This window comes from Aureibacillus halotolerans (genome assembly GCF_004363045.1).
GTDB lineage: Bacteria > Bacillota > Bacilli > Bacillales > DSM-28697 > Aureibacillus > Aureibacillus halotolerans.
In genome coordinates this window covers 1-57,671 of record NZ_SNYJ01000011.1, presented here as the reverse complement: position 1 = coordinate 57,671, position 57,671 = coordinate 1, and the positions used below count along the sequence as shown (strand labels likewise).

Here is a 57,671-nt window from a genome sequence, read left to right as displayed (position 1 = left end):
TCTCAAGGCTTGCTCCTTGCAGTACGAATGTGCCATCACTGTCTCTCGTAATATAAAACGGCTCTTCCTCTTCTGCGGAGTAAAGCTTATGTGATTTCTCTTCGTCGACTTCATGTAATGGAAAGGCTGGTGTGGTATCCACTAGGTCTGCGATGGCAAAGGAGAGTTCTCGTAATCCTTGCCGTGTGACAGCTGAAATCGGCACAATTGTCACGTCGTCACCAATGGCTTTTCGAAACGCATCAAGATTGGCTTCCGCGTCAGGAAGATCCATTTTGTTGGCCGCGACCACCTGAGGACGTTCTGCTAACCGAAGCTGATACTGCTTCAGCTCTTCATTAATTGTATGAAAATCTTCAATTGGGTCGCGCCCTTCAATTCCTGCCATATCAATCACATGAACAATGACTTTTGTTCGTTCTATGTGGCGAAGAAATTGGTGGCCTAATCCTAACCCTTGCGACGCCCCTTCAATTAACCCAGGCAAATCCGCAATCACAAAGCTACGGTTATCCTCCGTTTCAGCAACGCCGAGATTTGGCTTTATCGTCGTAAAATGATAATCGCCTATTTTTGGACGGGCAGCCGACATGACGGAAAGTAATGTCGATTTCCCAACAGATGGGAATCCAACAAAACCGGCGTCTGCCAGTAATTTAAGTTCAATTCGAATCGTACGCTCTTGCGCCGGTTCACCATTCTCAGACAATTCTGGTGCTGGGTTGGCAGGGGTAGCGAAACGGCTATTGCCCCGTCCCCCTCGTCCGCCTTTTGCAATAACTGCTGAGCTGGCATGGTCGGTTAAGTCAGCGATAATTTCGCCTGTTTCTTCATCATGAACAACCGTACCTGGTGGGACCTTTACAATCATAGGCGCGGAGTTTTTGCCATGCTGGTTTTTAGACATCCCGTTTTCTCCACGGTCTGCTTTAAAGTGACGTTGGTATCGAAAGTCCATCAGTGTTCGTAGACCTTCATCTACTTTAAATACAACGTCGCCACCATTTCCGCCGTCTCCTCCGGCAGGGCCGCCTTTTGGTACATATTTTTCACGGCGGAAGGCGACCATCCCATTGCCTCCATCTCCGCCCTTTACAAATACTTTTACGTCATCGACAAACATGTTTACACCTACTTTATTATTTCGTTGAGAAGGTTAAAAACGAGATGTCACCTCGAGTGCGATCAAATCATTTTCAAGCTTGTCATATGTCCCTACGTTAACATTCTCAAGCCAGCGATTTAATGGAGCTTCATCCACAAGCTTTCCTTCAAAACTAAGATTGCAATGCACTCCATCGCTTGCTAATTCAAGCGTTACTGCCACCCACTGCTCTTTAGAAGTATCGGCATTGTGTTCAATAGTATCCACAAATGAGGACACAAACGTGTAAATGGCATCATCAAGTGTTTTAATTTCGCGAACCTCGCCAATCACCTCATAATCAATTAGGCAAACCCGTGTCGTCCAAGAAAACGTAAGCAAATATTCGGTCAGCCTATCCATTCCTGTATTGGTCAGGTTCGATTCATTAATCGTGGCATGAATAATCTGTTCGACAATACGCTCTGCTTCTGCTGTATTGTTTAATTGAAGATTCCCATGAATGATTTGCAACTTGTTGAGCCATTCGTGGCGGTAGTGACGAATCAGCTCCACACTGCTCCATTTTTTCATTGTCGTGAAAAGCTCCTAGGCTTGAATTGTTACGGTCTTTTGACCAACCATTGATGGTTCTCATTATATCACAAACTTTTTTCTGCAATAGAACTGCTTCTATAAAAAACCGCTTAAGGGAAGTAAGAGAATCGCTTTAATTGCAAAAAAATACCCTGAACCGTTAAGGATCAGGGTATTTTACCTTTGTTTACGCTTCTTGAGCAATAGGATAAACACTTACACGTTTACGATCGCGACCGACACGTTCAAAACGAACAATGCCTTCCGTTTTTGCGTAAAGTGTATCGTCGCCGCCACGGCCTACGTTTACCCCTGGGTAAATTTTCGTGCCGCGTTGACGGAAGAGGATAGATCCTCCTGACACAAGCTGACCGTCAGCACGTTTAGCGCCAAGGCGTTTTGATTGGGAGTCACGACCGTTCTTTGTGCTACCTACACCTTTTTTGGATGCAAAAAACTGCAAGTCTAAAGTTAACATGGATGTTGCACCTCCTTTTTTAATGCTGTTCTTTGTACACTAAGTACTCGCCATACTGCGCCTCAATTGTACGAAGCGATGACAGCATTCCTTCTAGCAACCATTGCGCTTTTCGATGCTGCTCACTTTCTTCATGAGCGGGCACCGTCACCGCTAAATAGCCACCAGCTTTGTCATCCTGTTCGACATGAAGGCGAAGCTGACAAAGTTCAATCACTGCATTGATGCCGCCAATGGCGACCGCAGATACAGCCGCACATACAAGATCCTGTCCATACGGAGCACTTTCAGCATGACCTGATATTTCGACGGACTGAATCCTTGAAACATTAGATTGCCGTGTCACGCGTATAGTAATCATTGTTAGGCGTTGATCTTCTCAATCACAAGCTTCGTGTAAGGCTGACGATGTCCTTGCTTGCGACGGTAGTTCTTTTTAGGCTTATATTTATAAACCGTGATCTTTTTTTCTTTGCCTTGCTTTTCAATCTTCGCCGTTACTTTTGCGCCATCAACGAATGGAGCACCTACTTTTGCAGAGTCTCCACCTACAAACAAGACGTTTTCGAATGTCACTTGGCTGCCTTGTTCACCTTCAAGCTTCTCGACGTAAATTTCTTGTCCTTCTACGACTCTTAGCTGTTTGCCACCAGTTTCAATAATTGCGTACATTCCCATGCACCTCCTTATGTCATCACTCAGACTCGCCATCTTAGGTGCACAATAGTGTGCTTAGAACCTTTGAATGTGCGGTTGTAGCTAGGGGCGCTACATATAGATAACATTGGAATACTAGCATAGATTTAAAGAAGTGTCAATTCAGCTTCGTCGATCGGCAGCGTCTTTTATGGCGTTCAAAGACCCTGTTTGCAACACACGAAACGAACAAGGCGCAAGCTCATGACCGACGGTGAACAGCACATGTTGGAACGGCAGATGTCTTGAAAACAGCTGCTGCTTCCAATCTTTCGTGGCGTCTTGATCACGATGAATAGCAACTAGTGCCGCTTCGTCTTCACTTCGGTTACTTTCAAGCAGGCTTTGCTGCAGTTGACGAACAAACTCCTCTTCTGAAAGGACGTCGCCAGTCCCCTGACAGCTTGGGCACGGCTGTGTGAGACGTTCTTGAAGTGGCTGACCAGTACGCTTACGAACAATCTCGTACAGTCCCAAAGCTGTAAAACCAAGACAGGACGTACGCGTTTTATCATCTAAAAACCCCGCTCGAAGTGTGCCTTCGATAGAAGCGCGTAAATGCTGCTCTTTCATATCAATAAAGTCAACGACAACCATTCCACCGATTTGGCGAAGCTTCAGCTGTCGTGGGATTTCGCGAGCAGCTTCTTCATTCGTGCGTTGGATTGTTCGCTCCTTTACACGATGTCCTAGAGCTTGACCGCTGTTCACATCAATTACAGTCAATGCCTCCAAAGATTCGATGACGAGCTGCCCTCCTCCGGGCAACGGGACAACAGAAGACAATACTTGTTCAATGGTTGCTTCTAATCCATGATTGGAAAACAAGTGCACAGCACCCTCATCGGTGACCCAATCCACATTCTCTTCAATGCTCCTTGCTAGCACTGTCTTAAATTGGCGACTGTTTGTGATCACTCGGATCTGTTCAGACGAAGCGAGCTCTTTCACAACATTTAAAATAACGGATGATGTGCGTTGTAACAATGCTCCGTCCGCTGCTGAGCGAAACGTATGTAGAAGGTCTTGAAAAGAATTTTGTAGCCTATTCATGGCAATGGTCAACTGTTCATCTGTCAGCCCTTCCGCTTCGGTACGGAACAAAAGGCCTTCTCCAGGTTCACAAAGACTGTCTGCAAGCTTTTGAAGTCGCTGTTTCGCTTCAGGGGATTTAATTTTTTTGGAAACAGCCACATACCCACTTTTCGGCAAGTACACCATGCCGCTTGCCTTCAATTCAATCTTCATTGTGAGCTTTGCACCTTTGTCACGATACGGCTCTTTTTTCACCTGTACGAGAACCCGCTGTCCCTCCGTAAGCCGCGACTCAATGGGACCATTCTCACCATCAGGAAGTTCATTTAATGGAAGAAATCCTCCCTTATGACTTCCTATATCAATAAAAGCCGCTTGGAGAGCAGGATGAATACGCAGCACCTTCCCAGCGTAACAGTCCTCCAAAAGCGGTTGCGATGTTTTCTCTTCGAAACGAATATCCTGAAGCTGCTGGTGCTCAATGCACACCAAACGGATCGGCTGTGTGAGCGCGTCAATATATACTTCTTTCATTTTGCATTCCTCCATGTCTCAGGCGTATTGTACCCTGATTCATGTATGTTTCGCAAAACTTCTTGTACATCCCCAACATTGCAATGAATACACCCGTTTACATAATAGGCTGCAATGATGTCATGATCCCATAAAACGGATTCACCAAAGGTCACCCGTGCTTTCTTTCCACGATGTAAACGCCGCAATAAAAAACGAATCGACTCTTCTGATGAAGATCGAAGGGGATGAACAGGCAAAGCGGTCGTCGCCATTCGCTCTATAAGAAATTGAATAAAAGCATACTCTCTTTTTTTCCACAGCTCCCAGTGGGTAAATACAATAAAAACGGCAATACACCAGATGTTTAACGAATGGAGCGATTTTAACCAAAGGAGCAGGACAAACAGCCCACCTGTGAGGCAAGAGCAAACAAAGCTAACGAAGAACGAGCGTTGGTACGAGAGAATAAACGACACTAATGCATACAAAACTCGTCCTCCATCAAGAGGAAACAAGGGGAGAAGATTAAACAGCAGCATGGAGAGGTTACAGCTCATCCAAAATTGATACAAATTGGCATCCATATGAAACGTACTTTGAAGAAAAGAGTACGGCAGGCAGAGCAACCAAACATGTTGAAGAGGCCCCATCAATGCAACCAAAAGCTCTTGATGCAGCGGCGCATTCCCATATTGGTTTGTGTGAAGCACGCCCCCAAAAGGAAACAGCTCTACTTTTGACACTCGCCAACCGAACCATTTCGCTGCTAAGAGATGCCCTCCCTCATGAAGCAACACAAGAAAAAAAATGATCAATAGCTCACGAAAATAACCCGTGGCGACCGCAGTGAACGCCATTAGCCATAAAAGCGGATGCACACGCAAAGAAAAACTGTTTTTAATCACCCGTTGTTCCTTTCATCGGGTTCACAAACTCATCGTGTTGTTTTTTGGCAAAATAGAAGCTCCCATTTCCCTCTGACTCGCTCACTTTACCAAGCACTTGGCGTTCATCCACAAAATCGTACAGCTTGACATCCACTTCATCCAATTGTCCGTACCATGTTTCAGATTGGTCGCTATGTTGCACAATAACCGTCTTGCCAAGTTCATCCTTCACACCAACAAAAATGACATAGCCATTATCAACACTTTCAACATTTTCAGCTAAACCGGTCTTAATCACAATGCCTCGTTGATCGTGTTCAAAGGGCTGCGCAAGTTCTCCGCTAACCGGAAGTGCTAACGGGGTTCCTACTTCCTCGTTCACATTTTGTACCGTCTCCATATCCTGGCTCATAAACGCAAACGGCTCGCCAAATCGGTCTGTATACCACTCTTCGGCAGCAGCAAACGAATAGTTTTCGGTCATTGCATTCACAAGGAGCGTTCGCGGCCCATCGAAAAATGCATCGTCACGCTGAAGCATCATGCTGCTAGCTAGAAAAAAAAGTGCGGCGAGCAGAGCTTTTACTAAAAAAGCATCAATTCGAAACAGTGGATGCGCCCCGCTGCTTTCGATCGGTGGATTTAGTGATTCCCGTGGCTGAGAACGATGCCGCTGTCTAATTTCTTTGCGTATTTGGTCCCCACGTTTCATTGACGTCCCTCCCTGAAAGGTTTATACAGTCTATGTGTACAGGCTTAGATGTATGAATATAGGGAACGGGAACATTTTTATTTAACTCAACTTTCGCACCTTACATTTGGCAGACACGAATTTCACATAGATGGGAAAACCTGCAATTTATTTTTGGGATTGCTTTTTAGACAAGCTTCCATACGCTCGCTTTCATCCTGAATGGCACAAGCCCATCAATTCAAAAAGACTTCGTCGAGATTTCTTTGCCGCTGGAGTCTCGCTAGTGGCAGCTTTTTATGATTTAGGGGTAGAAGTCAGCTTCATTATTAAAAGACGATCTTTTAATAAATACAAGATTGTGAGCACTGCACCATTCCTATTTACTGAATACAGCAGGCGTTGTTTTGGGAGAAGTCAATTGATCTATCTCACTTTGCATCAATACTGCATTAGGTGAGATAACTTTGCATAAAACGATGCACTTATTTGGTAAGTAACACGCTTTCTTACTCGTTATACGAGACTAATAAAAAATAAAAAACAATTTACGCAGAAACAAACCTCAGCGTAGTCAAAATACGTAGACTCCTGCGGGAACAGCGCGAGCTGAAGATCCCGCAGGAAAGCTTTTGCTTTCCGAGGAAGCTGAAGCCGTGCCCGCGGAAAGCGAAGTATTTTGACGCAGCGGTCGAACGTACCTCGTCGTGTTTTCTTTTCACCCTTCGGGTACAAGTGCAACATCGACTCGAGAGTACCTCGTCGTGTTTTCTTTGCCGCTGGAGTCTCGCTATTTTGCAGATTCTCATGATGAACTCATTTTTATGCTTTGATCACAATTTAAAAAAGACCATTGCTGCTAAATCGCCAGTGATCTTTTCCGACAAGTTTGGTGCAATAAAAAAAGCATGGTGCTTGTTTATGCACGCATGCCAAGGAATTTCTTTACTTTTTGTAACATACTCTTCTTTTCATCAAACGCCATAAGTGGGACCGATTCTCCCAAAATTCGTCTTGCCATATTCCGATAAGCAATGGCCGCTTTACTTGAAGGGTCCATCGCAATAGGTTCGCCATTATTGGATGCTTTGATGACAGAGTCATCATCGGCAACGATGCCAAGCAAATCAATGGATAATATCGATACAATTTCATCTACATCCATCGTATCCCCATTGCGCATCATATGCGTTCGAATTCGGTTCACAACGAGCCTTGGCGCTTCAATGTCCTCCTGCTCAAGCAACCCAATGATCCGGTCTGCGTCACGAACAGATGAGATTTCCGGAGTTGTGACAACAATGGATAAATCAGCTCCTGCAATGGCATTACGAAAGCCTTGTTCAATACCGGCAGGACAGTCAATAATGACATAATCGAAATCCTGCTTTAACGTCGTCACAATCTCTTTCATCTGCTCCGGTGAAACGGCAGATTTGTCCTTCGTTTGCGCTGCTGGAAGCAAGCTTAGGGCATCAAAACGCTTATCTTTAATCAATGCTGTATGTAGCTTGCATCGTCCCTCAGCAACATCAACAAGATCATAAATAATTCGATTTTCTAATCCCATGATGACATCAAGATTTCGTAAACCGATATCGGTATCAATGAGGCAAACATGTTTTCCAGCAAGGGCTAAAGCTGTGCCGATATTTGCAGTTGTCGTCGTTTTACCGACACCGCCTTTACCAGATGTAACGACAATCGCTTCTCCCACGGTTACATTCCCCTTTCTTACTTGATGAGATTTTGTCTAGGTTGGGCTAGATGCTGTAATCGATCCAATACAATATGCGTTTGTTCTTCGTTCAAATACGCACATTCCATTCCCCGTCCTTCTGAGCGCTCATCAGGCGCACGACTAATGACATCCGCAATTCGCAGCTGCATCGGCTGCATCACTGAAGCACAAATGACAGCTTTGTTATCTCCTTCAGCACCAGCGATTGCTGTGCCTTTTAATGCGCCCATCACATAAATACTGCCACCAGCTCTGACAGTTCCACCCGGATTCACATCTCCAACAAGCAGCAGATCCCCCGGAACCTCAACAACCTGACCAGAACGAACCATTTGTCTCAATCGTTCGATACTCTGTTGCTCTTGCCATTTCAACGCTTGTTTCTTTGTCATAACGTCGGATTCGATAGCAGTGACAACGAGATTTTTCTCACGACGAACGAGTTCTTTAAGCTCCTCCTCTTGTTCTTCAGAGAGGTAGCGCATACTGGTTTTTAGCTTTACATCAACAAGAAGTGACGTGTCCATCTCCACAGGCGTATTAGACAGCTTGTCCTGAAGCTCGTCCAAAAGTTCCTGATAGCTACATTGGTCGTTCAAATGGAGCGTTAAACCATCCTTCGTGCCTTTGATGGTTACGTTTTGTAGACCTTGCCCCCTCATTTCGTTTCACCTCTATTGCAATGAATTCGACAGTGCTTTGCTTGAACCCTTTTCAATGATTCGATGAGTTACACCCGACTTTGGTCGACCAGATCTTGTTTTTCCATCAATCGTTCTAATGGCTTAAATAAAAGAACGCAAAAAATGGCATTAAAAATAAGTGTTGGGATAAATCGTGTGTAAGCAAAAGTTTGCAGCCCTTCGTTCGTGTGACCAATAATGAGCAAAATCCCATAAACGATCCATTCAACAGCAGCGACGCCAAGTGTGCAGGTCAACGTAATCACAAAGATATTATAATGTAGCAACCTCACACTACTGCCTGTTACGTAGGCCATGAGTGCATATGAAAAAGTGTATACACCAATCAAACCAGTATAGTACATATCATAAAGCAAGCCGATGGAAAGACCATATAAAACGCCAGCGGCTCGCCCTTGTCGAAAGGCAATCATCAAAAGGGCAACGAGTGAAAACCTGGGCACGACCACCCATTCTCCAGGGCCAACCTCTCCAGGTACCCAACGAACAAATGTGCTTTCTAATATGAAAAGAAGAAAAACGACAGCCGGGAGGAGATATTTCGTCAATATTAGCCCTCCTCCCCTGTAACCTCATCAGGTGACACCGGATTAATCTCAGGGTTGATAACCATTACATGAGAAATGTCATAAAAGTCCGTCGCAGGCTTGACAAAAGCCGTCTGTGTAAGACCATACTCATCAGGAACGACATCAGTGACTTCACCAATCACAAGCCCCTTTGGAAAATTCCCACCGAGACCAGAAGTGATGACCGTTGCTCCTTTTTCAATCGTTCTGTCCGTTGTAATTTTTGCAAACCGTAGCATATCCTGATCCTCATCAAACCCTTCGATAAGGCCAAAGACATTTTCATTTCCTTGAACCACGGCAGAAATAACGTTTGAAGGTTCCGTACTGCTCAATAACTGCACAGTCGAAGTAAATGCTTCAACGTGACGTATCTGACCAATCACACCTTGAGCTGTCATGACTGCCATGTTTTCTTCGACTCCATTTTGGGAGCCTCGATTAATGGTAATTAGTTCATGCCAGCGGTCAGGATTTCGCCCAATCACTTCAGCCTGAATGGCTGAGTAATTTGACAAACTTTCTTCTTTATCCAACAAGCTACGCAGCTCCTGATTTTCTTTTTCAAACGCAGCAGCTTTCACCGCAAGGGCTGAAAATTCATCCATCCGCGATTTCAAGAGCTTGTTTTCTTCGTAGGTATTTCTAAGGTCTTGAATGTTGTCAACAACCTGCCCGATTCCGGTCAGTGGGGATTGAACGACATATTGGGTCCACCCGACGACGTCCTTCACAAACACTTCGGGCCATGATAAATTTCGTCTATCATTGAGCGAAAGGCCGACTAGAGCGACGAGAACAATGATGCAGACAAGTAAGATGATAAGCCGTTTATTAAGTAGAAAAGGAGGCATAAAAGCACCCCTTAAGATTTACGAGAGCGTGATGTGATGCCTGCTTTTGAGCGGAAGAGATGGAGATTTTCTAACGCTTTCCCGGTTCCAATTGCCACACAGTCCAATGGATTTTCAGCCACAAGAACAGGCATTTTTGTTTCATCACTGATCACTTTATCTAAATTTCTAAGTAAAGCCCCTCCACCTGTCAACACAATCCCTCGGTCCATAATGTCAGCTGCAAGCTCTGGTGGTGTTTTTTCAAGGGTGTTTTTCACAGCCTCCATGATGGAGTCAACTGTGTCACGTAAAGCTCCAGCAATTTCTTCAGCGGACACGTTAATCGTTTTTGGCAACCCTGTTAGCAAGTCTCTACCGCGGATATCTAGCGTTTCTTTTTCATCTGGTTGTCCAGCTGATCCGATGTCAAGCTTTAATGATTCAGCTGTACGTACACCAATCATAAGGTTGTATGTCTTTTTCACGTATTGAATAATGGCATCATCCATTTCATCCCCAGCCACACGAATGGACTGACTCGTTACGATCCCACCTAGTGAAATAATGGCGACTTCTGTCGTTCCTCCACCGATATCAACGACCATGCTTCCAGTTGGCTCCCATACAGGCAAATCCGCACCGATCGCTGCAGCAAAAGGCTCTTCAATTGTATACGCTTCTCTTGCGCCTGCAAGCTTCGTCGCATCCTCTACCGCTCGTTTCTCTACAGCAGTAATGCCGCTTGGCACACATACCATCACGTTCGGCTTTCTTGAAAATGACGAACGATTTTTAGTGGCTTCTTTGATGAAATGCTTCATCATTGTTGCTGTCGTTTCAAAATCCGCAATAACCCCGTCCTTCATCGGGCGTTTGGCTACGATGTTCCCTGGTGTCCGACCTATCATATTTTTGGCGTCATTGCCCACGGCCTGAATTTCCCCCGTATCCGTACGCATTGCCACTACGGAAGGCTCTCTTAAAATGACACCTTTATTTTTTATATAGACGAGCGTGTTTGCCGTCCCTAGGTCAATGCCCATATCTTTCGCGAAGCTTCCAAATCCAAACATTTATGTATACTCCCTTTCTCATCCCAGTGTAGCGAATCGACTAAGTTCGACACGCTATCCATTGCATTTAGAAAATCTATAAACGTGCATAGACTGTAGTCAATAAAGAAAATGCAGATTCCATTGACTATAGTCAACAAAAGAATACCTTTATTATAAGGGATTGAATTGAATTAAGATAGGGTTATGCGAGGCAATTCAAACATTCGCTCGTTTCAATTTTCATGAAAAGTGTACGAACGTTTAATGAGCTTCAAAGACACGAATGATCTATACGTAGCCTTTCTCACGCAGGCTGACAAATGAGTCATTGCCAATAATCACGTGGTCCATAACCTCTATTCCCAACACTCGACCACATTCGACAAGACGTTTGGTCACATCCACGTCCTCCCGACTCGGCTCAGGGTCGCCACTAGGATGGTTGTGTGCACATAATATCGATGCCGCAGAAGCTCGGAGCGCCTCTTTAAACACCTCTCTAGGATGAACGATGCTTGCGTTTAAGCTCCCTACAAAAACCGTCTTTTTTTCAACGACATGATTTTTCGTATTGAGGTAAAGACAAACAAAATGCTCCTGCTTAAGGTGCTTCAATTCTGGCATTACATACATCGCTGCATCCTCTGGCGAACGAATCACCACTGGTGCATCGCCCCGTTCCACAGTCAGTCGACATCCTAGTTCCATCACTGCGCTGAGCAATGACGCCTTTGCACTTCCTATCCCTTTAATAGCGGTCATTTCTAAAAATGAGGCTTCCTGAAGACGCCTCAAAGTTGGAAATGAATGAAGCACTCTCAACGACAATTGCATAACAGATTCGTCTTTTGTCCCTGTTTGCAAGAGAATGGCAAGCAGCTCTTGAGTAGACAACTGTTTGACTCCCTCTCTTGCAAGTCGTTCTCTAGGCCGGTCATGCAATGGGACATCCCTAATCATTAAAGGCTTTGTCACTTGCTTCCCCCTTTAGTTGTCGACAGACACGAGGGGAAGGCATCCAAAATCCTTCAGGTGGCGATAAACAGCTGCTATTGGCAAACCAACAACCGTATAGTAATCTCCTTTAATGCTCTTGACAAAAAGACCACCCATCCCTTGAATGCCGTAGCCTCCTGCCTTATCGTAAGGTTCTTTCGTTGAAATGTAACGCTCAATGTCTTCCTCTGTGAGCCGCCAGAACTCGACATCAGTCGTTTGATAAAAAAGCTGTTGCTGCGAACCATCACAAATTGCTACGCCAGTTGTTACCTGATGAACGCTACCTGAAAATAATTGCAGACAGGCCCTCGCTTCATCAATGGTCCCCGGCTTTCCAAAAAGACGTCCATTTTGAGACACGAGCGTATCTGCAGCCAGTATGACTCGTGGTTCGTCTAGCGTGCGTTGGACATCCTGCGCCTTAGAAAGCGCGAGTTCCTGAGCAATGTGCTCTGGCGACATCGTCTCATCCATTGTTTCTTCAATGGTGCTTTTGATGACGGTGCAAGCATATCCGAACGACTCTAAAAGCTGAAGCCGCCTGGGTGAACCTGATGCAAGCACTAAGGTATTCATGCACGTCCTCCTTCATACAACACACACAGGAGAGAAAGGTGAATGCAGTATAGCAAACCTTTCTCTCCTATACGAACAAGTAAAACACGATTTTTCGTTAATCATAGCGTTCGTCATACTCTGTCATTTTATGACGGAATGAAAGCCATTCCGTGAAAGACATGTAAACAAAGTGTGTTTATTCCATTCAACTTGCTATTTTCTATCTCATTTTACCGATAGAATTGTCTCAATGCTAATGGAAGTAATATCCTCTTCAGAACTCGCTTGCTGTACGCTTGTTACAAGGTCTGTAATGTTTTCTCGCGAAGAACTTGAAGCCAGTGTTTTCTCAGCATTCCTTTGAATGGTTGATAATGTTTCACCGGATTGGACAGCGTTCAACAAACTAGCTGCCATTTTCAGTCGTTCCGGGGCATCCGACACTCGTTCGATTGATTTTACATACATGTCTGTATCTGGAAAGCTCGCTCTCCATTCCTTCGCCGCTTCTTCCGTAGTTGTCAGGTGTGAGTAAAGGACGTATTGTCCGTTCTCTTTTACTTGATAGACCGGAATGCCTTTTGCATCAAGTGAAGCTTTCGTCGCCTCTGCAGATGCTTCATCATTAAACACACCCGTTTGGACGACATACCCTTTGTATGTAAACGCAGCGGATGTGGACTGTTTATTTTGTAATGGCGCCGAGGCCACAGGAGGTTTGTTTTCCGTTTGCTGCGTTGGCGACTCATTTGTTGTCGAGGAAGAAAACAGAAACAACAAACAAAAGCCAAAGAAAATTCCTACAGCAATTGCAGATAAAGTAGAAAACCATAAATGACGCCGTTCAACAATTCTACCTATCCCCGTAAAAGGTCGTTTTTGAAATGAAGTGGGACTCGTTTTCATGGGTATGTTTACATCTGGTTGAATCCAATCGATAGATTCATCTTCGCTTTCATTTGTAGGCGATGATGCGGCCGTTTCAAAAATTGTCATCTGTTCTTCTGGCGCCCGGTGAGAGGCGACATAATGCGTTGCCGGCTTCCCATTTATTCTTACGGCAATACAATCTTTCTTCTCTTCCATGCTTGTCCCTCCTCAGATGATGCTGACGCTTTGTTCTAGTATATTTTCATAGAGAAAAAATAGAACAGGTTTCGCCAATCCATCTAAAAGAGGACATTGCATGTTATCCGCCCATATACCAGCGTTGCAAAATATCGCCATACAGCACAACAATTACTGCGCCTAATGAAATAAAGGGACCAAAAGGGATAGATTGCTTTCTCTCGAACCGTCCAGCTATTCTACCAATGATGCCATAGACCGCGCCAAGGAGTGAAGCCAAAAACAGGACGAGCAATGTGTCTCCCCAACCAAGCACAAAACCTACGAAGAAAAACAATTTTACATCTCCTGCACCCATGCCACCACGACTAATAACCATGAGGAGGAAAAGCACACCAAAGCCAACAGCTCCCCCAATCAATGAAGAAACTAAGGTCATATAAGGATTAAACAGCTGTACGATGACGACTAGCCCTCCTCCAACGAGAAGGATGATGTTCGGAATGCGCATGAAAAATAGATCAGACACGGAAATCATGTGAAGCAAAGCGAAAAAAAGCAACACGATGACAGTGTACCATTGCAAACCAAATGTCATGTACGTCACAGCAAACACCGCGGCCGTCAATAACTCAAAGAAAGGCAAAATAGGTGAAATACGTGTGCCACAAGAAGCACAACGCCCTTTTTGCACGCTATATGAAACGACAGGAATAAGCTGTTTCCATGTAAGCGTCACTCCGCATGAGTCACAACGAGAGCGCGGCTTGAGAATCGATTGCTTTTGCGGCACACGCAAACCAACGAGTGAAAAAAACGAGCTGGTCACGAGGCCTATTAGAATAAAATACACCATCCAGAACGCAGACATTGAAACCACCCCCGACTTTATTCCTTTGATGACTTCTCTTGCTGTATTTCGTGAATACCTTCCCGAACCTCTTGAACGAACGTTAGGGAACCGGTGACGATCATTGGAGCTCCTGGCTCCTGAAACCAACGCCTTAGGACATCACGCCACTTTGTAGCCACGGCAACATTCGCTCTTGCCCCTACAGCTTCCAGATCGTCTTGGTTGATCGCCCGTGGATGGGAAAATGTAGTGAGGATTAATTCTCCCTTTAATGGCTTGAATACGTCCAGCATCGCATCGATTTGCTTGTCTGCAAATACGGCGACTAGCATGCGAACAGGTTGATTTGGCCAAATTGCTTGAATGGTCTCCACAAGTGCTTTCGCAGCAGGTGGGTTATGGGCTCCATCCAAATAGAGCGCTGGCTCGTTAAGCAAACGTTCAAAGCGTCCCGGCCACGATACATGCTGCAAACCGCTTTCGATGGAGCGTTCAGAGATGTTTGTAAAATCCGTCTTATTTAAAAGATATCTGGCGGCAGTCACCGCAAGACTCGCATTGTGTGCTTGATAGAGTCCGTGCATGCCAACGACATAGCTCTTCTCATCTTGGGCTTGGTCACTTTTGTACGTGAATGTGACACCTTCTTTATGTTTAGCAGCCTTCTTCACAGAAAAAAAGTGACCAATCTCTAGCAATACACTATTCATTTGAGCAGCTTTTTGACGAATGACATTAGACGCTTCTGGCTCTAACACGCCTGAGATGACTGGCCGATTTAATTTAATAATGCCTGCCTTCTCAGAAGCGATGGCTTGAATCGTATGTCCTAAAATCGCCTCATGATCAAGGCCAACCGTCGTAATGATCGAGAGGATTGGATCGACGACATTGGTCATATCGAGTCGACCGCCAAGCCCTGTTTCAACGAGAAGGACATCCACAGCGCCTTCGTCCGCCATCCACATAAAAAATACGAGCGCAAGCATTTCATATTCTGTTGGCTCGCCAATATCCTCCCAGTTTAAACGGCTCGCCAATGCTTCACCCTCTGCCACGATGTCGGCAAACGTATCTTCCTCAATTGGGAGATGGTTTATGGAAAGCTGATCCAGATAATGCGAAAGCGCTGGAGAGGTCATAGCTCCAACGCGATATCCCGACGCCATCAATACACTGGAAAGCATCCGTAATGTGGAGCCCTTTCCGTTCGTTCCTGCAATATGAATAACAGGTAACGCACGCTCAGGATGCCCTGCTTCCGCAAGCAAGCGTTCCATTCGAGCCAGCCCAGGCTTAATGCCAAAGGCTGCTCGATTCTTCAGTACTTGATAGGCTTCTTCGTAGGTCATTTCTGCTCCTGCAGCTCTTCTAGACGCCGAGCAACGGTTTCCCGTTTTTCTTTGTAATCAACCGCTTTTTGTCGTTCTTCTTCGACGACCTGTGCAGGGGCTTTGCTGACAAAGCGTTCATTCGCCAGTTTTTTCTCTACACGATCGACTTCCGCATCAAGCTTCTTAAGCTCAGCCTTCATTCGTTCCACTTCCGCTTCAATGTCAACCAGTCCTGCTAGTGGCAGATAAAGCTCAACACCTGAAAGAACGGACGTCATTGCTTTGTCTGGTGACGTTAAATCTGGGTCAATCGTCAACTGATCAGTTTGACAGAAGCGCTCTATATACTGTTTTTGTGCCTCAAGCTGCTTAGCGATGGCTTCATTTTTCGGTTTGATCAATAGCTCAATCGGCTTCGACATTGGAGCGTTCACTTCTGCACGGCTGTTACGTACAGATCGAATAATCTCAACAATGCGGCGCATTTGTTCGTTGCCCTCTTCATCTGAGAATGCCGAATCTGCTTTTGGCCATTCAGCAAGCACGAGAGAATCACCTTTGTGAGGCAAATGCTGCCAAATTTCTTCGGTAATAAACGGCATAAACGGATGAAGCAAGCGCATCGTTTGATCAAGAACATGAGCGAGTACGGAACGTGCCTGCTTCTTCGCCGCTTCATCTTCTCCGTACAACGGCAGCTTCGCCATTTCGATATACCAATCGCACACGTCGTCCCAAATAAAGTTGTAAAGCGTTCTTCCAGCTTCACCAAATTCATATTTCTCAAGGTTTCTCGTCACGTGTTCGATTGTCTGGTTTAGACGATCAAGAATCCAGCGGTCGGCAAGTGTTGGCGCCTGTGTTAGATCAATGTCATCATACGTCATGCCTTCCATGTTCATCATCGCAAAACGTGACGCATTCCAAATCTTATTGGCAAAGTTCCACGTCGATTCGACCTTCTCCATTGAGAAGCGTAAATCCTGTCCAGGCGTTCCCCCTGTGGATAAGAAATAGCGAAGAGAATCTGCTCCATACTGATCAATGACATCCATTGGGTCAATCCCATTGCCAATCGATTTGCTCATTTTGCGCCCTTGCTCATCACGGACGAGACCGTGAAGCAACACATCGTCAAATGGACGTGTCTCCGTAAACTCAACACTTTGGAAAATCATTCGAGCCACCCAAAAGAAAATAATATCGTACCCTGTAATCAATACGTTGTTTGGAAAATAACGCTTGAAGTCTTCAGAGGACGTGTCTGGCCAGCCTAATGTAGAAAATGGCCATAGCGCCGAAGAGAACCACGTATCAAGTACATCCGTATCTTGTGTCCATTGACTTTCATCCTCTGGCGGCGTTTCACCAACGTATAGCTCGTTTGTTTCATTGTGATACCAGGCAGGAATTTGATGCCCCCACCAAAGCTGACGTGAAATACACCAATCGCGAATGTTTTCAATCCAGCGCATGTACGTGCCTTCAAAACGTTCAGGAACGAAGCTTACCTTCTTGTCTTCATCTTGTTGCAGGTCAATTGCCTGTTTTGCGAGTGGCTCCATTTTCACAAACCACTGGGTGGACAAATACGGCTCAACGACTGCGCCACTGCGCTCTGAATGACCAACGGAATGCAAATGGTCCTCTATTTTAAAGAGAACGCCTGATTCTTGCATATCACGAACGATGTTTTTACGGCATTCAAAGCGATCCTGTCCATCATACACGCCCGCGTTTTCATTCATCGTGCCATCCTCATGCATAACGAGAACACGAGGAAGCTGATGACGGTTTCCAACTTCAAAATCATTCGGATCATGGGCTGGTGTGATTTTAACAGCTCCCGAACCAAACTCTGGATCCACGTAATCGTCTGCAACAATCGGAATTTCTCGCCCTACAATCGGAAGAATCAACGTTTTGCCGATCAAATGCTGGTAACGTTCGTCTTTTGGATGAACAGCGACTGCGGTGTCCCCGAGCATCGTTTCTGGACGTGTTGTCGCAATCTCAAGAGACCCAGACCCATCTGCTAATGGATAACGCAGATGATAAAAATGGCCGTTCACATCCTTGTACTCTACTTCAATGTCAGATAACGCTGTTTTTGTCGCCGGGTCCCAGTTAATGATGTATTCCCCACGATAAATAAGACCTTTTTCGTATAGAGACACAAACACTTTATTAACGGCTTGAGACAATCCTTTGTCTAAAGTGAAGCGCTCCCTTGAATAATCAAGCCCCAAACCAAGCTTCGCCCATTGTTCGCGAATAAAAGCAGCGTACTCTTCCTTCCAATCCATTGTTCGCTGTAAAAAGGCTTCACGCCCAAGATCATATCGGCTTGTGCCTTCCTTTTTCAGCTGCTCTTCTACCTTCGCCTGCGTGGCAATACCCGCATGGTCCATTCCTGGTAACCAGAGGGCATCATAACCCTGCATTCGTTTGAAACGCGTCAATAAATCCTGTAGCGTCGTGTCCCATGCATGGCCAAGGTGCAGCTTTCCCGTCACATTGGGAGGTGGAATAACGATCGTATACGGTTCTTTATTTGAAGACGGGTCGGCTTTAAAATACTCATTTTCAATCCAGTGAGCATACCATTTTTGTTCAACACCTTTTGGATCGTACTTTTTCGGCAATTCTTTTTCCTGTGTCATTTTATGGCCTCCATTCATAATCTAGCTTTAGAAAAACAAAAAAACCCCTATCTCCATAAAAGGACGACAGAAGTTGTTCGCGGTACCACCTTTATTCGCAGCTTCTACATGAATCGCTGCGCACTTAAGGCCAGATAACGGTCGGTTGCCGGCTTCTTCTACACACTGTTCAAAGAAGCAGCTCGAGGACGACATTCAAAAAGTGGTGTTTGAGCGCTCGCAGCCAATGACGCTCTTCTCTTAAAAACAACCGCCTCTTTTACTCTTTCCTGTCATAGCTTTGCTCTATTATATGTAATATGTATAGAAGGGGTCAAGTGTCTGTTCATAAAATGCTCGACATAATCAAATCGTTAGGCTTATCAGTAATAGAAGGAGTGGACTTCATGAAACGACACTCACGTTACCGCATGCCCCCTTGGGTGCGAAAATGCTGCTTTGTTCTCGAAGCATGTATTACCCCGCTCGTTATTTTTCAGCTACTTCGCACATTGCTGTTTCCAACGCCGCTCGATATTTTGCTGCTCGGTTTGCTGATTGGCTTACTGCTTGCCTTTCATCTTGAATTGCTTTAATTCTCACTTGCATGTTCTCAGCACTCCCGTTATGATGTCTCCATAGCTTGCAAAGGAGACTGACACTTGTGAATGCCACTTCGTATACCTTTCTTTCATCCTTTTACAATAAGTTCACCGACCGAACGGATCAACGGCACTTGCAGACGATGCAAGAGCTTCTTGATCTTTTTTCTGTCGATCCCTCTACTATGTCGATCGTACAGATTGCCGGCTCCTGCGGAAAAGGCTCAACGGCTCATTATATATCAGCAATGCTGACTGCCGCCAATGTCTCACATGGTCTCTTTACTGGTCCTCATTTAGAAGCTTATGAAGAACGTATTCAAATCAATGGTACGCCAATCGCTTCTGAGGATTTCGATGCACTCCTCTTACGGATTAAAACAAAGCTTGACGAGCACCCGATTGAAAACGCAGGGCATATGCATATGATGATTTTGGCGGCATTGTTTTGGTACTCAGAGCAAGGGCTCTCACTGATTATCTTTGAAAATGGCGTTGGTGGACGGTCGGATCCATCGAACATTCTCGAGCCAACCATTGCTGTTTTAACAGAAATGACGCTTGACCATGCCGATTTGCTTGGAGGCACGATCCAAGACATTGCCAACGATAAAGCAGCAATTGTTAAGCCTTGTACTAAACAGCTCATTATGAGCATTGAGAACAAAGCCGCGCAAACGACGGTAGTAAACTCGATTAAGAGAGTGCCAATAACACAATTGAATTCGGATTTCTTCGTCCATTGGGAAGGTGACCAACTCCATTACAAAGGACTTTCTCATTCGATTAAAGGCCTTCCGATGATCTCCGCAGCGCTCTACCAAAAAAACAATGCAGCCACAGCATTAGCTGTAATTGAGGCATTGCAGGTCAATGGTGTCTCTATAAACTGGCCGAAAGCAACTTCCGCCCTCGAATGGACAACAATTCCATGTCGATATGAGAAGTTGGCTAGAGATGGCAAAGACATTCTAATTGACGGGGCGCACAACCCATTTGAGCTGCAGGCATTGGTCGCTGCAATGCAGGCCGATTCATTTATGCCAGAGCGAGTTGTCGTGTCGTTTACGAGCGGACGGTCATTGCATGATATGATTCAAAGCCTCTCTCCGATCAATGCCACCTTTGATGTCATTGCTTCACCATTTGTTGAACGCCGCATTTCCTTACAGATGATTTCGACGGAGCTCGATGCAGCGAACATCTCATGGACGTATTATGAAGATATCGATGATTATGTCACCCATCATCTTCCTACGAGTGGGAAAATCCTCATTACGGGGTCACTTTATCTAGCAGGATATATCCGAAAAACATTGGCGCAAAGCGTTGAGACGCTCAATAATTAATGTCTCAACTTTCGCAGAGCAAAAAGCACTTTTAATGTTGACTGCGCCTAACGAAGCGGACTTCTAAACCATAAATCACGACTGCTTCGTCAAAATACTTCGCTTGCACCATAAATGGTATAAGGTCAACATCGATTCGCGAGTACCTCATCGTGTTTACTTTACCGCCTGGCACGGCTTCAGCTTCCTCGGAAAGCAAAAGCTTTCCTCCGGGATCTTCAGCTCGCGCTGTTCCCGCAGGAGTCTACGTATTTTGACTACGCAGATGTTTGTTTCTGCGTTTTTATTCATATCACATCATAACTTGATGCGGTCATAAAAAGATGCCACTAGCGAGACTCCTGCGGCAAAGAAAACACGGCGAGGTACTCTCGAGTCGATGTTGCACTTGTACCCTAAGGGTGAAAAGAAAACACGATGAGGTCCTTTCGAATCGATGTTGCACTAGTACCCGTATTGTGTAAAAGCGAGCTAAGCGAGATCCTACAGTTGCGCAAGCGATCGAGGAGGCTCGTAGTTCGCCCTGTGGCAAAGAAATCACGACGAAGTCTTTTTGAGTCGATGTTGCCCTTATGCCCTTTAGGGTGAAAGCGAGCGTATGGCAGCTTGTATAAAAAGCAAAACAATATTGGATTGTGGCTTTACCCAGTGATATCTAAGACTGCCTGCCAAATAAAAGGTGCTGAAAGTTGAGTTAATGAAAAACGGACGGAGCAAATGCGCATCCCGTCCGTTTTCTATTCAACTTCTTGTTTTTCTTCGCTTTCAGGAAATGTTGCCTCATCGACGACAGCTGCTTTCTCACCGACCAATGTCTGTAACTGTTCACTCCAGCTTCGATGTGTCTTGAGCTTGGCATTCAAAGTTTGCAAACGATCCAAAAATTGAATCTCAGAAGAGTTCCCTTTTCGAGAGAGATACCTCGTTGCCAATCGTGCCGCCGAGCTTGTATCAAGGATACTTGCATCAAACAAGCGAACATCTTGTTCAGTAAGATGAACGTGCCTTTGATACGCTTCCAAAGCAACGGACGTCTCTTCATCAGGAAACACGTTGATCAGTCGAATAAGGTCAAAAACATTGGCATCGATCGAGCGTTTAGTTGCTGGAATGAAACGTAGCATAGGTTGTTTAACAAGTCGGCCATCTGTCATAGACACCGCTGTCTTTCCAGGATGTTCATCCTCATCAATACATTTGTCGATGTATTCCTTTAATGCTTCAACGCTCTCTTCATGCTGCTGTCTCCACACCCCAAAATGCTGCTGAAATTGTTGTTCAAATGGGGATGGATATCGCTCCCGATCCATGCGTATGATGATCTCGTCCAAATTTGCAGACTGCTTTTTTTTCCTCTCAAGCGATGCTTCACAAACCTGCTTTATCCGTTCTTTATCCGGTTTCTCTTCATGCTGTAACATCCGATGAGCTTGACCAAGCTGTTCAAAAAGGGCCTTTTCATCGGACTGCCCTCCCCGCTGCTCCGTATCATTCTGGTACAAAGCAACAAAGGATTGTAAAGCCTGACTGTAAAGATAAGCCTCTGGCCAACGGTAGGGAACAGCAATGACAAACATGGATTGCTCAGCAAGCTGTCTTGCGGTTTCCTCTACATGACGAATCGCCTCTTCATTTACGAAGCGGCGACCGCCAAACTGGCCCACATTTGTCCAGACGTCAAACTGGCTACCCCGCCCCATATGAATATTGCTCACCTGAAAGGAAAATGTAGTTTCTAGCTCTTTTACAAACTGAACTGTCGTTTCTTTTGCCGACATTATTTTGAGGCAACGCTAACAGGAATGTACAAAAGTTGCCCTTCCTCAAGCGTCTCGTCTTCGAGTTTATTTTCACGCACAATTTGCTGCGATTGCACATCGTATTTCTCAGCAAGATGCTCGACGGAGTCACCTTCCTGAACGATGCATATTTTCATCCGCGTAAGCCGCTCGCCATCCTCATGCTGCTGCAAAAATTTCGTTAAATACAGTGCATTTTCATTCCGTGTTGAAGAGGTTTTTTCCACAGCTGCTTGGTCGTCGTTGCTGTCATCAGAAGGCGCTTGCGAATCAAAGTGAAATGCCGGCGTCCTATTGTGACGAACCAGCTCTCGTGGTTCATCCTGGTCAGTGCTCATTTCCTCCAAATGAAATAGCACGTCTTCCTGTTCGTCCTCTTCTTGCTCACGTTGATAAGATGGCAATGTCTCTGAATAATCAATTGCCTCAAACTGTTCATAAGTGCTCTTTTGCTCGTCTCGTCTAGCCGGTGCCTTCAGCTCACGTTCCTCATTGCTTTCACCAGGAAGTGTAGGCGTATAATGGACAACAGCGGACCTTGCAGCCTCCTCATCGCGGAGTTGCTCCTCCCTTTGCTGCGAAGCCACAGAATCTTCTAAACCGAATTCCTCACCGTCTTCTTCATAGTCGTCAATCTCCTGATCCTGCCAATCCGCTCGTGACCCCTCCTGCAATATGCCTGAGATCGCAACGTCGGCTTGTAGATTCAGGTTCCCTTGTGATGTGGTGTCATAATCAAACGATTCGACCGTGACATATACGTGATCCAGGCTCTCAATCCGATGAGAAGGGATGGTAATATCAACCGGAAAGCGGTGCTGAAAAGACAGAACCCCGTTTTCTCCTCCTGTGACCTCATCTACGTTTCGAATGGATGTAAATTCCGTATCATGAATTTGTTCTTCTCTCTGTTCGTATTCTCCCGAGAGGACGAGTGCCCCTTTAATGCTCACATATTGCGCTTGCTCTATAATCGAAATATCAGGATCCAGGCTTATCGATAAAAATTCCTCAAAGCTCTGCTCGTTACGAAACGCGATCGATTCTTCTAGGGAAAAATGCAGAGATGATGACCCTTGTGCCATACGAAGCCTCCTTTTCGTCAATCATATCCCTACGAGTGTATGTAGCCTGCCCCATCGATATGACAGAATTTATGAGGAATGATTCCATAGGCTTTTTCGCAATGATGGCATTATAGACAATCGCAAATCTATAAAGAAAGTAAGAAGGTTTTTTGTCATTGCCTAAGTCGTTCTTGAACATCTCATCACATCTTCAGACAATCACAAGGGCGACGAAAACACGACCGCTGCGTCAAAACACTTCGCTTTCACCCTAAAGGGTAAAAGCGAGTATATGACCGCTCGTATTTAAGTCATCCTCAAGTTGTGGTGATGCTCCAACAAAAGGCATATGAATCTTGGCAAAGGAATTTCACATGTAGTAAAATATTGTAAAAGGAAAAAGAGGAGAGCTCCTAATGCAGCAGTTTAAAATGAATGAAAGTACAAAAAAAGAGGCTGAGTTTATCGAAAAAAGAATCGTGGAATTTAATGAGGAGAATGTTGCGTTTGAGGCTGCGATTCCCTTTTCAAAACTCAATAAGCACGTTCTGAACAATGATGGCGAGATCATCGCGGGAATCAATTGTGGCTATTATTTATGGAGATGTGTATACATTGACGCATTATGGGTCAAAGATGAGTTTCGAAATAAAGGTCTAGCAAGCAGACTGCTCCTTGATATTGAACGTACTGCAAAAGAATACGGAATCCACTTAATTCATTTAGACACGTTTGATTTTCAAGCATTAGATTTTTATCTCAAGCACGGCTATGAAATACACGGAATTCTTGAAGAGTGTCCTCGTGATCATCGTCGCTATTACTTGAAAAAGGATATTGGCTAAAAGCGCTTGTGAACCTCATAAGTATTTGGCCATCACAAAAAAACAAGCATGCCGATCTATTACTGATCGACATGCTTGTTCGTTTATATTTTTGCAAAGGCAACTTTTGCTGCTTCGACGGTTTTTTGAAGCTGTTCATCGGTATGAGCCGTTGAGAGGAACAAGCCTTCAAATTGCGAAGGTGGTAAGAAGACCCCTTCCTCCATCATTGCCCGATAATATGTTGAAAAGGAGTCGAGGTTTGATGAGCTTGCTACCTCAAAATTAATCACTGGCTGATCTGTGAAGAAAAAGCCTAGCATTGAGCCAGCACGGTTGAACCAATGAGGAACACCTGCTGCTTCCGCCGCTGCAGACATTCCTTCTTCAAGGAAAGTTGCTTTCTGCTCAAGCGCTGTATACGTTTCTGGCGTAAGCTGACGTAATGTTTCATAGCCTGCCGTCATTGCAAGCGGGTTCCCCGAAAGAGTTCCTGCTTGATAAATCGGGCCAGACGGTGCGATATGTTCCATAATTTCTGCTTTGCCTCCATAGGCACCCACAGGCAACCCTCCGCCTATGACTTTTCCAAGACACGTAATATCCGGTGTCACTCCAAAATGGCCTTGGGCACAATTGTAGCCAACACGAAAGCCTGTCATGACCTCATCAAAAATGAGCAATGCGCCTTGATTCGTTGTGACTTCTCTCAAGCCTTCTAAAAAGCCTTCTTGAGGAGGTACCACACCCATGTTTCCTGCCACAGGCTCAACAATGACAGCGGCAATGTCGTCCCCATATTGTTCAAAAGCAAGGGAAACCGAAGCAAGATCGTTGTAAGGGACAGTAATTGTTTGGCTCGCTACACTTGCCGGTACGCCAGGGCTATCCGGCAACCCTAACGTCGCTACGCCAGACCCCGCTTTTATTAAAAGCGAGTCGCCGTGACCATGATAACAGCCTTCAAATTTAAGAATCTTGTTTCGACCTGTAAAACCTCTAGCAAGGCGCAGGGCACTCATTGTCGCTTCTGTTCCTGAATTGACCATTCTGACCACATCAATGGATGGAACACGATCAATGACAAGCTGAGCGAGCTCATTCTCAATCTCGGTCGGTGCACCAAAACTTGTCCCAAGCGCCGTTGTTTCCTGTAAGGCTTGAACAACCTGTGGATTTGCATGTCCTAAAATAAGCGGTCCCCATGAGAGCACATAATCAATGTACTTGTTTTCGTCAATGTCTTCGATCAATGCCCCAGACCCACGCTTCATAAATACAGGGTCCATGCCTACGCTTTTAAATGCTCGAACTGGCGAGTTTACGCCTCCAGGCATTAATTTGACTGCCGTTTGAAATGCTTGCTTTGACTTTTCGTATGAGTTCATTCTTGCTCCTCCTTTAACCACCGTGCTACGTCCTTAGCAAAATACGTAATGATGATATCGGCACCTGCTCTTTTCATACTCGTCAGCATTTCCTGCACGGTTTCTTTTTCAGACAACCAACCATTTTGAGCTGCCGCTTTAATCATGGCATATTCTCCGCTGACGTTGTATGCAACGACAGGGACATTCGTTTCATTTCGAACATCTCTTAGAATATCTAAAAAGGATAACGCAGGTTTGACGATAAGCATGTCCGCTCCTTCGTTGACATCTGATACAGCTTCGCGTAACGCCTCTAACCGATTTGCCGGGTCCATCTGATACGTTTTTCGATCACCGAACTGTGGCGTGCTGTGGGCTGCATCTCGAAATGGCCCATAAAAGGAGGACGCATATTTTACAGCATAGGACATGATCGGAACATCCACAAAACCATGTTCATCCAAGCCTTGACGAATGGCTTGTACAAATCCATCCATCATGTTTGATGGCGCAATCACATCTGCGCCTGCCGCGGCTTGCGATACCGCCGTCTTCACAAGAAGTGAAAGCGATTCGTCATTGTCCACATACCCATCATGAATAATGCCGCAATGCCCATGGTCCGTATACTGGCACAAGCACGTGTCAGCAATGACCAGAAGATCTGGCGCAAGTTCCTTAATGAGCTTTGTTGCACGTTGTACGATGCCTTCATCAGCATAAGCCTGAGACCCTACATCGTCCTTTGCTCCCGGAACACCAAACAATAAAATGGCTGGAATGCCAAGCTCTTGAATATCGGAAATGTCCTTAGGGAGTTCATCTAAGGATACATGCTCCACCCCAGGCATTGAAGCGACCTCATTCCGTATGTGCTTTCCTTCAACAACAAACAATGGATACACTAGATCGGCGACGGATAATGTCGTCTCCTTGACCATGGATCGCATTGTCGCTGTTCGACGTAAGCGCCGATGCCTGTCAAATGTCATACAGCATTCCTCCTAGAAGTTGTTTTACAACACTTGCGCAGAAGACAACGTCTCCTGTAAGCCTTCAAGCGTATGCTCACTTGCAATTCCTTTTGGTACAATCCCCTTATTTTTCAAGGCTTTTGCCGTTGCTGGCCCAATACAAAAGCACTGAACCTGCTTCCATGCCTCAGGAGTGGTATTCGTTAAATGGAGTGTGTACTCGAAGGTTGATGGACTTGTAAACAGAGCGATATCCCACATTTGGCTTTCCAAAGAGCGTTGTAGATCAGGACGAATCGCTTCATTCGCATGGTTTTGATAGACGACCATTTGCACAGCGTTGAGGCCATGACTACGTAAGGTTTGAATGAAACGATCCTCCGATAAACTGCTACAAAAATGCAGCAGCGATTCGTTAACAGTCACTTGCACCAAAAGCTTTTCACCTAGTGACTGCGAAGAATAGCGCTCAGGAACGAGAACAGGAGCGATACCTTCCGATCGTAACCACATCGCTGTCTTGTTCCCTACACAAGCAACCTTTTTATCGCAAAGCCACTCTAAGCCGATCTGGCGCTTAACTGAAGCAATTGCATGGACGCTCGTAAAAACAATCCAGTCATGTACTAACCACTCATTCAAGGGGCTCATATCGAAGTCCTCTATCTTCAAAACAGGGAAGCAATCGACAACGCCGCCCCTTTCTTCAATCATCGCAGCAAGGTTTGAGGCGTCTTGATAGGCTTTTGGGATAAGGACTTTGGTTGGTTTACTTTCCTTCATAGCCTTCTAAGGACTTCAAAAGATCTTTCGCACCACGGTCTACAAGCCGACGTGCCGCTTCTTTCCCCACTGCATTTGGATCTTTCCCTGTTACCGTTTCCTGTAAAATGGTTTTCCCATCTGGGGATGCCACGAGTGCCGTAAGCCGAACACCATCTTCATAAAGCTCTGCCCAGCCTGCAACCGGAATTTGACAGCTTCCTTCGATATCATACAAAAAGGCTCTTTCAGCATCGACACGCAATGCCGTCTCTTTATGATGCAAAGCTTGTAGCGCTTCAATTAACGCACTATCTTCTTTGCGACATTCAAGCGCCAATGCGCCTTGTCCAACAGCAGGAATAAATTCCGTCGGTGCCAAGTATTCGGTCACAACTTCTTCTGACCAACCCATCCTTTTTAAACCTGCAGCAGCTAAAATAATGGCGTCAAACGGCTCATCCTTAAGCTTTTTAAGTCGTGTGTCAATATTGCCTCGCAAAGGGACAATTCTTACATCTGGACGTTTCGCAAGGACCTGTGCGCCACGTCGCAGACTGCTTGTTCCAATTACAGCGCCTTCAGGTAGCTCTTCAAGCCGTTGACCGGATGTTGAGATAAAGGCATCTCTCTCATCCTCCCTTTCAGGAATGCATGCAATGACAAAGCCTTCGGGAACTTCAGACGGGACATCCTTCATGCTATGAACCGCCATGTCAATTCGCTCTTCAAGCAAGGCCTGTTCAATTTCCTTTACGAAAAGAGCTTTGCCTCCAATTTTGGACAACGTCACATCTAAAATACGGTCTCCTTTTGTCACAATTTCTTCAATCTCAAATGAAAAAGGGACATTATTGGCTTTTAGCTTTTCGATCACCCAACGTGTTTGTGTCAAAGCCAATTGGCTTCGTCTTGATCCTATCGTTATTGTCCTCAATGCAAAACACCTCTCCGTAATGAAGCTTCATTTTTAAGCAGACCAAATATGAAATCGTGAAAAAATACCGACCAAATAAAAATTGGCTACGAGCACGCAAAAACTAATAAACGTCCATTTTGCCATCGACAGGCCAAACAATCGCCCGGACGCTTTCCAGAACAGGAGTACACTATAAACGGCCAGCACTAGAAATGAGCCAACGACCTTTGGGTCATACCACTGAAAATGAGCGACAGTAAGCGAGGCCCAAAAGGTTCCTAAAATAAGCGATAAAAAAAGCAATGGCACACCAAGGATGGTGAAGACAAACGAGAGCTTCTCAAGGTGCGACAGATCACTTAAACGCTGGAGCTTTGTGCCCCATTGACGTTTTTTCAACCATTTGTACTGCAAGACATACAACAGGGAAAACACAAAGGCCAGCGTGAATGCCCCATACGCAATAAACGCCATAGCAATATGTAAAATGGCCAGCTCTGACATTAACTTCTCGCTTAGCATTGCAGACTCATATTGCTGAGGTGAAAACAAATGCAAGACAAGAAAACAAAATCCGACAATATTCGTGAAAAGGACAGCAAATGCCACTCGTATCAATCGATTCATCACCAGTGAAAAGGTCACGAGCAGCCACGTATAAAAATACATCCCTTCGAACATTGAAAGTACCGGAAAACGACCCATCTCAATCATTTTCAAAATAAAAAAAGTCGTTTGTAATACCCATACAACGGCAAGCAACCAGAAGGCAATTCGGCTGGCCTTCCGGTTGTTTTGGACAAAATCTATAAAATAAAATAGTATGCTCAACGCATAAAGGATTACCGCTGCATCAAAGAGCCAGCGTAAAGAAGGATCTATCATCATCATGACCAACCTTTCTGGAGCTAATGCTTATGTTCCAGCGGTTGCGCGGTTCCATTTCCTCTCACTTGCATCATCGTCAGCAACAGACACGAACACTTTTTGCGTATCTTCTTTCGCAGTTTCCGTCTCCGTAAGATCGAACATCTCTGCAAACATTTTCAATGCGTCCTCTGAACCAGACTCTCCTGCGAGCTCTTTCGCCTTTGTAATCGGTCCTTTCAGAAGCTGATTGACGATACTTTTTGTATGTTTGTTGAGAATTTTGCGTTCACGATCTGTGAGATCAGGCATTTTACGCTCAATGCTTTTCATGGTTTCCGACTGAATATCAAGCGCTTTTTCACGCAATGATGTAATCATCGGTACGACACCTAACGTATTCAACCATTCTTGAAACGAGCGCTTTTCCGCTACCAACATCGTCCGGATATTTTCTGCCTGTTTTTTACGCTCTTCCAAATTGCTTTCAACAATGCCTTCTAAATCATCGATATCGTATAAAAACATATGGTCAAGCTCATGAATCGCCGGATCCAAATCCCTTGGCACGGCAATATCAATTAAGAAAAATGGCTTGCCTTTTCTCTTCTTTTCAACGGCTTGCACCATATCCTTCGTAATAATATAGCGGCTTGCATTGGTTGAGCTAATCAAAATATCAGCTTTCGCCAGTGCATCAAGAGCGCCATCGAAAGTCATTGCATCGCCATCAAAGCGGTCTGCAAGCTCTTTCGCACGCTCGTACGTACGGTTCATCACGGATACGCTTGCGACCCCTTGACCTTCAAGATTTTTAGCCGCCAATTCGCTCATTTTTCCTGCACCAACAATAAGCACGTGTTTGCCCTCAAGGCTGCCAAAGATCTTTTTGCCTAACTCCACGGCTGCATAACCGACAGAAACGGCACTTTCTCCAATTGTTGTTTCCGCGTGTGCCCTCTTTGCAAGTGTGATCGCTTGCTTAAATAACTGGTTAAAAAGGGTTCCAGTCGTCTGTTCACGTTGAGCAATCAAAAAGCTATCCTTTATTTGACCGAGGATCTGTGTCTCCCCAAGAACCATAGAATCTAGTCCACAACTTACCTCAAACAAATGTTGGATCGCATCGTCGTCCTCAAAATACGTGACGCCTTCTTCAACTTCACCCAAAGAAATGTCAAACCATTTTGCTAAAAAAGACCTCATGTAATAACGACCAGTATGTACCTGGTCAGCAACGACATAAATTTCTGTGCGATTGCATGTTGAAACAATCACATTCTCAAGGATGCTTTTCGCTTCTCGTAACGTATGCAACGCTTCAGGCATTGATTCCTTGTCAAATGACACGCGCTCCCGAAATTCGACAGGAACTGTCTTATAGTTCATGCTCATAGCGATGATATGCATGTCCCTCACCCAACCTTCTTTCCAAAAGCTTCACTTATAGGATGTGTACTTTGTTAGAATACAAACCCTTTATCTCTATATTTGCATTCGTAGGCAAACTGTTTTGCTTCGTGACAACGCTCACTTTCTCCATTGCCTCGCCTTATCCAGTGCTCAATGCCCACAAAAACAACACCGAGCCTTTCAAATCTTTGCATCTGAAAGACAAACGTTTTCATTCAGCCTTTGCGTTTTTCACTACTGTTTATTGACTTTATCTCGTGCGAGTTATTCTAGCTTCTGTCTATAGTATAACAAATGTGAACCCTTTCCCGACTAAACAATTGTGAACAGAAATCAACAACCCTATGCTATGATAGAAGATGTTCCATCAAAAGCAATCTTACAAAAATGTAACAAAAGTACGGACATTTTTCAAGAGGAAGACATTTTTGGAGGCGCATATATTGAAATCACAGCTACTTTTTCCTGGATTATTATTTATTTCGTTAGGCATTTATTGTTTGGGTCACACACTCGATTTTGACTGGCTGACGCCTTTTTCATCACCACCTATGCTGTTAGTGCTCATTGGTTCTTCCTTCCTGCTGAGTGCCTCACTAGGCAGGCAACCTTTTTATTTTGCTCCTGGTGCGATTTTAGTCGGCATAGGCATTTATTTTATGCTGAGCTCCCTTTTGCCAAGCAACTTTCTTTCATCCTACTGGATTCTTTTTCTTATTATCGGTATCGCTTTTTTCATTCTCTTTTTTACAAACAAAAAAGGTCTCGTATTGGCGATTCTCTTTACAGCAATTGCTGGATTTTTGGCATTTGCACCAAAACAGTGGGTGCCTGAGCTTCCATTTACCTATTGGCCCGTGCTTCTCATTCTTGTCGGTAGCACTATGCTTATAAAAAAACACTAAAAGAAGGCTGCTTGGACGTCAGTTGACGACCAAGACAGCCTTTTATATTTGAATGAGCTGACGAACCGCTCCCCACGCATCGTCCTTCCCTTGACCTGTCATCGAGGAGAACAATACGAACTGATCTTGGTCATCAAAATCCAATGTTTGTTTCACAAGCTTCACATGTTTTGGCACATGTGTTTTTTTCAATTTATCAACCTTCGTTGCAACGATAATGACTGGAACCTCGAAATGCTTTAAAAAGTGATACATTTGCACATCATCCACCGAGGGCGCATGACGCGCATCGACGAGCTGAACGACTCCTTTTAGACATTCACTGTTAGAAAAATAATTTTCCATCATTTCTCCCCATTTAGCACGCTCGGTCTTTGACACTTTCGCGTAGCCATATCCAGGAACATCGACAAAATAAAAGGCCTCATTAATACTGTAAAAATTCAACGTTTGTGTTTTACCAGGACGTTGTGACGTACGAGCCAACGCTTTTCGCGCAAGCATTGTGTTAACAAATGATGATTTCCCGACGTTCGAACGGCCGGAAAGAGCGATTTCCGGACGACGATCCTTCGGGAATTGTTCAGGCTTAACGGCAACGACTTCTAAATCTGCTGAGATGACCTTCATGACATGTTCTCCGCCTTAAGAAGAGCAATATCCAACACTTCATCCAAGTGACTCACAAAATGAAAATCAAGCACCTCTTGAACACTGTTCGGAATGTCTTCTAAGTCTTTTTTATTTTCTAATGGTGCAATAATCGTCGTTAAACCAGCCCGATGAGCGCTTAACGTTTTTTCTTTTAAGCCGCCAATTGGCAACACACGACCTCTTAAAGTGATTTCACCCGTCATACCCACTTCTTTACGTACAGGACGTTCTGTGAGTGCAGAGATTAACGCTGTCGCGATTGTAATACCAGCTGAAGGTCCGTCCTTTGGTACGGCACCCTCAGGCACGTGAATGTGAATATCTCGTGTTTCATGGAAATCATGAGCAATGTCTAACTCATCTGCACGAGAGCGAATATAGCTAAATGCGGCCTGCGCAGATTCCTTCATTACATCACCGAGCTTACCGGTTAATATGAGTTTTCCTTTTCCCGGTGATAAAGACACCTCAATTGAAAGCGTGTCACCACCAGCGATCGTATACGCTAGCCCTGTCGCTGCACCAATCTGATCTTTCACCTCAGCTTGGCCATATCGATAGAGCGGTTTTCCAAGCATCGATTCAATCGTTTTTTCCGTTAAAATGATGCGTTTCTTTTCGGAGGACACAATTTGTTTCGCTGCTTTACGGCAAAGATTCGCCAGCTGACGTTCAAGTCCTCGAACCCCAGCTTCTCTTGTGTAATGACGAAGAAGCTTTAGAATGGCCTCATCTCTCATTTGCAGTTTCCCTTTTGATAAACCGTGGGCTTTTAACTGTTTAGGAAACAGATGATTTTTGGCAATATGAAGCTTTTCTACCTCCGTATATCCTGCGATATGAATAATTTCCATCCGATCTAACAAAGGCGAAGGGATCGTACTAAGGTTATTGGCAGTGGCTACAAACATTACATTTGAAAGGTCATACGTTTCTTCCAAATAATGATCCCTAAAATGACGGTTTTGTTCAGGGTCAAGCACCTCAAGCATTGCCGATGCTGGATCACCACGAAAGTCATTTGCCATCTTGTCAATTTCATCAAGAAGGAAGACTGGGTTAATTGTCCCTGCCTTTTTCATTCCTTGAATCATTCGCCCCGGCATAGCGCCCACATACGTACGGCGATGGCCACGAATTTCCGCCTCATCGCGAACGCCTCCGAGTGACACTCGAACGAATTTTCTTCCTAGTGATTCAGCAATGGAGTTCGCCAAGGATGTTTTCCCCACGCCTGGAGGACCAACAAGGCAAAGAATAGGTCCCTTTAAGGACTTGGTCAGTTGTTGGACAGCTAAAAATTCCAGCACTCTTTCTTTGACCTTCTCAAGTCCATAATGATCGTCATTTAAAATATCGCTTGAACGTTCAATGTCATGTACATCTTCAGTTTCCTCTGTCCATGGCAAGGACAAAAGCGTATCAATATAGTTTCGAATAACAGAGCTTTCGGCTGAAGAAGCTGGAATCTTTTCATACCGATCCAACTCTTTCAACGCTGCCTCAGACACATTTTCTGGCATATTGGCTGCTTCGATACGTTCCTTAAGATCTGCCACTTCACCGGTTTTGCCTTCGCGATCACCGAGCTCTTGCTGAATGGCTTTAAGCTGTTCACGTAAATAATATTCTTTTTGCGTTCGTTCCATTGACTGCTTTACGCGCTGACTGATTTTCTTTTCCATCGCCAGCACTTCACGCTCGTTGGTTATGAGCTTAATTAGTTTACGCAAACGTTCCTTGGCATCGAGCGTCTCCAGAATCTCCTGTTTTTCCTTCATTTTCAGTGACAAATGAGAAGCAATTAAATCTGCCATGCGACCAGGATCGTCGATATCAGAAACCGTGGCGTACGTTTCTGTCGTCACCTTCTTAGACAGCTTCGTATATTTTTCGAACTGTGCAAGCAAGCTTCTTGAGAGCGCCTGAGCTTCAACATCTGCATCAGGCTCTTCTTCAAGAGCATCAATACGAACAACAAAAGTATCCTCGTTTTCAACAAATGAATCGATTTTACCTCTCGATAACCCTTCCACAAGCACTCGGATCGTGCCGTTCGGAAGCTTTAGCATTTGCTTCACCTTCGAGAGCGTACCTATGGCATAAATATCTTCATGTGTTGGATCGTCCTGACCAATCTCCTTTTGTGTAGAAAGGAAAACTAAATGATCCTCCATCATTGCCTTTTCTAATGCTTGAACGGACTTGTCACGTCCTACATCTAAATGAAGCACCATTGACGGATACACAATCAGTCCTCTCAATGGTAGTAATGGTACAATTTTTTCTGTTGATTTCACCATGCGACCAACACCTCCTGCGAAAACCTTCTCTATATGACTACCATGGGAAAGCATCTTGTACAATTCTATCTTACAAGATGAACATTTGTCTATTGGTGTGTATCATTAAACATAGCTAAAACGCTCAGATGAGCGCTAGCTACTTACATTGCCAAGCTGCTCTCTAAGCGTTTTTTGCTTCTCTTTCTTCTGTGTCTGTTGACTGCAATGGGGTTGCTTGAGCAAATATAACGTCGAACACTTCAAGCATATGTGTCACTGGAATGATTTCAATGCCTTCAATTTCATGAAGCAATGCCTGATCATTTTCTTTTGGGATGATGACCCGGTTCGCTCCAGCCTCCTTGGCTGCTTTCACTTTAGCATAGACGCCACCAACCGGTTTCACCTGCCCATGAATGCTAATCTCACCCGTCATGGCTATTTTATTGTCGATAGGCACTTTACGAAACACTGAATACAATCCAACGGCCATCGCAACTCCAGCGGATGGTCCATCCACCGGAATCCCACCCGGGAAGTTCACATGCACATCATACCCATCGGCAGTAACATTCATTGCTCGCAAAACCGTTCTCACATTTTCAATTGACCCTTTAACCATACTTTTACGCCGGATGCTTTTGCTGCTATTCCCGATGCTCTCTTCCTCTACCACACCTGTAATGTTAATGCTGCCTTCATCCTTCGCCCTCAATGCTGTCACTTCAATTTCCAGCAACGCCCCCGTGTTCGGTCCATAGACAGCTAGACCATTGACAAGACCAATGGTTGGCTTTTGATGGATGCGTTTTTCTACGCGAGGAGACATTTGACTTGAATGAATGACCCACTCTATATCTTGCAGCGTAATGTCCTTTACATCCTTACTAATAGCGATCCCAGCAGCTGTCTGCATGATGTTTACTGCTTCTCGTCCGTTTTTTGCGTAGGAAGCCACTTTATCAATACCTGCTTCATCTACAGTCATTGAAATTTTTTCCACAGCATTTTTAGCCACTTGCTTAATTTCGCGATGATCCAGTTCTCTGAAGAAAATTTCCAAGCAACGTGAACGGATTGCCGGTGGAATATCCTCTGGGGTACGCGTCGTCGCACCAATCAAACGAAAATCTGCTGGCAAGCCATTTTGGAAGATGTCATGAATATGACGTGGGATTTGCGTATTTTCCTCATTGTAATACGCACTCTCAAGAAACACTTTTCGATCCTCAAGAACCTTCAACATTTTATTCATCTGAATCGGATGCAATTCGCCAATTTCGTCAATAAACAGCATACCACCGTGCGCATTGGATACCGCCCCTTGTTTAGGTTGAGGAATTCCCGCCTGACCCATCGCCCCAGCGCCTTGATAAATCGGGTCATGGACCGATCCAATTAACGGGTCGGCAATGCCCCGCTCGTCAAACCGTGCCGTTGTCGCATCTAGCTCGACAAATACAGCCGCAGGTTTAAATGGCGAGCGTTGATTACGCTTAGCGACCTCAAGCACGAGCCTTGAGGCAGCTGTTTTGCCTACACCTGGAGGGCCATAAATGATGACGTGCTGCGGATTAGGGCCACACAATGCTGCCTTTAGCGCTTTGATCCCATCCTCCTGACCAATGATGTCATCAAACGTTTTCGGCCGAACGCGCTCCGCAAGTGGTTCAGTTAATGAAATCAACCGCATCTTTCGCAAGGCTTCCATTTCCTTTTTTGACTCGCGATCTATAGATACCTTTTGTGTTCTTTGATTTCGTAGCAAATTCCAAAAATAGAGGCCAATCACGACCCCAAAAAACAACTGAATGAGTAAAACAACGCCTGTAAGTCCCATCCCTTTTCATCCTTTCTTCCTTCTACTAATTGCTAGTATCGCCCCAGGATGGAATCATTAAACAGGCAAATCACTCACTTTCCTAAAATGATACAAAGTCAAGCAAACACAGCAAATGCACACACAAAAAAGCACCACAATACCGCGTTCGACGCGAATTATGGTGCTTTTTTTCTATCATTAACTAGGGAGCCCGTTACGCACTCTCTGGTGACGTTTTCGGCTGATCAACGACAGACCCATCTTCAAGGACAAGTCGTGGGAAATCAATACCTTTAACCGTCTCAGACGACACGATGCATTGCTTTACATCATCGCGCGATGGAAGATCAAACATCACATCAAGCATGAGGCCTTCAATAATGGATCGTAGACCACGAGCTCCTGTTTTGCGCTCAATTGCTTTTTTAGCAATCTCACGAAGTGCATCCTCTTCAAATATAAGCTCCACGTCATCGATCTCCAGCAACTTTTCATATTGCTTGACTAGTGCATTTTTAGGCTTAGACAAAATATCAACCAATGCCTCTTCATCAAGTGGACGCAATGAACCGATAACCGGCAAACGACCGATAAATTCAGGGATGAGACCAAAGCGAAGCAGATCCTCTGGCAACACACTAGCCAACAAGTCGCCTTGGGACATTTCTTCCTTCGCATTATCGGCTCCAAATCCAATAACCTTCTTGCCGAGACGACGTTTGATAATCTGATCGATGCCATCGAAAGCTCCACCACAAACGAACAGAATGTTGGTCGTATCAATTTGGATAAATTCTTGATGTGGGTGTTTACGTCCCCCTTGTGGAGGTACACTCGCCACAGTTCCCTCAAGAATTTTCAAAAGGGCTTGTTGCACGCCTTCCCCAGAAACATCTCGCGTAATTGAAGGATTTTCTGATTTACGTGCCACTTTATCGATTTCGTCAATATAAATAATTCCTTTTTCAGCTTTTTCAACGTCATAATCCGCGGCCTGAATCAGCTTTAAAAGAATATTTTCAACATCTTCACCAACATAGCCAGCTTCAGTTAGAGACGTTGCATCTGCAATCGCAAACGGCACGTTCAAAATACGCGCAAGCGTTTGGGCAAGCAATGTCTTTCCGCTACCCGTAGGTCCCATCAAGACGATATTGGACTTAGAAAGCTCCACATCATCCACTTTACTGTTACTGTTGACGCGCTTATAGTGATTGTATACAGCGACAGACAATGACTTTTTCGCTTCATCCTGTCCAATGACATAGTCATCCAGAATGGCTCTGATCTCCATAGGCTTAGGAACCTCTTTGAATTCCACTTCCTCTTCAGAACCGAGCTCCTCTTCCACGATTTCCGTGCAAAGTTCAATACATTCATCGCAAATATATACGCCAGGACCAGCGACCAATTTTCTCACCTGGTCTTGTGTTTTTCCACAGAAAGAGCATTTCAATTGCCCTTTTTCATCATTAAATTTAAACATAAAACTCTTCACCCCTTGCGTTAGTCTCAAAACATTACGAGAAGGGCAGCGGACATCCTTGTGCATCTTCTGTGATTTCTTAACGACGATATTGCACAAACCACCTTGATCCCATCTTACATCCATGCATAACGTTACGAATCGCGAAGGCTCTGCTCCTTACATTATACTGTATCGTACTGCCTTTTTGACTCAATTGCAATTGTCCAATGCAGACTATTTTACTTACCTAATTCATATGTATGAGATTGTACCATAAGTAAACAGATCTTCAAAACAATTCGCAACGCTGTCATTCAAAGTCATCCAACACCAAAGACAACATGACCTTCCTTATGTTTACTTATGTATTGCCTTTTTATTCTATGTGTAATCCTTTTAATGTGTTAAAAAAAAACGAAAAGCGGAGCGCTGTACGTTCAGAAGCGAAGGTCAGAACATGATTGGGCAGGGAAATGGTTCTTTCATTTCTCTAGCCCAAGCATTTCTGCGCCGCAGCTTCTACAGCGCGCAGCTAGACAACGAAAAGCGCAGGCGAGCGCGTTTTGAAACGGAGGGCAGAACATCACGGGGCGAAGAAATGGTTCTTCACATTTCTCTCGCACCGGGATTTCTGTCCCGCAGTTCTTATGTTTTTTTATTGTAGAAAACAAGGCACAACCAGTGCCTTGTTTTCTAAAAATGAGCTATTAAACTGCTTTGCTGTTTTCTTCTAAGAAGTCAATGGCTTTTCGAACCTTGATGTCGTTCTCCAAAGTTTCAGTTGTGCCGCCAAGCATCGCTTTTAAATTATCAGTAGACGTTTGGTACATTTCTGCCATTTTGTCTAGTTCACTCTGAATCTCTTCTTCCGTCACGTCAAGCTTTTCCTCAGCAGCAATGGCTTCAAGCGTAAGGTTTGTTTTCACGCGTTTTTCAGCGTCTTCCTTCATCTGCTCTTTCAAAGCGTCCTGATCCTGTCCTGAGAATTGGAAGTACATCTCTAAAGTCATTCCTTGCATTTGGAGACGTTGTTCAAATTCTTTCAACATGCGCTCAAGTTCACTTTCAATCATCGCATCTGGAATTGTGATCGTTGAATTGTCTGTCGCCTGTTCAACAAGAGAATCACGCTTCGCATTTTCTGCATCACGTTCTTTTGTTTCTTGCAGACGATTTTTTGTTTTTTCCTTAAGTTCAGCAAGGGACTCAACTTCCTCGTCTACGTCTTTCGCAAATTCGTCGTTGACTTCAGGAAGCTCTTTTGTTTTGATTTCATGTACTTTCACTTTGAAAACAGCTGGTTTACCTGCAAGTTCCTCTGCATGGTACTCCTCAGGGAACGTTACTTCAACGTCAAGCTCTTGACCTGCAGTCGCTCCAATAAGCTTCTCTTCGAAGCCAGGGATAAATGAACCAGAACCGATTTCTAGAGAATAGTTTTCTGCTTTACCGCCATCGAAAGCTTCTTCGTTTACAAAGCCTTCAAAATCCATTGTTACAGTGTCCCCATTTTCAACACTGCCTTCTTCTTTTACAACGAGTTCAGCTTGACGTTCTTGTAGCTGAGTAACTTCAGCCTCTACATCTTCGTCAGTCACTTCAGTAGATTCTTCTTTCACTTCAAGACCTTTATACTCACCAAGCTCTACTTCTGGCTTTACTGTTACTGTCGCAGTAAATACCAATGGCTCGCCTTGTTCGATTTTCTCAATGTCAATTTCAGGACGGTCAACAGGAAAGATGCCTGCTTCTTCAACCGCATTCGCATACGCTTCAGGAAGAACAATATCTACAGCATCCTGATAAAGAGATTCAACTCCAAAGCGTTTTTCAAACATTGAGCGCGGAATACGTCCCTTTCTGAATCCTGGAACCTGAACATTTTTTACTACCTTTTTAAATGCGCCATCAAGGGCTTGGTTAAATGTTTCAGCTTCAACCTCTACTGTTAAAACCCCTTGATTGCCTTCTTTTTTTTCCCACTTCACAGACATGCGTTTCCCTCCAACATCTCGTTTTCTTGCTCATTCGAATACTTAAGATATAGCAAGTTTAAAAGGCACAAAGTTCAATATGTGCCTGATTTCTTCATTCTACAACCACTATAGTATACCATAGATTTAATAGCTTTCAAGCCAACCCACCTAGAACTAAAATGGATTCTATTGAAAGACATTTTCTTCAAATGAACGTAACCTTCGAATGGCCAAGTTCATCAATTCCGTATCGCTTTCATACAACGCTGCAATGGCATTTGCTTGCTCATCAAAGCCACTACGTTCCTGGCCAATATAATGCAACGCTGCCGCCCAAGCCTCAGGCTCTTCAGGGGTCAGCTCATCGGGATATGCATAGAACGCATATTGCTCCCAAAGTTCTCTAAGCTGTTGATAGAGCGTCGGATTCTCAGATTCGACATGAGATTCCATCGATACTAACACACGCCTAAAGAAAGATTGTTCAAAGACATTTGGAAGGTCGACCGGACGAATGACGAGGATGTGTCCGTGCTTCTCGCATCGAATCTCTTTCTTTATTTCCTGTTGCTTTAGAATTTGTAGCAAAGTCGTCTTGAGCAAAGGACTCTTTGTCGAATTTAAGAGAAATGATTCTACGTCTTTCAGATACAGCCTAGCGTCCACATTTTGCAAATAGTCCACATATCGCCAGTCATCATTGTTTTCTTTCAATTGGAAGAAATAAGAAGCATCACCTTCAGGCTCTTTTTTTGAAACGTCAGCATAGTGAACGTATTTCTCAAACAAAGGCACTAATTCTTCGGGAGTATCTTTCGATTGAATCATATTTTTAGCAATTTCTGCCGCTTCTTCTTGTGCATTGCAATGGACCAGAATCCCTAAATACACTTCAATAAGATCAAAACTTCCAGAATGCTGCTCAGTTAATAAATAAAAGCATTGAGACCGTGCTTCTTCATAACGTCCCATTTCCATCAGGGCCATGACTCGAGCAACGCCCGCATCATAAGGCAATCGCTCATCACCAAGCTGATCAAAACATGACAATGCTTGCTCATACTTTTTATTCTTTATGGCTTCAAGAGCCATCTCTGTTAAGCGTTCTTTCAGCTTCGGGAATTCAACAACATTAGACTGTTTGTTTTTCATGTATGTCACCGCTCGGCTCTTTTTTAATGGTAAGTGTATCAAGTTCATTCACTCAATTCAACTCACAACCTGAAATAACGTTTCAAAATATGCATTGGCACATGTCGTGAAAGGTGATCTGATCAATTTTTTGTCACATTGTGTTCAATTCATTTTGCAACTAGCTGAGTGGTTTGAATTTGAGTGAAGCGGTACGTTCAAAAAACGGCTAAAGCGCAGACCATTTATTGAAAGCAAAAACGCAGAAGAGATTCCACGGCATGCATACTCCGAAACACTGGGGCCTTTCTTCATGCAATTACAAGTCTTCTTAACTACGTTTGTGGTAAACACCGAATGATTGTAAAGCTAAAAGAGAAAAAGCAGCCAACCCTCGGATGAGGAATGGACTGCTTTTTTCATACCAAGGATTGAATGTTCAAGGTCGACGTGTTTTCTGCTTTTGTATCGTTATGCTTTTTGTTGTTCAAATGCTTTAATTTGATCTTTGTAACCAAGCGTGACGTCAATTTCATCCCAGCCGTTCATCAACATTTCCTTCCAGTATGCGTCGACTTCAAACGATGCCTTAAAGTCCTGTTTGTCTTGCACTGTCTGGGCGTTTACATCCACTGTCAGTTCATATGAGGCACCTGCCGCACGCGCGAGAAGCAAGTCAATATCTTGCTCACTTAGTCGAATAGGAAGAATACCGTTCTTCAAGCAGTTGTTGTAAAAAATATCAGCAAAGCTTGAAGAGATAATGACATGAAAGCCATAATCCTTTAACGCCCAAGGAGCATGCTCTCGGGAAGATCCACAACCAAAGTTATGGCCAGCAACAAGCAGTGAGGCTCCTTGGTTTTCTGGTTTGTTTAATTCGAAGTCGGGATTTTCTGAGCCATCTTGGCGAAAACGCCAATCATAAAACAGAAATGCACCAAATCCAGTACGTTCAATTCGCTTTAGAAACTGCTTTGGAATAATTTGATCCGTGTCGACATTGACACGATCCATAGGTGCGACCTTACCTGTATGCAAAACTAAACCGCTCATTTTGTCTCCTCCTCGTTAGCTTACTGGCTCTGTTTCCAACGTACGCACGTCACAGAAATGACCTTTGATGGCGGCAGCCGCAGCCATTGCTGGCGAGACAAGATGTGTACGTGCCCCTTTTCCTTGACGGCCTTCAAAATTACGGTTGGAAGTCGAGGCACAACGCTCACCTTCAGGGACAAAATCTGGGTTCATGCTTAAGCACATGCTACAACCGGATTCACGCCATTCAAATCCTGCCGTTAAAAAGACTTGATCCAGTCCTTCTTTTTCTGCCTGTAGTTTCACTTTTTGCGAGCCGGGCACGACCATCGCTCGCACATTTGCAGCGACTGTATGTCCTTTTGCCACTTCCGCAGCTGCACGCAAATCACTAATACGCGAATTCGTACATGAGCCAATAAAGACGTGCTGAATTGGAATATCAGCCATCGGCGTATGAGGGGCGAGACCCATATAAGCCAATGCTTGACGCGCCCCTTTTTTACCTGCTTCAGTTGTCATGGACTCAGGGTCTGGAACAGCTTTATTCACAGAAATACACATGCCGGGATTGGTTCCCCATGTCACCTGTGGCTCAATGTCCTCGGCAGCAATCGTCACTCTGGCATCGTATTCGGCACCTTCATCTGTTGCTAATGCAGACCACTCTTGTGTCGCTTCTTCGAAATTGTCTGGAGAAAAACGACGTCCTCGCAAATAATCAAAGGTTGTTTCGTCAGGACCAATTAATCCAGCCTTTGCTCCTGCCTCGATCGACATGTTGCAAACGGTCATGCGTTCTTCCATGGTCATGTTGCGAATGGCATCACCAGTGAATTCGATCACGTGTCCAGTACCGAAGTCAGCGCCGTATTTGCCGATGATCGCGAGGATAACGTCCTTTGCTGAAATGCCTAAGCCGAGCTTTCCTTCAACATGGACTTGCATCGTTTTTGGCTTTGACTGCCAGATCGTTTGTGTGGCGAGAACGTGCTCTACTTCACTTGTGCCAATGCCAAATGCTAGTGCACCAAATGCCCCGTGTGTTGATGTATGGCTATCTCCACAAACAATCGTTTTCCCTGGAGATGTTAGGCCCAGCTCTGGACCAATGACGTGAACAATCCCCTGATCGGGACTTTCCAGGTCCGCAATTTCAATTCCGAATTGGCGGCAGTTGGCAGACAAGGTTTCCATCTGTTTTTGGGCAATTTCATCAACAACCGTAAAACGATTCACCGTAGGTACGTTGTGATCCATCGTCGCAAAGGTTAAATCGGGACGACGCACGTCGCGATTTTTTAAACGCAAGCCTTCAAAAGCCTGAGGCGACGTCACCTCGTGCACCATATGAAGGTCAATATATAGAAGAGCCGGTTTTCCTTGCTCTTCCGCAACAGTGTGCTTTTCCCAAATCTTCTCAATGATTGTTTTTGCACTCATCTCCGGTTCCCCCTTGCATTTAGCTCTTAGTCTCTGCCAATTCTTGTAGTTGCCGTTTTATTTCCGCAATCACATCTGATGTGCCTACTGGCGCACGGTTCGTTGCTGCTGCAATGTCCTTCGTGCAGACACCCGCTTTTAATGTTTGAAACACTGCTTCCTCCAGCAAAGTGGCTTCCTTTTCCCAACCAAAGGAAACACGAACCATCATTGCTGCTGACAAAATCATTGCCATTGGATTTGCTTCATTTCTCCCTGCAATATCAGGAGCTGAGCCATGCACCGGTTCAAAAAGCCCCGGGCCCGTTTCAGAGAGGCTTGCTGATGGCAGCATGCCCAATGACCCTGTAAGCATAGACGCCTCATCACTAAGAATATCACCAAACAAATTTTCCGTGACAACGACATCAAATTGAGCTGGTGTCCGGATCAGTTGCATCGCCGCATTGTCGACAAGCATATGTTCAAGCGTGACATCTGGATAGTCGCCGGCAATTTCCTCGGCAATCTCTCTCCACAGTTTACTGGATTCAAGCACGTTCGCTTTATCGACTGATACCACTCGCTTTTTACGGATCTGTGCCAATTCGAATCCTTTTCGAAGGATGCGTTCAATCTCAGACCTTGTGTAAAAGAGTGTATCGACCACTGCATCCTCGCCTGCCACCTGTCGGCGTTCGCTTGGTTCGCCAAAATACAGGCCGCCAGTAAGCTCACGGACAATGAGCAAATCGACATCACGAACGACTTCTTCCTTTAAAGTAGATGAAGACAAAAGAGCGGGAATGGCTTTCACTGGACGTAAGTTGGCAAACAAACCCAACGCCTTACGAATACCAAGTAACCCTTTTTCCGGACGGAGATGAGACGGATTACGGTCCCACTTTGGCCCACCTACAGCACCAAGAAGGACAGCATCGCTTGATTGGCAAAGCGTTACCGTAGCTTCAGGAAGCGGATCTCCCGTCTCATCGATTGCATGGCCGCCTATCAGTCCATACTCGAACGTCATGGAGCGATCAAATAGTGATGAAAATGTATGAAGAATGTCTACTGTACCTTCTGTGATTTCCTGGCCAATTCCGTCACCAGGAAGAACAGCAATTTTTTTAGTCAACTTAACGGCCTCCTACGCTTTCTGAGCTTCTTCTTGAGCAAGACGTGTTCGTACGAGTCCACGATTTACTGCGGAAATATACGCTTTTGCTGACGCTTCAAGTACATCTTGTGAAACGGAGCGTCCAGACACCCGATGGTTTTGCACATCGACTGTGACGTATACCTCTGCAAGTGCATCTCTACCGCCACCAACCGATTGAATTCGATAATCATAAAGCGCAATAGGTACATCGAGCATCGTTTCAATTGTATTGTAAATGGCCTCAACACTCCCAGCCCCTGTGCTTGCCTGACACTGTTCGGTGCCATCAGGATGAGTTAATGTAATGGTCGCTGTTTGCACATCATTTGTTCCATAGTTTACTTGTATACTTTTCAGTTCATAGACAGATGTCTCTTTGCCTAGCTTATTGTCTGTCACAAGTGCGATGATATCATCGTCTGTGACTTCTTTTTTTGTATCACAAAGACTTTTGAATGCTGTAAATAACGTCTGCATCTCTTCATCATTGATTGAAAATCCAAGCTTCTGCAAATGCGTTTTAAAGGCATGACGTCCAGAAAGCTTGCCTAGCACATATGGGTCCGCTGTTACGCCTACCAACTCTGGGGAAATGATCTCATACGTTTGTTTGTTTTTCAGCATACCGTCCTGATGAATCCCCGACTCATGCGCAAAGGCATTTCGTCCGACAACGGCTTTGTTCGCCGGTATTTGCATTCCCGTAAGCTTGCTCACAAGATCACTTGTGCGCTTCGTTTCTGCTAAAACCAACTCTGTGCCGCACTGATAATAGTCTTTTCGCACGTGTAAAGCGACAGCAAATTCCTCTAGTGACGCATTGCCTGCCCGTTCACCGATACCGTTGATAGTGCCTTCCACTTGTCGCGCCCCATGCTCCACACCAGCCAAAGAGTTGGCGACAGCCATTCCAAGGTCATCGTGGCAATGGGTTGAAAGGATGACATTTTCAATATTCGGAACATTGGTCTTTAGATAGCGAAACACCTCTCCGTACTCTTTAGGTGTAATAAAGCCAACCGTATCTGGAATATTGATTACTGAGGCTCCTGCACGAATTACTTTTTCAACAATCTTTGCAAGAAACGGAAGCTCTGTCCGACATGCATCTTCTGCGGACCATTGAATATGTGGAAAGAACTTTGCAGCATATTGTACAGATTCCACAGCACGTTCAATTACTTGATCCTCTGTCATTTTCAGCTTGCTCGCCATGTGAATCGGTGAGGTTGCAAGAAACAGATGGATGCGGGGTTCGGCTCCCCCTTGGAGAGCCTCCCACGCCACATCAATATCTGATTGCTTACAACGGGACAAACCGGTCACAGAACAACCACGCACATGATTTGAGATTTCCTTGACGGATTCAAAATCTCCTTTTGAGGAAGCGGGGAAACCCGCTTCCATAATGTCGATGTTAAATCGCTCGAGTTGCTTAGCGATTTGAAACTTCTCGGATTTATTTAAATTCACGCCAGGGGACTGCTCGCCATCACGCAATGTTGTATCAAAAATTTGGATTTTCTGCACCTTCATCCCATCCTTTGCCTATTACTTTGCGTTCACAAACGGCATCATTTTACGTAGGTCACGGCCCACTTTTTCAATTAGATGCTCACTTTCATTCGCATTGATTGCTGTAAATTCAGGACGGTTTGCTTGGTTTTCAAGAATCCATCCTTTAGCAAACGTACCATTTTGGATGTCTGTAAGAACATCTTTCATGCGCTCTTTTGCGCCTGCATCCACGACACGTGGGCCAGAGACGAAATCTCCCCATTGCGCAGTATCAGAAATTGAATAACGCATGCCTTCAAGACCGCCTTCATACATTAGGTCTACAATGAGTTTTAGCTCATGCAAGCACTCAAAGTAAGCAACCTCTGGCTGGTATCCAGCTTCTACGAGCGTTTCAAAGCCTGCTTTGACGAGGGAAGATAAACCGCCACAAAGAACGGCTTGCTCACCGAAAAGATCCGTTTCCGTTTCTTCTTTAAATGTTGTTTCAAGCACACCAGCTCTAGCGCCACCAACACCTTTTGCATAGGCAAGGGCGATGTCTTTTGCATTGCCTGTAACGTCTTGGAAGATACCAAATAGTGCTGGTACACCAGCGCCTTCAGTAAATGTACGACGCACAAGATGTCCTGGGCCTTTAGGCGCTACGAGGAATACGTCAACGTTTGCTGGAGGAACGATTTGGTTGAAATGAATGTTAAAGCCGTGAGCGAAAACAAGGGAATTGCCCTCTTTAAGACCAGGCTCAATTTCTTCTTTATACACTTTCGGTTGACTCTCATCAGGAAGCAAGATCATGATGATGTCTGCTTGCTCTGCAGCTTCGCGTACAGTCGTTACTTCAAGACCGTCCTCTTTAGCCTTTTCTTGTGATTTCCCTGGACGAATTCCTACGACAACATCAATACCGCTTTCTTTTAGGTTCAACGCATGCGCGTGACCTTGTGATCCGTACCCGATAATGGCTACTTTTTTCCCCTGAATTGCTGCATCATTTACGTCTCCGTTGTAATAAACCTTTGCCATCTCTTGCCAACTCCCTTGGATTATTTAATGAGTGTATAGTGTTTTATATCTGTAACCGCTTTTTGCTTGGTTCCTCTCGTAAAGGCTGTCAGACCTGTTCTTGCCAGCTCCTTAATGCCATAAGGGCTAAGCAAGTCAATGAGTGCCTCGACTTTCTCTGATTCTCCAGTGACCTGAACAACAAGACTTTCCTTGCTGACGTCAATCACTGAAGCTCTGAACGGATCGAGAATTCCATTAATTTCAGAACGTGTCTGCGCATTCGCCAAAACTTTGATTAGAACAAGCTCACGGGCCACATACGATTGTGATGTGATGTCGTTCACCTTCAGAACATCAATTTGTTTGTTAAGCTGTTTAATGAGCTGTTCGATTTTGTTGTCGTCATCCACTTGCACGACAAACGTCATTCTTGAAATGCCAGGCACTTCAGAGTGACCTACCGTAATGCTCTCAATATTGAATTGGCGTTTTGTAAACAACCCTGTAATACGGTTCAATACGCCGGCACGATTGTTGACTGTTGCTGTGACAATTCTCTTCATGGCTTAATCCCCACCATTTCGTGAATTCCTTTGCCTGTAGCGACCATCGGGTACACATTTTCTTCCTGAGCGACACGAACATCAATCAATGCCGGGCCAGGATGAGCCAACGCTTCTTCAAGCGCTTTTCTCGTTTCCTCTTCTGTTTCCGTTTTCCAGCCCCGAATTGAATACGCTTCGGCAAGTTTTACAAAGTCAGGCTGCACCGGAATTTTAGAATGAGAGTAACGCTCTTCATAAAACAGCTGCTGCCACTGTCGAACCATTCCTAGAGATTTGTTGTTCAGGATGACGACTTTTACAGGTAAGTTCAACTCTTGTAAAACAGACAGTTCCTGAAGTGTCATCTGGAATCCGCCATCGCCGGTAACTGCAACTACAGTGGACTGAGGCTCAGCAAGCTGTGCACCAATCGCTGCTGGGAAGCCGAAGCCCATCGTGCCAAGACCTCCTGAGGTTACCCAACGATTTGGGCTGTTCAGCTTGTAATATTGCGCTGCCCACATTTGGTGCTGTCCCACATCTGTCGTAACGATTGCTTCTCCATTGGTCGTCTGATGAATGAGTTCAATGAGCTTTTGTGGCTTTAACTCGTCGCCATCCTCAAGATACGCAAGTGGATACTCCGTTTTCCAGCCATTCAACCGTTCATGCCATTCCGTAAAATCGCCAACGGCATTTGTCGTTTGGTTCAAGATTTGCAAGGCTTCCTTCGCATCCCCTACGACGGGAATTTGCGTTGGTACATTCTTTCCGATTTCTGCCGGGTCAATATCGATATGAGCGACCTTGGCGTTTGGTGCAAAATGCTTCAAGTTGCCAGTGACGCGATCGTCAAAGCGCGCCCCGATATTAATTAAAAGATCCGCCTCATAAATCGCCATGTTAGCGGCATAGGTGCCATGCATGCCGCACATGCCAAGGAATAGCTCGTGATCTGCCGGGAATGCACCTAGGCCAAGCAACGTATGGGCCAATGGCAAGTTCTGCGTCGCGGCAAATGTTCTGAGTTCCTCATGACCGTGAGCATGAAGGACACCAGCTCCTGCCAAAATGACAGGTTTTTTCGCTTCCGCAATTGCGTCGAGCACTTTGCGAATTTGCATATGATTCGGCTTCACGGTTGGCTGATATCCTGGAAGCTGTAGCTCTTGAGAATAGTCAAACATGCCTTCAGCCCCAGCAATGTCTTTCGGGATATCAATCAATACAGGCCCCGGACGTCCAGTCGTCGCAATATGAAATGCTTCTTTCATCATCTGCGGCAATTCTCTGACATCCTGCACTTGATAGCTGTGCTTTGTGATCGGCATCGTAATGCCCATCACGTCAGCCTCTTGAAACGCATCAGAGCCAATCACGCCTGAAGCTACCTGTCCAGTAATGACAATGAGCGGCAATGAATCCATCATTGCATCTGTCAATCCAGTCACAATGTTGGTCGCTCCTGGACCTGACGTGGCAATGACAACACCAGGTTTACCAGATACGCGAGCATAGCCTTCAGCTGCATGGATGCTTCCTTGCTCATGGCGTGTCAAAATGTGTCGCATGCCCGAATCATACAATTTGTCGTAGATGGGAAGCACCGCGCCGCCAGGGTATCCAAAAATCAGTTCTACATTTTCTTCTCTCAATGCTTGAATGAGCATGTCTGCACCATTCATTATTTTTTTGACTGGCTCATTCTTTTCAGCAGTCAATTTTGCATTCATCTGACGCCCTCCTCTTAGGTTTGGTATAAAGAACGATGGGGTTGCCATCGGTTTGCATCGTATGTGTCTTGCAAGAGAAAAGAAAAAAACCTTCTCACCCCCTGCGACACGTGTCATGTCAGCAAGGGGCGAAAAGGTTTTTCTTTCCGCGGTACCACCCTTATTCGCGCACTGTAACATGCGCCTTATGGCTTTCGCCTAGTTGGTAACGGGTATTCCATCCCGGTTCTGCCTAGTTGAGCAGAACACTCAAAGGTGAGTTCACAGGGCCTAGTCACCAACTCTCAGCTTACGTTGGTTCTCTGTAGAATAGGCTTATCTGTTACTACTCCTTCTCACTGCTTTTGCTTTATATGGTTAAACTTGATTTCATTTTATATAGAGATGACCGTCTGTACGAACCTTCTCTCTAAATATACGCAATAAGTCTTTTGTGTATGCACCAGGTGTCCCATCACCAATGACTCGACCATCAACTTTTACAACGGCGATGACTTCAGCGGCGGTTCCAGTGAGAAACACTTCATCAGCGACATAAACATCATGCCTTGTGAATGGTTCTTCCTTGACCTGATACCCAGCGTCCTGCGCATATTGGATGAGCGCATCACGTGTAATGCCTTCCAGTGCACCTAAATACCCTGGTGGTGTGACGAGTTCGCCTTTTTGGACAATAAAGATGTTGTCCGCTGATGCTTCTGCGACATACCCTTGATCATTAAGCATCAAAGCTTCACCAGCGTTAGCCAAGTTGGCTTCGATCTTAACAAGCACGTTGTTCAAGTAGTTTAACGATTTTACTTTTGGACTAAGCACATCCGGTCGATTTCTCCGACTGGCCACTGTCACAATTTCAAGACCGTTTTCGTAAAGCTCTTTTGGATACAATGCAAGCTGTTGCGCAATGACGATCACTTGAGGCTGGCTGCATTTGAATGGATCAATGCCTAAATCACCAACGCCTCTTGAGACGACCACGCGAATGTATCCGTCTTTTAGTTCGTTTTTCAAAAGAGTGTCTGTAATAATCTTGGTCATTTCTTCGTGTGAGTAAGGCACCTCTAGCATGATCGAGCGAGCTGAGCGATACAATCGATCTAAATGTTCATCCAATCGAAAGATATTGCCGTGATACGCGCGAATGCCTTCAAAAACGCCGTCCCCATATAAGAAGCCATGATCAAAAACAGAGATTTTCGCTTGCTCTTTTGGAACGAGCTGGTCATGGATAAAGACCCATTGTTCTGCCATAACCATCACTCTCCTGACATTTGCTTTAGTCTATGATGTATATTTTGCTTTGTTGTGGACTATCTTACGCCCTAAACGATGTTCAGTCAACCTCATTTTTCTGATTCTTCACTTGTTTTTTTTCAGGGCATTTCATGAATTCGCTTACAACGTTGTTGTTAGAAGGTTTGACATGGGTATGGGTTAGAGAATATTTTTAGTTGGAAGAGATTTCGCGAGGGGTTTAGTGGTAGTGTAATGGAAGGAATAGGGTGGGATTTTCTTTTTCGCAAACGAACTACGAGCTCCGGGTCATAAAAGAAGTTTTAGAATTGTAAAGTGCCTTTCATCCTATTTAGTTTGGTGACGGTTGAGAATGAAGTCACTTTATTCTTCTTTTACAATAAACCAAATGCGGCTAATAGGGAGACTCCTTGTGTAAAGAATAAACGACGAGGTCCTTTCGAGTCGATGTTGCACTTATCCCTTTAGGTTAAATGAAATGAGGGCTGCTTCGTCAAAATACTTCGCTTTCCGCGGGCACGGTTTCAGCTTCCTCGGAAAGCTAGAGCTTTCCTGCGGGATCTTCAGCTCGCGCTGTTCCCGCAGGAGTCTACGTATGTTGACTACGCTGGCGTTTTATCTTTTCGTAAAGTGTGGTTATATTTCTTGTCTCGTTTGAATTTGGAAATGGAAAAGTGAGTTGAGATGTATGCATCAAAATTCAACACAAGTAAGTAAATCGTTTCAGGCAGAAGGATTTCAACGAGTGCCCGAAGCGCATCATCTACTTCGCCATCGAGGAGGCGCAGTAGAAGCCTAGCGACCAAAAAATCACGACGAGGTCCTCACGAGTCGATGTAACGCTTATGCCCTTTATGGTGAAAGCGACCGCATGGTAGCTTTCATATAGATGATCCTATTTTTCGTTTTGTTGAAGTACTTCCTTAAGCAATTCAATCGCGTTCTCTTCTAATGGGTCATTTGTTCCAAGTTCCCCTTTGAAGGCTTTGGAGAGGATGGATTGTTTAATATCATTAAGAATGGAATTAACAGTACTATAATGCTCGGCTTTGATTTCTTTTTCAAATAGCAATTCAATAACTCTCACTATTTCTCTTTGTTCTTTTAAGGAAGGTAAAGGAATAATAATTTGATTTACGATACTTGTATTTAAGTTCGGTTGTGCAGCACCCACTTTAAGACTTCTTAATTTTTTTGTTTGAGTTTGCAGAAAGTAATATAAATAATCTTTACTGACATTTGTTAGTTCAATAAATGCAACAGAACCGTCATTTATACAACCAGAAATTTTTAAGATTTTAGGTACACCAAGAGTTGCGCCACTATTTGTTAAGACTAGAGTTTCTTCTTGTATATGTCTACTTTTCTTTGCTCCTTCTTCAGTTAGATAAGCAGATACATGTTCTAGATATATTCCTTCATCTTTAGTAATCTCTGCAACAGTAATCCAAGGTATATTACCCCCAAAATATTTCGGGTCGCCTGCCGGACGGGGAGAGGCTCCTCTTACAATTTCAGAGATATTCCCTAGATAACTAAACTTCCATTCTTCTGGTATTACAGGGAGAGAATTGAGTTCTTCATCTTTCACCTCTCCAAAATACACTGGTTTATTGTATCTCGCTTTTTTCTTACCTTTCGTTACAAGACTACATTCTTTTTCAAATTTTTCCAATCTAACATTTTGAATGTTTACTAAATCAACTACTTCATATAAATTCGCAAGTTTCTTTTCATCTCGCCACTCCCACGTCAACTCCCCACGAAAAGCTTTATCAAGAATAGCAGCCCTCCGAAGTTCAAAAGATTCTTTGACTTCTTCGATCAATTGCTTTGCTTCTTCAATTTTGGTTAAAAGCCGCTCGACCTTTTCGGCAATTCGTTTTTGCTCGTTGAGTGATGGGAGCGGGACAGACATCTTCTCGAAATCAGTACTTTTTACCGATGGTGAGTTGTCACCTCTTGTATTATCAATGAGATATTTTGTCGCTAAAGGAGAGCAGAGGTAGTAATAAAGATAATCTGAAAGTATACCTTTTTTCACCGAACATACATAAAAGGCAGTTGAAGCTATTAAGTTTTTGTTATCGATTTTTATTTTTGCTATATTTCTTAAGTAAGGTCTAACTAGAGAAATAACAATATCATCTTTTTTTACTTTTCTTCTTGCTCTACTTGGTGCTTCACTCGATTTTATTTCTTTAGGGCTTCTTACTTCTTGGCATTTATTATCTATCGCTTCTACATCAATATAACAAAAATAGGCTTCATTGAAATTATTCGGGTTAACAGATATCATTTTATTTAGAATATGTTTATTGCTTGTCCAAACCCAATTGTCCGGAACTCTATAAGATTGCTCTTCCTCCGGCACCAGTGCCTCTTCAAACAACTCATCTATTGTTTTATTTTTCTTCACCATTAGTTCTTCACCTTATCTTCTTCTGTTTCCTTCAGTTCTTCAACAACTTCACCTAATAAATCCATGGCTTTTTGGAGCTTGGCGATGGCTTCTTCGGCGGATTCGATTGGGTCTGGTAGGTTGTCGTAGGAGGATAAGGTTTCGTCGGCAATTAAGCCAATGTCTAGGCTGTCGTTCTTTTTGGCAATGGTTTCACGACTGAAGTTGTGCCAGCGTTCGTCCTGAATCTCTTCGCGTTTTTCGGCAATGTACGCTTTCATGAAGTCTTCAAAATGTGCCATTGTGAGCTGATTGCGCTTTCCAAAGGACGGCATATTGGTCCGCATATCGTAGACCCAGACGTCTTTTGTATTGCCTTTGTCCGTTTTTTCGCGCGTGAAAAACAAGACGTTTGTTTTGACTCCTTGGGCATAGAAAATTCCGGTTGGTAAACGCAGAATTGTATGTAGGTTACACTTGTCCATTAGATCGCGACGGATTTGAGCTCCCACGCCACTTTCAAATAAAACGTTATCTGGCAGGACGACTGCTGCACGTGCTTCCCCGTTGTCTTTTAAGGCGTTATAAATAACCTGCAAAAAATTTAATTGTTTATTCGCTGTTTCAAACGTCAAATCATCACGTGATACACGTTCTCCCCCTTTTTTTGTTCCAAACGGGGGATTCGTTAAGATGACATCATAATTTTTCATCCATTTGCCGTTGCTTGAGAGCGAATCCCCATTCTCCAAAGGGCCTTCAATATCATGTAGCAACGCGTTCATCATTGCCAAACGGTGTGTTCCTTTGACCAGCTCCATTCCACTAAAAGCCTCTTCCTTTTGAAATTTGACCGTTTGAGGGTCGATATCAAAATAGTCATCTGTTTTGTTTTTCAAGTATTGGTCTGCCGCAATCATAAAGCCATAGGTTCCGGCGGCTGGGTCATTGCATCGCTCTTTAATTTTCGGATCAACAAGTTGAACCATGACATCAACCAAAACTCGAGGAGTAAAGTACTGCCCTGCCCCCGATTTCGTTTCACTTGCATTTTTTTCGAGAAGGCCTTCGTACAGGTTTCCGAGACCTTCTTCTTTTGCGTTGTACCAATCCAGGCCATCAATTGACTTGATGATCTTCTCAAGGTTCTTAGGCTCAGTGATACTTGTGGAAGCATCGCTATAGATTAAGCGTAAACGTTCATGTTCGTTTTTTCCTAATGTAAGCAAAAGCTCCTGATAGAAATCCTTAAGCTCCATGCCTTCTTTTTTAACTAAGTTATCCCAACGGTAACCATCAGGAATAACCTCTTCTCGCTCTTGCTCTTTCATCATTTTTAAAAACAGTAAGTACGTTAATTCTGTTACATATTGCTGGTATGTAATGCCATCATCACGCAGTACGTTGCACAAATTCCAAAGCTTTTGAATGATTTCCTGATTGTTCATGTTGTCCCCCAAAGTTCTTGTATGATTTTACTTTACTAGTATAGCGCAAAAAAAGCCTCAGAATTAGAGGCGATTTTTGTTATGAACTTGCTGATGCATACAATTGATCATTGATCGTTTCGACAACTGCATCAATATGATCTCCAAAATCTCTTCTTAATTGCTTGTAACCACCCTGACTGACAAATGGTTCTTCGGTAAAAGCATCCTCTGAATTAGGTGCAAGCACAGGGAATTGTAACAGTTGTTTTTCGATTCTGTCCAACCATTTTTTCTGCCTTGGTGTCCATTCATGAAGCGAATGTACCTTTTGCATAGCACGTTTGATTCGTGTTTCATGGTCAACCAGCGCTTCCCCTAACGCGGCTTGACGAATAAAACTGATGATATCTGCAGCGATATCTTCATTTTTAGATTGTTTCCAGGCAGTTTGCAAGTGGGATTGCTTGAAATTTTTCGTTTCAAGAACCGCCATTAGTTCCCGCAAATCTTTTTTTGTTAAATCACGTGGCCGCGTGCAAACCAACTGCAAGGCTGGTATTTCGTTGAGATTTTCGTTAATAAACTTCGTAAACCCATTGAGATAGTCTTCAGGTCTGTGGTTTGCTTCACCATATCCTCTTTCAACCGCAGTAACGGCATCGTCTAAATACGATATAAAACGTTTATCGCCTTTCGTACGATAGACCTCCAAATACTCGAAAAGAATATCATGTTGCTTAACCTCAGATGGGGTGTAATATTGGATTTCCTTTACCCACTCATCAATAGACTTGTCATTGGCGAGCTCAGAAAATTTTTCCTTGGCTTCAGTGTCCATTCCCTGCTTTTTACGCTGCAGCTTAGCAGTCAGTTGTTCTCTAAAATAGTTCGTTTCCTTCTCTGTCTTAGCTTGTGAGAACCCATCCACTAACTCACGAATTGTCATTGATTGTTGCTTTACAACAGGCTTCATTTCGGTATACTTTTGCAATTTGTTGTAAATGCCCACAGCATCATAAATATTAAAATGGCTCTTGCCAATCTCAGGATATAAGCGAGTAGCACGTCCTAGCATTTGATCATACAAAATTCTTGATTGAACTCGGCGCATGAATACGATATTTGTAATCGCGGGAACATCGATTCCAGTAGTCAACAAGTCCACTGTTACAACAACGTTTGGTAGTCGTTCGTTTTTAAATCGTTTTATCGCGTCCAAAGGTTTGTAAATAGAGCCTGTAATTTTCGTAATAGCGTCGTCTTCAATGTCGTCTCCGCGCGCTTGATAAGCCTCTTTTAATAAACGCACGATGAGATCGGCATGCTGATCAGTGGCCGCAAAGATAAGCGTTTTTTCTTTACTAGAAGGGTCTATATAATCAACCAACGTATTTAAAATCACTCTGTTAAAGGGTTCTGTGATGACCTTTTTGTTGAATTGGTCTACGTCGAAGTGCACAGTATCTTCTAATTTCTCCAACACCACCTCCTTTGTTGCATCATCGTAGACTTCGACTTCCTGGTCTTTTTCAAAGGAGATTCCTGCTTCGGATAGCTCTGTTTTAAACAGATATGGCGGCTCATGGTCCACTAGAAACCCCTCTATAACAGCTTCGGTATATGAATATTTAAAGATGGGCATCCCAAAAATATCCGTTGTATGCAACGCAGGTGTTGCCGTTAAAGCTAGACATGCGGCATCAAAATAATCGATCACACGTCGATATTGACTCACATAATCGTCTTGGTTTCTAAATTCCATTTCTTCATCTGACATCTCCCGGTCGCTTGTATAGCCTCGGTGTGCTTCATCAACGATAATGAAGTCATACTGACCTACAGTAGGAATTGTTTTATCATCTGAACTATAAAACAATCGGCGAACCATGCCTTGAACGGTTGTAATATGGACTTTCGTTACTAGCTCTGGAGCCATATCTTCCAGGGACTTCACATCGAAAATGTCTGAAAATGATAGACCGTCAACTTTTGTATCCTTTATTGCATCCTCTGTCTGTTTACCTAGTGAATTCCGATCCACGAGGAATAAGATTCGACGTGCCTTTTTGGTATTAATTAACCGATACATGAGCGCAATTGCTGTTCGTGTCTTTCCTGTACCTGTAGCCATAGCGAGAAGCATTTTTCGTTTTCCATCTGAATATGCTTCCTCGACAGTGAATACCGCTTTTCGCTGATATGGTCTAAGAGCAAATTTCGTAATGTCTTCTTTTTTTAGTTTTTCATCTGCTTCTTGATCATTTTGCTTTAGCAAACTCTTTAAGTCACTTGGAGAATGCCACCCTTCCAATGCATAAGCATGCACTTTCGGTTTTCTAGAATCCCAAAACCAAATGCCTGACTCTTCCTTCACCTGCTTCAAATAACGTCTTCCATTTGTCGCATAGAGAAAAGGAACAAGATAATCCCCTGACGTCGGTTCAATCTCCTCATTCGCCAATTGTTTCACCTTTTTAGCGTACACTTTCGTTTGACTATCCAGCGCACTAGGGATCGTTTTATGTTCCGCTTTCGCCTCAATAAGTCCAACGAGTTTCAACCCAATAAAGAGGGCATAATCCACACGTCCACCTTTCACTTTCCATTCGGCAATAGCCATGTTTCTGTTCTTTTCAGGCAAGGTTCCGCAATTATAATGATTTAAAGACGAAGTGTTTGCTTCCCATCCAGCTACGCGCAGCTTTTCATCAATAATTGATCGCGTTTCTGCTTCTGTTAGTTTTGTTCGTTGTACAAATTGCGCCGACAGACGTTTTCGCTTTGCTCTTGTTTCTTCCTGCTCGGCTTCAGCTTGAAAACGTGCCTTTTCTAATTCACGTTCTAATTTCTTTACTTCTTCGTTATGTTCTTTTTGAAGCTGATCTAAATCAATTATATCTTCCTTTACAGGCGCTTGAAACGAATGGTCGGCAAAATTCCATTCTCCATACACCTCCATAAACCAAACAGACAACCGGAAGGCAAGCTGCAACAAAGCCATCGCCTCAACAGTCTCCACATCGTCAGCATTATGTACAGCGTTATTCCCCTTTTTCCTTATCATATGAAAAATATCAACCAACTCTGGTTCAAGCAATCCTTCTTTTTTGAGCAAATGAATTCGATCAATTTGCGACGCACCTTTTTTTTCAATAAGGTTTTCCGATGCAAAAATAATCTGTGCCAATGTTTCTGCAAACAAGCGTAATTTCATGATCGTTGTATGGGGGTCATGGTAAACATTTTTCTCAGCGGTTTCGCCTAAATTCGCAAGCACCTTCCACTTTTTACGTAAGAATGAAAAATTGCTGCTCATCGTCTCACCATTTTCTATAAAAAGTTAATATAGGGAGATTATACTACATCTTTATATTTCATGAAACGACGTAGATAAGATTAATATCTATCCACAGTTAAAACGCCACCTTTAGAAATAACAAGTGGCGTTTTTCGTATATATTTGAGTTCAATTGAATCAATTTCATAATGCGTCTTTTTAAAAAATCATAGAAGAACAGAAAACCAATGATGCTTTAAAAAACGAATGAAACCAATGATTATGCAGCGATGGATTGGTTCTTTTTGAGCCGATCAATGGCTAATTTTGATGCGTTGTAGGCTAAGTGAACG

Annotated in this window: 49 protein-coding genes and 3 other annotated features (1 of these 52 running past the window's edge); of the genes, 4 read left to right on the top strand and 45 right to left on the bottom strand. The window is 44.2% G+C overall.

From position 1 onward, the window contains the following. From obgE to EV213_RS13125, 19 genes are all read right to left on the bottom strand, one after another. Positions 1-1,123: the 5' portion of a GTPase ObgE gene (gene obgE / locus EV213_RS13215; RefSeq protein WP_133581022.1), read on the bottom strand. It extends 158 nt beyond the left edge of the window; the window shows 1,123 of its 1,281 coding nt (coding positions 1-1,123); it begins with the start codon at positions 1,121-1,123; its stop codon lies beyond the left edge, outside the window. A gap of 33 nt (positions 1,124-1,156) precedes the next feature. Further along, a complete protein-coding gene (locus EV213_RS13210) occupies positions 1,157-1,678 on the bottom strand; it encodes a Spo0B C-terminal domain-containing protein (protein ID WP_133581021.1) in 522 nt (173 codons plus the stop codon). A gap of 190 nt (positions 1,679-1,868) precedes the next feature. Next, positions 1,869-2,159, bottom strand: a complete 291-nt coding sequence (gene rpmA / locus EV213_RS13205) for a 50S ribosomal protein L27 (protein WP_133581020.1) — start codon at positions 2,157-2,159, stop codon at positions 1,869-1,871. A gap of 19 nt (positions 2,160-2,178) precedes the next feature. Further along, positions 2,179-2,520, bottom strand: a complete 342-nt coding sequence (locus EV213_RS13200; RefSeq protein ID WP_133581019.1) for a ribosomal-processing cysteine protease Prp — start codon at positions 2,518-2,520, stop codon at positions 2,179-2,181. A 2-nt stretch (positions 2,521-2,522) separates the two neighbouring features. Continuing rightward, positions 2,523-2,831: a 50S ribosomal protein L21 gene (gene rplU, locus EV213_RS13195; RefSeq protein WP_133581018.1), complete on the bottom strand. Its 309-nt coding sequence runs from the start codon at positions 2,829-2,831 to the stop codon at positions 2,523-2,525. Positions 2,832-2,849: 18 nt separating this feature from the next. Then, positions 2,850-2,924 (bottom strand) — a sequence feature (ribosomal protein L21 leader region). 54 nt (positions 2,925-2,978) lie between these two features. Continuing rightward, complete coding sequence (locus tag EV213_RS13190) at positions 2,979-4,424, bottom strand: Rne/Rng family ribonuclease (protein ID WP_166639306.1); 1,446 nt, start codon at positions 4,422-4,424, stop codon at positions 2,979-2,981. Further along, complete coding sequence (locus tag EV213_RS13185) at positions 4,421-5,311, bottom strand: site-2 protease family protein (protein WP_133581016.1); 891 nt, start codon at positions 5,309-5,311, stop codon at positions 4,421-4,423. The genes EV213_RS13190 and EV213_RS13185 overlap by 4 nt, the downstream gene beginning before the upstream one ends. Further along, positions 5,304-6,005, bottom strand: coding sequence for a M23 family metallopeptidase (locus EV213_RS13180; protein WP_133581015.1), 702 nt, complete (start codon positions 6,003-6,005; stop codon positions 5,304-5,306). Before EV213_RS13180 ends, EV213_RS13185 begins: the two co-directional genes overlap by 8 nt. An 898-nt stretch (positions 6,006-6,903) precedes the next feature. Then, on the bottom strand, positions 6,904-7,701 hold the full coding sequence (minD, locus tag EV213_RS13175; RefSeq protein ID WP_133581014.1) for a septum site-determining protein MinD: 798 nt from the start codon (positions 7,699-7,701) through the stop codon (positions 6,904-6,906). Positions 7,702-7,718: 17 nt separating this feature from the next. Beyond that, entirely contained in the window at positions 7,719-8,387 is a 669-nt protein-coding gene (minC, locus tag EV213_RS13170; protein WP_133581013.1) for a septum site-determining protein MinC, read from the bottom strand. Positions 8,388-8,455: 68 nt separating this feature from the next. After that, positions 8,456-8,977, bottom strand: a complete 522-nt coding sequence (gene mreD / locus EV213_RS13165) for a rod shape-determining protein MreD (protein ID WP_166639305.1) — start codon at positions 8,975-8,977, stop codon at positions 8,456-8,458. A gap of 2 nt (positions 8,978-8,979) precedes the next feature. Next, positions 8,980-9,852 (bottom strand): rod shape-determining protein MreC, encoded by an 873-nt coding sequence (gene mreC, locus EV213_RS13160; protein ID WP_133581011.1) that lies wholly within the window; start codon positions 9,850-9,852, stop codon positions 8,980-8,982. 11 nt (positions 9,853-9,863) lie between these two features. Beyond that, positions 9,864-10,907, bottom strand: a complete 1,044-nt coding sequence (locus tag EV213_RS13155; protein WP_133581010.1) for a rod shape-determining protein — start codon at positions 10,905-10,907, stop codon at positions 9,864-9,866. 270 nt (positions 10,908-11,177) lie between these two features. After that, the gene (radC, locus tag EV213_RS13150; RefSeq protein ID WP_133581103.1) at positions 11,178-11,849 is read right to left on the bottom strand and encodes a RadC family protein; all 672 of its coding nucleotides are present in this window, start codon (positions 11,847-11,849) and stop codon (positions 11,178-11,180) included. Between the two features lie 27 nt (positions 11,850-11,876). Next, positions 11,877-12,464 carry a Maf family protein gene (locus EV213_RS13145; RefSeq protein ID WP_133581009.1) on the bottom strand — a complete coding sequence of 196 codons (588 nt, stop codon included), beginning with the start codon at positions 12,462-12,464 and terminating at the stop codon, positions 11,877-11,879. A gap of 207 nt (positions 12,465-12,671) precedes the next feature. Then, the gene (locus tag EV213_RS13140) at positions 12,672-13,532 is read right to left on the bottom strand and encodes an SPOR domain-containing protein (protein WP_133581008.1); all 861 of its coding nucleotides are present in this window, start codon (positions 13,530-13,532) and stop codon (positions 12,672-12,674) included. 103 nt (positions 13,533-13,635) lie between these two features. Further along, complete coding sequence (locus tag EV213_RS13135; RefSeq protein WP_133581007.1) at positions 13,636-14,385, bottom strand: prepilin peptidase; 750 nt, start codon at positions 14,383-14,385, stop codon at positions 13,636-13,638. Between the two features lie 17 nt (positions 14,386-14,402). Further along, positions 14,403-15,719: a bifunctional folylpolyglutamate synthase/dihydrofolate synthase gene (locus EV213_RS13130; RefSeq protein ID WP_133581006.1), complete on the bottom strand. Its 1,317-nt coding sequence runs from the start codon at positions 15,717-15,719 to the stop codon at positions 14,403-14,405. Then, the gene (locus EV213_RS13125) at positions 15,716-18,364 is read right to left on the bottom strand and encodes a valine--tRNA ligase (RefSeq protein WP_133581005.1); all 2,649 of its coding nucleotides are present in this window, start codon (positions 18,362-18,364) and stop codon (positions 15,716-15,718) included. The genes EV213_RS13130 and EV213_RS13125 overlap by 4 nt, the downstream gene beginning before the upstream one ends. 56 nt (positions 18,365-18,420) lie before the next feature. After that, positions 18,421-18,649: a binding site (T-box leader), on the bottom strand. A 101-nt stretch (positions 18,650-18,750) separates the two neighbouring features. Here EV213_RS13125 and EV213_RS13120 point away from each other — a divergent pair. Beyond that, entirely contained in the window at positions 18,751-18,939 is a 189-nt protein-coding gene (locus EV213_RS13120; RefSeq protein ID WP_133581004.1) for a hypothetical protein, read from the top strand. 68 nt (positions 18,940-19,007) lie between these two features. Continuing rightward, the gene (locus EV213_RS13115) at positions 19,008-20,294 is read left to right on the top strand and encodes a bifunctional folylpolyglutamate synthase/dihydrofolate synthase (RefSeq protein WP_133581003.1); all 1,287 of its coding nucleotides are present in this window, start codon (positions 19,008-19,010) and stop codon (positions 20,292-20,294) included. A gap of 31 nt (positions 20,295-20,325) precedes the next feature. Here the strand turns inward: EV213_RS13115 and EV213_RS20795 are convergent, their stop codons facing one another. The 3 genes from EV213_RS20795 to spoVID form a co-directional block, all read right to left on the bottom strand. Next, positions 20,326-20,493, bottom strand: a complete 168-nt coding sequence (locus EV213_RS20795) for a hypothetical protein (RefSeq protein WP_166639304.1) — start codon at positions 20,491-20,493, stop codon at positions 20,326-20,328. Positions 20,494-21,031: 538 nt separating this feature from the next. Continuing rightward, a complete protein-coding gene (locus EV213_RS13110; RefSeq protein WP_133581002.1) occupies positions 21,032-21,994 on the bottom strand; it encodes a hypothetical protein in 963 nt (320 codons plus the stop codon). A gap of 77 nt (positions 21,995-22,071) precedes the next feature. Then, positions 22,072-23,178: a stage VI sporulation protein D gene (gene spoVID, locus EV213_RS13105; RefSeq protein ID WP_133581001.1), complete on the bottom strand. Its 1,107-nt coding sequence runs from the start codon at positions 23,176-23,178 to the stop codon at positions 22,072-22,074. A gap of 398 nt (positions 23,179-23,576) precedes the next feature. On the opposite strand from spoVID, the gene EV213_RS13100 reads away from it, so the two are divergent. Then, the gene (locus EV213_RS13100; protein ID WP_133581000.1) at positions 23,577-24,005 is read left to right on the top strand and encodes a GNAT family N-acetyltransferase; all 429 of its coding nucleotides are present in this window, start codon (positions 23,577-23,579) and stop codon (positions 24,003-24,005) included. 83 nt (positions 24,006-24,088) lie between these two features. Here the strand turns inward: EV213_RS13100 and hemL are convergent, their stop codons facing one another. Genes hemL through hemA form a run of 6 tightly spaced genes read right to left on the bottom strand, consistent with a single transcriptional unit; the run spans position 24,089 to position 30,286 of the window. Beyond that, positions 24,089-25,372, bottom strand: coding sequence for a glutamate-1-semialdehyde 2,1-aminomutase (gene hemL / locus EV213_RS13095; protein WP_133580999.1), 1,284 nt, complete (start codon positions 25,370-25,372; stop codon positions 24,089-24,091). Continuing rightward, entirely contained in the window at positions 25,369-26,346 is a 978-nt protein-coding gene (gene hemB, locus EV213_RS13090; protein WP_133580998.1) for a porphobilinogen synthase, read from the bottom strand. Before hemB ends, hemL begins: the two co-directional genes overlap by 4 nt. Before the next feature lie 24 nt (positions 26,347-26,370). Continuing rightward, the gene (locus EV213_RS13085; RefSeq protein WP_133580997.1) at positions 26,371-27,111 is read right to left on the bottom strand and encodes a uroporphyrinogen-III synthase; all 741 of its coding nucleotides are present in this window, start codon (positions 27,109-27,111) and stop codon (positions 26,371-26,373) included. Beyond that, the gene (gene hemC, locus EV213_RS13080; protein WP_133580996.1) at positions 27,098-28,027 is read right to left on the bottom strand and encodes a hydroxymethylbilane synthase; all 930 of its coding nucleotides are present in this window, start codon (positions 28,025-28,027) and stop codon (positions 27,098-27,100) included. Before hemC ends, EV213_RS13085 begins: the two co-directional genes overlap by 14 nt. 33 nt (positions 28,028-28,060) lie before the next feature. After that, on the bottom strand, positions 28,061-28,900 hold the full coding sequence (locus tag EV213_RS13075; protein ID WP_341770352.1) for a cytochrome C assembly family protein: 840 nt from the start codon (positions 28,898-28,900) through the stop codon (positions 28,061-28,063). Positions 28,901-28,924: 24 nt separating this feature from the next. Then, positions 28,925-30,286 carry a glutamyl-tRNA reductase gene (gene hemA, locus EV213_RS13070; protein WP_133580995.1) on the bottom strand — a complete coding sequence of 454 codons (1,362 nt, stop codon included), beginning with the start codon at positions 30,284-30,286 and terminating at the stop codon, positions 28,925-28,927. Between the two features lie 446 nt (positions 30,287-30,732). Between hemA and EV213_RS13065 the strand changes: the two genes are divergently transcribed. Further along, a complete protein-coding gene (locus EV213_RS13065; protein ID WP_133580994.1) occupies positions 30,733-31,194 on the top strand; it encodes a hypothetical protein in 462 nt (153 codons plus the stop codon). A 42-nt stretch (positions 31,195-31,236) separates the two neighbouring features. On the opposite strand, the gene yihA is transcribed toward EV213_RS13065, so the two are convergent. From yihA to hsdR, 17 genes are all read right to left on the bottom strand, one after another. Then, positions 31,237-31,824, bottom strand: a complete 588-nt coding sequence (gene yihA / locus EV213_RS13060; RefSeq protein ID WP_133580993.1) for a ribosome biogenesis GTP-binding protein YihA/YsxC — start codon at positions 31,822-31,824, stop codon at positions 31,237-31,239. After that, positions 31,821-34,151, bottom strand: a complete 2,331-nt coding sequence (gene lon, locus EV213_RS13055) for an endopeptidase La (RefSeq protein ID WP_133580992.1) — start codon at positions 34,149-34,151, stop codon at positions 31,821-31,823. The genes yihA and lon overlap by 4 nt, the downstream gene beginning before the upstream one ends. A gap of 163 nt (positions 34,152-34,314) precedes the next feature. Next, complete coding sequence (gene lonB, locus EV213_RS13050) at positions 34,315-35,973, bottom strand: ATP-dependent protease LonB (RefSeq protein ID WP_133580991.1); 1,659 nt, start codon at positions 35,971-35,973, stop codon at positions 34,315-34,317. A gap of 196 nt (positions 35,974-36,169) precedes the next feature. After that, positions 36,170-37,441: an ATP-dependent protease ATP-binding subunit ClpX gene (gene clpX, locus EV213_RS13045; RefSeq protein ID WP_133580990.1), complete on the bottom strand. Its 1,272-nt coding sequence runs from the start codon at positions 37,439-37,441 to the stop codon at positions 36,170-36,172. Positions 37,442-38,130: 689 nt separating this feature from the next. Beyond that, on the bottom strand, positions 38,131-39,417 hold the full coding sequence (gene tig / locus EV213_RS13040; protein WP_133580989.1) for a trigger factor: 1,287 nt from the start codon (positions 39,415-39,417) through the stop codon (positions 38,131-38,133). 168 nt (positions 39,418-39,585) lie between these two features. Further along, positions 39,586-40,551, bottom strand: coding sequence for a hypothetical protein (locus EV213_RS13035; protein ID WP_133580988.1), 966 nt, complete (start codon positions 40,549-40,551; stop codon positions 39,586-39,588). Between the two features lie 450 nt (positions 40,552-41,001). Further along, positions 41,002-41,586: a 3-isopropylmalate dehydratase small subunit gene (gene leuD / locus EV213_RS13030; protein WP_133580987.1), complete on the bottom strand. Its 585-nt coding sequence runs from the start codon at positions 41,584-41,586 to the stop codon at positions 41,002-41,004. Between the two features lie 15 nt (positions 41,587-41,601). Beyond that, on the bottom strand, positions 41,602-43,011 hold the full coding sequence (leuC, locus tag EV213_RS13025; protein ID WP_133580986.1) for a 3-isopropylmalate dehydratase large subunit: 1,410 nt from the start codon (positions 43,009-43,011) through the stop codon (positions 41,602-41,604). A 19-nt stretch (positions 43,012-43,030) separates the two neighbouring features. Then, on the bottom strand, positions 43,031-44,128 hold the full coding sequence (gene leuB / locus EV213_RS13020) for a 3-isopropylmalate dehydrogenase (protein WP_133580985.1): 1,098 nt from the start codon (positions 44,126-44,128) through the stop codon (positions 43,031-43,033). Positions 44,129-44,140: 12 nt separating this feature from the next. Further along, positions 44,141-45,682: a 2-isopropylmalate synthase gene (locus EV213_RS13015; RefSeq protein WP_133580984.1), complete on the bottom strand. Its 1,542-nt coding sequence runs from the start codon at positions 45,680-45,682 to the stop codon at positions 44,141-44,143. Positions 45,683-45,703: 21 nt separating this feature from the next. Then, complete coding sequence (ilvC, locus tag EV213_RS13010) at positions 45,704-46,696, bottom strand: ketol-acid reductoisomerase (RefSeq protein ID WP_133580983.1); 993 nt, start codon at positions 46,694-46,696, stop codon at positions 45,704-45,706. Between the two features lie 20 nt (positions 46,697-46,716). Beyond that, positions 46,717-47,241 carry an acetolactate synthase small subunit gene (gene ilvN / locus EV213_RS13005; protein ID WP_133580982.1) on the bottom strand — a complete coding sequence of 175 codons (525 nt, stop codon included), beginning with the start codon at positions 47,239-47,241 and terminating at the stop codon, positions 46,717-46,719. Continuing rightward, positions 47,238-48,956 (bottom strand): acetolactate synthase large subunit, encoded by a 1,719-nt coding sequence (ilvB, locus tag EV213_RS13000; RefSeq protein ID WP_133580981.1) that lies wholly within the window; start codon positions 48,954-48,956, stop codon positions 47,238-47,240. The genes ilvN and ilvB overlap by 4 nt, the downstream gene beginning before the upstream one ends. A gap of 121 nt (positions 48,957-49,077) precedes the next feature. Further along, positions 49,078-49,304, bottom strand: a binding site (T-box leader). A 21-nt stretch (positions 49,305-49,325) separates the two neighbouring features. Continuing rightward, positions 49,326-50,207: a branched-chain-amino-acid transaminase gene (gene ilvE / locus EV213_RS12995; RefSeq protein WP_133580980.1), complete on the bottom strand. Its 882-nt coding sequence runs from the start codon at positions 50,205-50,207 to the stop codon at positions 49,326-49,328. An 898-nt stretch (positions 50,208-51,105) separates the two neighbouring features. Then, the gene (locus EV213_RS12990) at positions 51,106-52,632 is read right to left on the bottom strand and encodes a restriction endonuclease subunit S (protein WP_133580979.1); all 1,527 of its coding nucleotides are present in this window, start codon (positions 52,630-52,632) and stop codon (positions 51,106-51,108) included. Then, a complete protein-coding gene (locus tag EV213_RS12985; RefSeq protein WP_133580978.1) occupies positions 52,632-54,059 on the bottom strand; it encodes a class I SAM-dependent DNA methyltransferase in 1,428 nt (475 codons plus the stop codon). Before EV213_RS12985 ends, EV213_RS12990 begins: the two co-directional genes overlap by 1 nt. 79 nt (positions 54,060-54,138) lie before the next feature. Next, on the bottom strand, positions 54,139-57,357 hold the full coding sequence (gene hsdR / locus EV213_RS12980) for a type I restriction-modification system endonuclease (protein WP_133580977.1): 3,219 nt from the start codon (positions 57,355-57,357) through the stop codon (positions 54,139-54,141). Positions 57,358-57,671 lie beyond the last annotated feature (314 nt).

Coding starts and splice junctions, on each gene's coding strand:
- EV213_RS13210 (WP_133581021.1), bottom strand. CDS start 1,678: ATGAAAAAATGGAGCAGTGTGGAGCTGATTCGTCACTACCGCCACGAA.
- rpmA (WP_133581020.1), bottom strand. CDS start 2,159: ATGTTAACTTTAGACTTGCAGTTTTTTGCATCCAAAAAAGGTGTAGGT.
- EV213_RS13200 (WP_133581019.1), bottom strand. CDS start 2,520: ATGATTACTATACGCGTGACACGGCAATCTAATGTTTCAAGGATTCAG.
- rplU (WP_133581018.1), bottom strand. CDS start 2,831: ATGTACGCAATTATTGAAACTGGTGGCAAACAGCTAAGAGTCGTAGAA.
- EV213_RS13190 (WP_166639306.1), bottom strand. CDS start 4,424: ATGAAAGAAGTATATATTGACGCGCTCACACAGCCGATCCGTTTGGTG.
- EV213_RS13180 (WP_133581015.1), bottom strand. CDS start 6,005: ATGAAACGTGGGGACCAAATACGCAAAGAAATTAGACAGCGGCATCGT.
- minC (WP_133581013.1), bottom strand. CDS start 8,387: ATGAGGGGGCAAGGTCTACAAAACGTAACCATCAAAGGCACGAAGGAT.
- mreC (WP_133581011.1), bottom strand. CDS start 9,852: ATGCCTCCTTTTCTACTTAATAAACGGCTTATCATCTTACTTGTCTGC.
- EV213_RS13155 (WP_133581010.1), bottom strand. CDS start 10,907: ATGTTTGGATTTGGAAGCTTCGCGAAAGATATGGGCATTGACCTAGGG.
- radC (WP_133581103.1), bottom strand. CDS start 11,849: ATGATTAGGGATGTCCCATTGCATGACCGGCCTAGAGAACGACTTGCA.
- EV213_RS13145 (WP_133581009.1), bottom strand. CDS start 12,464: ATGAATACCTTAGTGCTTGCATCAGGTTCACCCAGGCGGCTTCAGCTT.
- EV213_RS13140 (WP_133581008.1), bottom strand. CDS start 13,532: ATGGAAGAGAAGAAAGATTGTATTGCCGTAAGAATAAATGGGAAGCCG.
- EV213_RS13135 (WP_133581007.1), bottom strand. CDS start 14,385: ATGTCTGCGTTCTGGATGGTGTATTTTATTCTAATAGGCCTCGTGACC.
- EV213_RS13130 (WP_133581006.1), bottom strand. CDS start 15,719: ATGACCTACGAAGAAGCCTATCAAGTACTGAAGAATCGAGCAGCCTTT.
- EV213_RS13125 (WP_133581005.1), bottom strand. CDS start 18,364: ATGACACAGGAAAAAGAATTGCCGAAAAAGTACGATCCAAAAGGTGTT.
- EV213_RS13120 (WP_133581004.1), top strand. CDS start 18,751: ATGAAACGACACTCACGTTACCGCATGCCCCCTTGGGTGCGAAAATGC.
- EV213_RS13110 (WP_133581002.1), bottom strand. CDS start 21,994: ATGGGGCGGGGTAGCCAGTTTGACGTCTGGACAAATGTGGGCCAGTTT.
- spoVID (WP_133581001.1), bottom strand. CDS start 23,178: ATGGCACAAGGGTCATCATCTCTGCATTTTTCCCTAGAAGAATCGATC.
- EV213_RS13100 (WP_133581000.1), top strand. CDS start 23,577: ATGCAGCAGTTTAAAATGAATGAAAGTACAAAAAAAGAGGCTGAGTTT.
- hemL (WP_133580999.1), bottom strand. CDS start 25,372: ATGAACTCATACGAAAAGTCAAAGCAAGCATTTCAAACGGCAGTCAAA.
- hemB (WP_133580998.1), bottom strand. CDS start 26,346: ATGACATTTGACAGGCATCGGCGCTTACGTCGAACAGCGACAATGCGA.
- EV213_RS13085 (WP_133580997.1), bottom strand. CDS start 27,111: ATGAAGGAAAGTAAACCAACCAAAGTCCTTATCCCAAAAGCCTATCAA.
- EV213_RS13075 (WP_341770352.1), bottom strand. CDS start 28,900: ATGATGATGATAGATCCTTCTTTACGCTGGCTCTTTGATGCAGCGGTA.
- hemA (WP_133580995.1), bottom strand. CDS start 30,286: ATGCATATCATCGCTATGAGCATGAACTATAAGACAGTTCCTGTCGAA.
- yihA (WP_133580993.1), bottom strand. CDS start 31,824: ATGAAGGTCATCTCAGCAGATTTAGAAGTCGTTGCCGTTAAGCCTGAA.
- lon (WP_133580992.1), bottom strand. CDS start 34,151: ATGGTGAAATCAACAGAAAAAATTGTACCATTACTACCATTGAGAGGA.
- lonB (WP_133580991.1), bottom strand. CDS start 35,973: ATGGGACTTACAGGCGTTGTTTTACTCATTCAGTTGTTTTTTGGGGTC.
- clpX (WP_133580990.1), bottom strand. CDS start 37,441: ATGTTTAAATTTAATGATGAAAAAGGGCAATTGAAATGCTCTTTCTGT.
- tig (WP_133580989.1), bottom strand. CDS start 39,417: ATGTCTGTGAAGTGGGAAAAAAAAGAAGGCAATCAAGGGGTTTTAACA.
- EV213_RS13035 (WP_133580988.1), bottom strand. CDS start 40,551: ATGAAAAACAAACAGTCTAATGTTGTTGAATTCCCGAAGCTGAAAGAA.
- leuD (WP_133580987.1), bottom strand. CDS start 41,586: ATGAGCGGTTTAGTTTTGCATACAGGTAAGGTCGCACCTATGGATCGT.
- leuC (WP_133580986.1), bottom strand. CDS start 43,011: ATGAGTGCAAAAACAATCATTGAGAAGATTTGGGAAAAGCACACTGTT.
- ilvC (WP_133580983.1), bottom strand. CDS start 46,696: ATGGCAAAGGTTTATTACAACGGAGACGTAAATGATGCAGCAATTCAG.
- ilvN (WP_133580982.1), bottom strand. CDS start 47,241: ATGAAGAGAATTGTCACAGCAACAGTCAACAATCGTGCCGGCGTATTG.
- ilvB (WP_133580981.1), bottom strand. CDS start 48,956: ATGAATGCAAAATTGACTGCTGAAAAGAATGAGCCAGTCAAAAAAATA.
- ilvE (WP_133580980.1), bottom strand. CDS start 50,207: ATGGCAGAACAATGGGTCTTTATCCATGACCAGCTCGTTCCAAAAGAG.
- EV213_RS12990 (WP_133580979.1), bottom strand. CDS start 52,632: ATGGTGAAGAAAAATAAAACAATAGATGAGTTGTTTGAAGAGGCACTG.
- EV213_RS12985 (WP_133580978.1), bottom strand. CDS start 54,059: ATGAACAATCAGGAAATCATTCAAAAGCTTTGGAATTTGTGCAACGTA.
- hsdR (WP_133580977.1), bottom strand. CDS start 57,357: ATGAGCAGCAATTTTTCATTCTTACGTAAAAAGTGGAAGGTGCTTGCG.